Origin of the sequence: Asticcacaulis sp. DW145, from assembly GCF_037101385.1 — a bacterium.
Taxonomy (GTDB): domain Bacteria; phylum Pseudomonadota; class Alphaproteobacteria; order Caulobacterales; family Caulobacteraceae; genus Asticcacaulis; species Asticcacaulis currens.
Genome location: NZ_AP029025.1, coordinates 427,487 through 485,157 on the forward strand (window position 1 = coordinate 427,487; position 57,671 = coordinate 485,157).

At 56.0% G+C, this 57,671-nt stretch carries 53 protein-coding genes and 2 pseudogenes (2 of these 55 running past the window's edge); 43 read left to right on the plus strand and 12 right to left on the minus strand.

Annotated features, from left to right (window positions below; all coding sequences use genetic code 11):
* From AACH73_RS13140 to AACH73_RS13205, 14 genes are all read left to right on the plus strand, one after another.
* On the plus strand, positions 1-461 hold the end of the coding sequence (locus AACH73_RS13140) for a hypothetical protein (RefSeq protein ID WP_338736219.1). Its footprint begins 2,200 nt before the window's first position; only the last 461 of its 2,661 coding nucleotides appear in the window; its start codon lies beyond the left edge, outside the window; the stop codon is at positions 459-461.
* 156 nt (positions 462-617) lie between these two features.
* On the plus strand, positions 618-2,684 hold the full coding sequence (locus AACH73_RS13145; protein WP_338736220.1) for a conjugal transfer protein TraG: 2,067 nt from the start codon (positions 618-620) through the stop codon (positions 2,682-2,684).
* A 9-nt stretch (positions 2,685-2,693) separates the two neighbouring features.
* Positions 2,694-3,101 carry a CopG family transcriptional regulator gene (locus tag AACH73_RS13150; RefSeq protein ID WP_338736221.1) on the plus strand — a complete coding sequence of 136 codons (408 nt, stop codon included), beginning with the start codon at positions 2,694-2,696 and terminating at the stop codon, positions 3,099-3,101.
* Positions 3,101-4,126 carry a P-type conjugative transfer ATPase TrbB gene (trbB, locus tag AACH73_RS13155; protein ID WP_338736222.1) on the plus strand — a complete coding sequence of 342 codons (1,026 nt, stop codon included), beginning with the start codon at positions 3,101-3,103 and terminating at the stop codon, positions 4,124-4,126. Before AACH73_RS13150 ends, trbB begins: the two co-directional genes overlap by 1 nt.
* On the plus strand, positions 4,127-4,483 hold the full coding sequence (locus tag AACH73_RS13160; RefSeq protein WP_338736223.1) for a TrbC/VirB2 family protein: 357 nt from the start codon (positions 4,127-4,129) through the stop codon (positions 4,481-4,483). It abuts the gene before it with no gap.
* The gene (locus tag AACH73_RS13165) at positions 4,483-4,746 is read left to right on the plus strand and encodes a VirB3 family type IV secretion system protein (protein ID WP_338736224.1); all 264 of its coding nucleotides are present in this window, start codon (positions 4,483-4,485) and stop codon (positions 4,744-4,746) included. The genes AACH73_RS13160 and AACH73_RS13165 overlap by 1 nt, the downstream gene beginning before the upstream one ends.
* Positions 4,740-7,160 (plus strand): conjugal transfer protein TrbE, encoded by a 2,421-nt coding sequence (gene trbE / locus AACH73_RS13170; RefSeq protein WP_338736225.1) that lies wholly within the window; start codon positions 4,740-4,742, stop codon positions 7,158-7,160. The genes AACH73_RS13165 and trbE overlap by 7 nt, the downstream gene beginning before the upstream one ends.
* A 96-nt stretch (positions 7,161-7,256) precedes the next feature.
* A complete protein-coding gene (gene trbJ / locus AACH73_RS13175) occupies positions 7,257-7,982 on the plus strand; it encodes a P-type conjugative transfer protein TrbJ (RefSeq protein ID WP_338736226.1) in 726 nt (241 codons plus the stop codon).
* Between the two features lie 35 nt (positions 7,983-8,017).
* A complete protein-coding gene (gene trbL, locus AACH73_RS13180) occupies positions 8,018-9,247 on the plus strand; it encodes a P-type conjugative transfer protein TrbL (RefSeq protein WP_338736227.1) in 1,230 nt (409 codons plus the stop codon).
* A gap of 3 nt (positions 9,248-9,250) precedes the next feature.
* The gene (gene trbF, locus AACH73_RS13185; protein WP_338736228.1) at positions 9,251-9,997 is read left to right on the plus strand and encodes a conjugal transfer protein TrbF; all 747 of its coding nucleotides are present in this window, start codon (positions 9,251-9,253) and stop codon (positions 9,995-9,997) included.
* The gene (trbG, locus tag AACH73_RS13190; RefSeq protein WP_338736229.1) at positions 9,994-10,866 is read left to right on the plus strand and encodes a P-type conjugative transfer protein TrbG; all 873 of its coding nucleotides are present in this window, start codon (positions 9,994-9,996) and stop codon (positions 10,864-10,866) included. The genes trbF and trbG overlap by 4 nt, the downstream gene beginning before the upstream one ends.
* Positions 10,859-12,049 (plus strand): TrbI/VirB10 family protein, encoded by a 1,191-nt coding sequence (locus tag AACH73_RS13195; RefSeq protein WP_338736230.1) that lies wholly within the window; start codon positions 10,859-10,861, stop codon positions 12,047-12,049. The genes trbG and AACH73_RS13195 overlap by 8 nt, the downstream gene beginning before the upstream one ends.
* A complete protein-coding gene (locus AACH73_RS13200) occupies positions 12,042-12,254 on the plus strand; it encodes a DUF2274 domain-containing protein (protein ID WP_338736231.1) in 213 nt (70 codons plus the stop codon). The genes AACH73_RS13195 and AACH73_RS13200 overlap by 8 nt, the downstream gene beginning before the upstream one ends.
* Positions 12,255-12,631: 377 nt before the next feature.
* Entirely contained in the window at positions 12,632-13,918 is a 1,287-nt protein-coding gene (locus AACH73_RS13205) for a hypothetical protein (protein ID WP_338736232.1), read from the plus strand.
* Between the two features lie 417 nt (positions 13,919-14,335).
* On the opposite strand, the gene AACH73_RS13210 is transcribed toward AACH73_RS13205, so the two are convergent.
* Positions 14,336-14,599, minus strand: a complete 264-nt coding sequence (locus AACH73_RS13210; RefSeq protein WP_338736233.1) for a hypothetical protein — start codon at positions 14,597-14,599, stop codon at positions 14,336-14,338.
* Positions 14,600-14,813: 214 nt separating this feature from the next.
* Here AACH73_RS13210 and AACH73_RS13215 point away from each other — a divergent pair, with 214 nt between their 5' ends.
* A complete protein-coding gene (locus AACH73_RS13215) occupies positions 14,814-15,632 on the plus strand; it encodes an HNH endonuclease signature motif containing protein (RefSeq protein ID WP_338736234.1) in 819 nt (272 codons plus the stop codon).
* A gap of 163 nt (positions 15,633-15,795) precedes the next feature.
* Here the strand turns inward: AACH73_RS13215 and AACH73_RS13220 are convergent, their stop codons facing one another.
* Positions 15,796-16,668 carry a NaeI family type II restriction endonuclease gene (locus tag AACH73_RS13220; protein ID WP_338736235.1) on the minus strand — a complete coding sequence of 291 codons (873 nt, stop codon included), beginning with the start codon at positions 16,666-16,668 and terminating at the stop codon, positions 15,796-15,798.
* A 35-nt stretch (positions 16,669-16,703) separates the two neighbouring features.
* A complete protein-coding gene (locus AACH73_RS13225) occupies positions 16,704-17,675 on the minus strand; it encodes a DNA cytosine methyltransferase (protein WP_338736236.1) in 972 nt (323 codons plus the stop codon).
* A gap of 406 nt (positions 17,676-18,081) precedes the next feature.
* Between AACH73_RS13225 and AACH73_RS13230 the strand changes: the two genes are divergently transcribed.
* The 3 genes from AACH73_RS13230 (at position 18,082) to AACH73_RS13240 (ending at position 27,232) form a co-directional block, all read left to right on the plus strand.
* Positions 18,082-20,211, plus strand: coding sequence for a hypothetical protein (locus tag AACH73_RS13230; protein WP_338736237.1), 2,130 nt, complete (start codon positions 18,082-18,084; stop codon positions 20,209-20,211).
* Between the two features lie 129 nt (positions 20,212-20,340).
* Entirely contained in the window at positions 20,341-20,739 is a 399-nt protein-coding gene (locus AACH73_RS13235) for a hypothetical protein (RefSeq protein ID WP_338736238.1), read from the plus strand.
* A 2,059-nt stretch (positions 20,740-22,798) separates the two neighbouring features.
* Positions 22,799-27,232, plus strand: a complete 4,434-nt coding sequence (locus tag AACH73_RS13240) for an RHS repeat-associated core domain-containing protein (RefSeq protein WP_338736239.1) — start codon at positions 22,799-22,801, stop codon at positions 27,230-27,232.
* 576 nt (positions 27,233-27,808) lie between these two features.
* Here the strand turns inward: AACH73_RS13240 and AACH73_RS13245 are convergent.
* Positions 27,809-28,531 (minus strand): hypothetical protein, encoded by a 723-nt coding sequence (locus tag AACH73_RS13245; RefSeq protein ID WP_338736351.1) that lies wholly within the window; start codon positions 28,529-28,531, stop codon positions 27,809-27,811.
* Between the two features lie 93 nt (positions 28,532-28,624).
* Here AACH73_RS13245 and AACH73_RS13250 point away from each other — a divergent pair, with 93 nt between their 5' ends.
* From AACH73_RS13250 to AACH73_RS13280, 7 genes are all read left to right on the plus strand, one after another.
* Entirely contained in the window at positions 28,625-28,951 is a 327-nt protein-coding gene (locus tag AACH73_RS13250; protein ID WP_338736240.1) for a hypothetical protein, read from the plus strand.
* The gene (locus AACH73_RS13255) at positions 28,948-29,502 is read left to right on the plus strand and encodes a type II secretion system protein (RefSeq protein WP_338736241.1); all 555 of its coding nucleotides are present in this window, start codon (positions 28,948-28,950) and stop codon (positions 29,500-29,502) included. Before AACH73_RS13250 ends, AACH73_RS13255 begins: the two co-directional genes overlap by 4 nt.
* A complete protein-coding gene (locus tag AACH73_RS13260) occupies positions 29,499-30,275 on the plus strand; it encodes a hypothetical protein (RefSeq protein WP_338736242.1) in 777 nt (258 codons plus the stop codon). The genes AACH73_RS13255 and AACH73_RS13260 overlap by 4 nt, the downstream gene beginning before the upstream one ends.
* Complete coding sequence (locus AACH73_RS13265; RefSeq protein ID WP_338736243.1) at positions 30,272-30,790, plus strand: hypothetical protein; 519 nt, start codon at positions 30,272-30,274, stop codon at positions 30,788-30,790. The genes AACH73_RS13260 and AACH73_RS13265 overlap by 4 nt, the downstream gene beginning before the upstream one ends.
* 206 nt (positions 30,791-30,996) lie before the next feature.
* Complete coding sequence (locus AACH73_RS13270; protein ID WP_338736244.1) at positions 30,997-31,239, plus strand: hypothetical protein; 243 nt, start codon at positions 30,997-30,999, stop codon at positions 31,237-31,239.
* Positions 31,239-33,119, plus strand: coding sequence for a type II secretion system secretin GspD (gene gspD, locus AACH73_RS13275; RefSeq protein WP_338736245.1), 1,881 nt, complete (start codon positions 31,239-31,241; stop codon positions 33,117-33,119). The genes AACH73_RS13270 and gspD overlap by 1 nt, the downstream gene beginning before the upstream one ends.
* 16 nt (positions 33,120-33,135) lie before the next feature.
* Entirely contained in the window at positions 33,136-33,753 is a 618-nt protein-coding gene (locus tag AACH73_RS13280; protein WP_338736246.1) for a hypothetical protein, read from the plus strand.
* A gap of 167 nt (positions 33,754-33,920) precedes the next feature.
* Here the strand turns inward: AACH73_RS13280 and AACH73_RS13285 are convergent, their stop codons facing one another.
* Positions 33,921-34,256 (minus strand): hypothetical protein, encoded by a 336-nt coding sequence (locus tag AACH73_RS13285; RefSeq protein WP_338736247.1) that lies wholly within the window; start codon positions 34,254-34,256, stop codon positions 33,921-33,923.
* Between the two features lie 186 nt (positions 34,257-34,442).
* Between AACH73_RS13285 and AACH73_RS13290 the strand changes: the two genes are divergently transcribed.
* The 4 genes from AACH73_RS13290 to AACH73_RS13305 all read left to right on the plus strand — a co-directional run bounded on the left by AACH73_RS13290 (position 34,443) and on the right by AACH73_RS13305 (position 35,898).
* Positions 34,443-34,775 carry a hypothetical protein gene (locus tag AACH73_RS13290; protein ID WP_338736248.1) on the plus strand — a complete coding sequence of 111 codons (333 nt, stop codon included), beginning with the start codon at positions 34,443-34,445 and terminating at the stop codon, positions 34,773-34,775.
* Positions 34,776-34,848: 73 nt separating this feature from the next.
* Positions 34,849-35,163, plus strand: a complete 315-nt coding sequence (locus tag AACH73_RS13295; RefSeq protein ID WP_338736250.1) for a hypothetical protein — start codon at positions 34,849-34,851, stop codon at positions 35,161-35,163.
* A gap of 33 nt (positions 35,164-35,196) precedes the next feature.
* A complete protein-coding gene (locus AACH73_RS13300; protein WP_338736251.1) occupies positions 35,197-35,538 on the plus strand; it encodes a hypothetical protein in 342 nt (113 codons plus the stop codon).
* Positions 35,539-35,562: 24 nt separating this feature from the next.
* Positions 35,563-35,898, plus strand: coding sequence for a hypothetical protein (locus AACH73_RS13305; RefSeq protein WP_338736252.1), 336 nt, complete (start codon positions 35,563-35,565; stop codon positions 35,896-35,898).
* Positions 35,899-35,943: 45 nt separating this feature from the next.
* Here the strand turns inward: AACH73_RS13305 and AACH73_RS13310 are convergent, their stop codons facing one another.
* The 7 genes from AACH73_RS13310 to AACH73_RS13340 all read right to left on the minus strand — a co-directional run bounded on the left by AACH73_RS13310 (position 35,944) and on the right by AACH73_RS13340 (position 39,109).
* Positions 35,944-36,327, minus strand: coding sequence for a hypothetical protein (locus AACH73_RS13310; protein WP_338736253.1), 384 nt, complete (start codon positions 36,325-36,327; stop codon positions 35,944-35,946).
* Between the two features lie 44 nt (positions 36,328-36,371).
* On the minus strand, positions 36,372-36,686 hold the full coding sequence (locus AACH73_RS13315) for a hypothetical protein (RefSeq protein ID WP_338736254.1): 315 nt from the start codon (positions 36,684-36,686) through the stop codon (positions 36,372-36,374).
* 24 nt (positions 36,687-36,710) lie between these two features.
* Positions 36,711-37,049: a hypothetical protein gene (locus AACH73_RS13320; RefSeq protein WP_338736255.1), complete on the minus strand. Its 339-nt coding sequence runs from the start codon at positions 37,047-37,049 to the stop codon at positions 36,711-36,713.
* Between the two features lie 130 nt (positions 37,050-37,179).
* Complete coding sequence (locus AACH73_RS13325; RefSeq protein WP_338736256.1) at positions 37,180-37,425, minus strand: RHS repeat domain-containing protein; 246 nt, start codon at positions 37,423-37,425, stop codon at positions 37,180-37,182.
* A 3-nt stretch (positions 37,426-37,428) separates the two neighbouring features.
* On the minus strand, positions 37,429-37,806 hold the full coding sequence (locus AACH73_RS13330; RefSeq protein ID WP_338736257.1) for a hypothetical protein: 378 nt from the start codon (positions 37,804-37,806) through the stop codon (positions 37,429-37,431).
* Positions 37,803-38,741: a tail fiber domain-containing protein gene (locus AACH73_RS13335; protein WP_338736258.1), complete on the minus strand. Its 939-nt coding sequence runs from the start codon at positions 38,739-38,741 to the stop codon at positions 37,803-37,805. Before AACH73_RS13335 ends, AACH73_RS13330 begins: the two co-directional genes overlap by 4 nt.
* Positions 38,742-38,881: 140 nt before the next feature.
* The gene (locus AACH73_RS13340) at positions 38,882-39,109 is read right to left on the minus strand and encodes an RHS repeat domain-containing protein (RefSeq protein ID WP_338736259.1); all 228 of its coding nucleotides are present in this window, start codon (positions 39,107-39,109) and stop codon (positions 38,882-38,884) included.
* Positions 39,110-39,825: 716 nt separating this feature from the next.
* Between AACH73_RS13340 and gspG the strand changes: the two genes are divergently transcribed.
* The 14 genes and pseudogenes from gspG to AACH73_RS13410 all read left to right on the plus strand — a co-directional run.
* On the plus strand, positions 39,826-40,254 hold the full coding sequence (gene gspG, locus AACH73_RS13345; protein WP_338736260.1) for a type II secretion system major pseudopilin GspG: 429 nt from the start codon (positions 39,826-39,828) through the stop codon (positions 40,252-40,254).
* Between the two features lie 68 nt (positions 40,255-40,322).
* Positions 40,323-40,559: pseudogene (locus AACH73_RS13350) on the plus strand (prepilin peptidase); the annotation flags it as partial.
* A 3-nt stretch (positions 40,560-40,562) separates the two neighbouring features.
* A complete protein-coding gene (locus AACH73_RS13355; RefSeq protein ID WP_338736352.1) occupies positions 40,563-41,033 on the plus strand; it encodes a prepilin peptidase in 471 nt (156 codons plus the stop codon).
* Positions 41,034-41,148: 115 nt separating this feature from the next.
* Positions 41,149-42,198 carry an RHS repeat domain-containing protein gene (locus AACH73_RS13360; RefSeq protein WP_338736261.1) on the plus strand — a complete coding sequence of 350 codons (1,050 nt, stop codon included), beginning with the start codon at positions 41,149-41,151 and terminating at the stop codon, positions 42,196-42,198.
* A complete protein-coding gene (locus AACH73_RS13365) occupies positions 42,198-43,895 on the plus strand; it encodes a GspE/PulE family protein (protein WP_338736262.1) in 1,698 nt (565 codons plus the stop codon). Before AACH73_RS13360 ends, AACH73_RS13365 begins: the two co-directional genes overlap by 1 nt.
* The gene (locus AACH73_RS13370) at positions 43,888-45,084 is read left to right on the plus strand and encodes a type II secretion system F family protein (protein WP_338736263.1); all 1,197 of its coding nucleotides are present in this window, start codon (positions 43,888-43,890) and stop codon (positions 45,082-45,084) included. The genes AACH73_RS13365 and AACH73_RS13370 overlap by 8 nt, the downstream gene beginning before the upstream one ends.
* A gap of 140 nt (positions 45,085-45,224) precedes the next feature.
* Positions 45,225-45,500, plus strand: a complete 276-nt coding sequence (locus tag AACH73_RS13375; RefSeq protein WP_338736264.1) for an RHS repeat domain-containing protein — start codon at positions 45,225-45,227, stop codon at positions 45,498-45,500.
* 256 nt (positions 45,501-45,756) lie between these two features.
* Entirely contained in the window at positions 45,757-47,973 is a 2,217-nt protein-coding gene (locus AACH73_RS13380) for a hypothetical protein (protein WP_338736265.1), read from the plus strand.
* Between the two features lie 23 nt (positions 47,974-47,996).
* Entirely contained in the window at positions 47,997-50,396 is a 2,400-nt protein-coding gene (locus AACH73_RS13385) for an RHS repeat-associated core domain-containing protein (protein ID WP_338736266.1), read from the plus strand.
* A gap of 1,233 nt (positions 50,397-51,629) precedes the next feature.
* A pseudogene (locus tag AACH73_RS13390) lies at positions 51,630-53,000 on the plus strand (IS66 family transposase).
* Between the two features lie 454 nt (positions 53,001-53,454).
* The gene (locus tag AACH73_RS13395; protein ID WP_338736267.1) at positions 53,455-54,327 is read left to right on the plus strand and encodes a pirin family protein; all 873 of its coding nucleotides are present in this window, start codon (positions 53,455-53,457) and stop codon (positions 54,325-54,327) included.
* Positions 54,328-54,335: 8 nt separating this feature from the next.
* Positions 54,336-54,743: an OsmC family protein gene (locus tag AACH73_RS13400; protein WP_338736268.1), complete on the plus strand. Its 408-nt coding sequence runs from the start codon at positions 54,336-54,338 to the stop codon at positions 54,741-54,743.
* Positions 54,744-54,839: 96 nt separating this feature from the next.
* The gene (locus tag AACH73_RS13405) at positions 54,840-56,768 is read left to right on the plus strand and encodes a peptidase M61 (RefSeq protein ID WP_338736269.1); all 1,929 of its coding nucleotides are present in this window, start codon (positions 54,840-54,842) and stop codon (positions 56,766-56,768) included.
* Positions 56,769-56,841: 73 nt separating this feature from the next.
* A protein-coding gene (locus AACH73_RS13410) for an alpha/beta hydrolase (RefSeq protein WP_338736270.1) crosses the window boundary here: on the plus strand, positions 56,842-57,671 show its 5' portion. The gene runs 115 nt beyond the window's last position; 830 of the gene's 945 nt are visible here — the first part of the coding sequence; the start codon lies at positions 56,842-56,844; its stop codon lies off the right edge, out of view.

The window sequence follows — 57,671 nt, forward strand, 5'->3', positions numbered from 1 at the left end:
TTGCTGAAGTTATTTTGGCTGCTGCCGAAAATCTCCGTGGGCGGAATTTAACACCGCTAATCTTGATCGGGTCGGGAGAGGTGTCTGGCTGGGTGCGTGAATGGTCAAATGCGTCTTACCGTCCCAATTCCGTACTTCCGGCGGGCATCGTAGTGGAAAGACCTCAACACCGATCGCAAAATGGAAATACTTACAACCTGTCGTCCATCCCTGTATTTTCCACGGGCAGCAATTTGGACGGCGTGTGGGTGCTCGCCAGAGAGGCCTTTAAGCGGTTGAAAATCACTAGGACAAGTGAAGCCGATATTCCGATCAAACTCATCTTCACGCCAGATCCCGACGACCCTTATCACGGCACCATGCAAACGCGGTGGCGGCAAGGGATCGACACAGATGCGTCACCCATGGTGCGCATCCCAAACGCTGTGAGCGAGCAGGATAGTGGTGAGGTGGATATTTGATCGGACGCAGAGCGCAGGCCATTCGGCCGTGAAGGGGGCTGCGGGATTCGGCAAGAGGGTGCTAAGAGCGTACGAGACGGTAATGTCGGTTTCTTAAGGGATCGAGGATGCTTGGATCACAGGCCCGCCACGCCGGTGGGCTCGAGAGGCAGCGTCGTGACCCCCACCAAATTCCTTATCGGTCAGATCCTTCTCGTCCTAGGGATGGTCGCCTTGGGAGTGTGGGCGTCGACCCAGTGGGCGGCCCACCAACTGGCCTATCAAGCGCAGTTGGGGAGGCCCTGGTTTCATGCATTCGGCTGGCCGGTCTATCGTCCTTGGCAGCTTTTTACGTGGTGGTTCTATTACGAGGCCTACGCGCCTGCTGTTTTTCATCGCTGCGGCCTGTTGGCGGCATCGAGCGGCGTGATGGGGTGTCTCGTAGCAGTCTTGGGTTCATTAGGGCGGGCCCGTCAGTCGCGACTGGTCACCACTTATGGCTCCGCGCGGTGGGCATCCCTTTCTGAAATCGCCCGCGCAGGCCTGCTGCGCGACCGTGGCGTGTTTCTGGGTCGGCTTGGGTCGGACTACTTGCGGCACGACGGGCCAGAGCACGTCATGGCCTTTGCCCCGACCCGGTCCGGTAAAGGCGTAGGGCTGGTAGTGCCGACTCTCCTGTCATGGACCGGCTCGGTCATCGTACACGACATCAAGGGCGAAAACTGGGACCTTACGGCGGGCTGGCGTTCGCGGTTCTCACATGCCGTCCTGTTCAATCCGACCGATCTGAAGTCCGCCCGGTACAATCCGCTGCTGGAGGTACGAAAGGGCGTCAACGAAGTCCGCGATGTCCAGAACATCGCCGACATCCTGGTCGATCCGGAAGGTTCGCTGGAGCATCGCTCTCATTGGGAAAAGACCAGCCACTCCCTGTTGGTGGGGGCCATCCTGCACGTGCTCTACGCTGAAGAAGAGAAAACCCTGGCGCGCGTCGCCACCTTCCTGTCCGATCCCCAACGCAGCCTGACCGACACTCTGTATCGGATGCTGTCCACCAACCATCTGGGCGGGGAAGGGGACGCACCTCGCGTCCACCCCGTCGTGGCCTCATCCGCCCGCGAGTTGCTGAACAAGGCGCCCAATGAGCGTAGCGGCGTGTTGTCGACCGCCATGTCGTTCCTGGGTCTTTACTACGATCCCGTAGTGGCCGCGACGACCTCGACCTGCGACTGGCGCATTGTCGATCTGGTCAATGCCGAGAACCCGGTCTCGCTCTATCTGGTCATCCCGCCGTCGGACATTTCACGGACCAAGCCCCTGGTTCGTCTGATTCTGAACCAGATCGGCCGCCGCCTGACCGAACGTCTGGAAGGCGATCCAGCCAAGCGCAACCGCCATCAATTGCTGATGATGCTCGACGAGTTCCCCGCGCTAGGCCGTCTGGATTTCTTCGAGTCGGCCCTGGCCTTCATGGCGGGCTATGGGTTGCGAGCCTATTTGATCGCGCAATCGTTGAACCAGATATCGAAGGCCTATGGAGACAACAATTCGATCCTCGATAACTGTCACGTCCGGATCGCCTTTTCCTCCAACGATGAACGCACGGCCAAGCGCATATCGGATGCCCTCGGTACGGCCACCGAACAGCGCGCGCAGCGCAACTACGCTGGCCATCGCCTGGCCCCCTGGCTGTCTCACGTCATGGTTTCGCGACAGGAGACCGCTCGTCCGCTATTGACCCCGGGCGAAGTGATGCAACTGCCGGCGACGGATGAACTGGTGCTGGTGTCCGGCCTCGCGCCGATCCGCGCTAATAAGCTGCGCTATTATGAGGATCAGAACTTCGTCGACCGTCAAATGTCCCCACCGGTGTTGACCGGAGACCGGTTCGCCGACTGTCCCCCCGCCCGAACCAATGATTGGGAAGGGCGTGTTCGCGGCACCGATCAGAGGCTTGTCGATGCGCTCGGTGAGAGTGGGGCGGAACCCAGTGAGGAAGGCAGACTGGCCAAAGACCGTCATCCCGTTGTCCCTGAAAAACCCGTGCCCGCGCCCCTCGACCAGGGACCAGAGGCCGGTCCCATCGAAGACGAAACCGATGTCGCGGCCGATAAGCGGGCCATGGATAGTTTGCGTAGTACGGCCGCTGTCGCCCGGGCCGATCTGATGAAAGTCGAGGGCCGCAATCATGGGAAGGCCAACCACAAGCCCGGACAGACGCTCGATCTGTTTGGCGGTTTTTAGGAGGCGCCGATGTCTACCCGCGTCCGCTATCAGCTGTTTCTCGATCCGGATGTCAGCCAGCGCTTCGAGGCTTTGGCCTCAAAGCCAGGCATGAACAAGTCCGCCGTTCTACGCGACGCCCTGACCGCGTGGCTTGATCGTCGAGGGTCTAATGAACTCGACGACCATTTTGGGCAGCGGCTGAACCGTTTGTCGGCCCAGTTGAATCGGATGGAGCGAGATCAGCTTATCCAACTGGAAAGTCTGGCTCTGTTCATCCGCCTCACGCTTTTACGGGATGCCCATCTGCCCGAAGCCGATGCGGCCACGCGCGCCTTGGCCCGTGATCGCTACGAAGCCTTTGTGGCTCAGGTCGGCCGTCATCTGGCCACGGGCCAGCTGTCGCTGAACCCACAGCCCACCGAGGGCGGCGCGTAATGGAGGTGCTGTCGATCCCTCATCAGCGCCTGCGCGCCATGCTGCGGACCGCCATGGGTGAAGGTCTGGCCGCGGCCCTGGCCGATCCCGCCGTCTTTGAAATTCTCGTCAACCCCGATGGCACCGTGCGCTTCGATCGAGCTGGCGAAGGCCGCGTCCTGTCTGATGCAATCATGGCACCCGCCGAGGCGGAGAGGATCATCCGTCTTGTGGCCAGCCACGTACGCACCGAGATTCATCCGGACTCGCCCATCGTCAGCGCCGAACTGCCCATGTCCGCCGACGGCACGGGTGGCGAGCGCTTCGAGGGCCTGCTGCCGCCGGTTTCGCGCGGACCTTGCTTCTCGATCCGCAAGCCGGCCTATCGCTTGCTTGGCCTGGAGGATTACGTGTCTGCCCGCGTCATGACAAAGGCTCAGGCGGAAGTCTTGCGGTGCGCGGTGTGTTCTCGCCAGAACATCCTGGTGGTTGGCGGCACCAGTTCCGGCAAAACAACCCTGACCAACGCGCTTCTGGCGGAGGTCGCCGCCCTGGGCGAGCGCGTCGTCCTCATCGAGGGCACGCGTGAACTGCGTTGTGCCGCTCAAGACTTGGTCGAACTACGCACCCGCCCGGGCCACGTCAGCATGGGCGATCTCGTCCGTTCGACCCTACGCCTGCGTCCGGACCGCATCGTCGTCGGCGAGGTGAGGGGCGCTGAAGCTCTGGATTTGTTGAAGGCCTGGAACACCGGCCATCCCGGGGGCATTGCGACCCTGCACGCCAATTCCGCCAAAGGCGCCCTGTGTCGTTTGGAGCAGCTCGTTCAGGAAGCCGTGACCCATGTGCCGTCCGCCCTGATCGCTGAGGCTGTGGACGTCATCGTGTTTATCCGCGGGGCGGATTCCCAGACCGGTGCCCCGCGGCACGTCGCCGAAATCGTCGGGGTGGATGGCCTCGATGCCCACGGCGGTTACGTCCTTCGCCCGCTGCGACCGCACGGGGAAGACCCTGGTATCGCGCGTTCAACCCCTATGGAGATATAGATGTTCAAATCCTTGTTTCATTCGCCGGTGCCGGGTTGGCGACCGGACACTTTCAACAAACCCGCCGCGCTGGTGCTGCTCGCCCTCTGCATTGGGCTTGCCCCAGCCGCACAGGCGGCGGGCTCTGGCATGCCCTGGGAAGGGCCGCTTCAGCAGATCCTCGATAGTGTGCAAGGCCCGGTCGCCAAGATCATCGCAGTCATGGTGATTATCGTCGCGGGCCTGACCCTCGCCTTCGGCGAGACCTCCGGCGGCTTCCGCAAGCTCGTACAGATCGTCTTTGGCCTGTCGATTGCGTTTGCCGCTTCCTCCTTCTTCCTCAGCTTCTTCAGCTTCGGTGGGGGGGCCGTCATCTGATGGCGAGCCGCGTCGAGGGCTTCGATGTCCCCCTGCACCCATCCCTCACGCAACCCCTGCTGCTGGGCGGTGCGCCACGGACCCTGGCGATTGCCAACGGGACCGTGGCCGCCGCCTTAGGCCTTGGCCTTCAGATGTGGCTGCCCGGTTTCGGCCTCTGGCTCATCGGGCACACTTTGGCGGTCTTTGCCGCCCGTTACGATCCCGATTTCGTACCCATTCTGCTCCGTCACCTCCGCCAGAAAGGCTATTTCGCATGCTGAACCTGCGCCAATACCGCCAGACGGCTAATCGTTTGTCCGATCACCTGCCCTGGGTCGCACTGATCGCGCCGGGCGTCATTCTAAATAAGGACGGCAGCTTTCAGCGGACAATCCGCTATCAGGGCCCGGACCTCGAAAGCGCCACCCCCGCCGAGCTGGTCAGTGTCACCGCGCGTGTCAATAATGTCCTGCGCCGCTTCGGTACGGGCTGGGGGCTCTTCTTTGAGGCTTGCCGGGCCCCGGCCATACGCTATCCCGAACCTGGCGCCGAAACCGGGATTGCCCGCCTGATCGATGAGGAGCGCCGTGCGGCCTTCGAAGGGGAAGCGAGCGCACACTTTGAAAGCCACTATTACCTGACCTTCGTCTTCATGCCCCCCGCTGACGTCCTGTCGCGCGCCAGTCAGGCCCTGATCGAGACGCCTGATATTGAACCGGGAACCGAGGTGCGGCGGGACTGGAAACGCGAGCTTCAGATGTTCGTCAATCGCACGAACGCCGCCATCGATCTGTTAGCCGGGATCATGCCGCGCGTCGAACCCTTAGACGATGCCGATACCCTGTCCTACCTGCATAGCACCGTCTCTTCAAAATCCCATCGCGTCTGCGTGCCCGACATCCCCGTCTATCTTGACGCCATCCTCGTCGATACGCCGCTGATCGGTGGTCTGTCGCCCCGGCTGGGCGATCAGCACATTCGCACGATCACGGTCCTGGGCTTCCCAAATCATACCCATCCGGGCCTGCTTGATGCCCTCAACCATCTGGCCTTTGGCTATCGCTGGACGACCCGCTTTATCGCCCTCGACAAGGAGACCGCGGTCAAGACCCTGACCCGGGTTCGGCGCCAATGGTTCAATAAGCGCAAGTCCGTCACCGCCATGCTGCGCGAGGTGATATATGCTCAGGCCTCGCCCCTGACCGACACCGATGCCGACAACAAGGTGGCTGACGCTGACGCGGCCCTTCAGGCGCTCGGCGGCGATCACGTCAGTTTCGGCTACTTAACCACGACCATCTCAGTCTTCGATACCGACGCGCAACTGGCCGATGAAAAGGTCAGGGCGGTGGAACAGGCGATCAACAGCTTAGGCTTCACCACCTTCCGTGAGAGCCTGAACGCCGTCGAAGCGTGGCTGGGCTCGCTGCCCGGGCACCTCTATGCCAATGTGCGTCAGCCGCTGGTTCATTCTCTCAATCTGGTCCATCTGATGCCGCTCTCAGCCGTCTGGGCCGGGCCTGAGCGCAATAGCCATCTCGACGGCCCACCTCTGCTGCATGCGGTGAGTTCGGGGGCAACCCCGTTTCGCCTATCGACCCACGTCGGTGATGTGGGCCACATGATGGTTGTGGGCCCCACAGGGGCAGGCAAGTCCGTCCTCCTGGCCTTTCTGACGCTACAGTTTCAGCGCTATGCGGGAGCGCAAACCTTCATTTTCGACAAGGGGGGCTCGGCGAGAGCAGCGACGCTCGCCATGAACGGCAAGCACCATGCCCTTGGACGAACCGCGGCCCTGACGTTTCAGCCCCTGTCCCGGATCGATGAGCCCGACGAGCGTACCTGGGCACTGGAATGGCTGTTAAGCCTGCTCAGCAATGAGAAGATCGAGGTGACCCCCGATATCAAGGCGACGTTGTGGACCGCACTCAACAATCTGGCGGCGGCACCTGTCGGCGAGCGCACCCTGACCGGGCTCGATGTCCTTCTGTCGTCCAACGCGTTGAAGCAGGCTTTGGCCCCCTACACGCTTGAAGGCGCGTACGGCCAGTGCCTCGATGCCGACCGCGATGGGCTCGATCTGGCGCCCATCCATTGTTTTGAGACCGAGGACCTGATGGGCGATACGGGGCTTGTGGCGCCGGTCCTGACCTATCTCTTCCACCGACTGGAGGCCCGGTTCGATGGTCGGCCAACGCTTCTGATCCTTGATGAGGCCTGGGTGTTTCTCGATAACCCGCAGTTCGCCAGCCGCCTGCGGGAATGGCTGAAGGTCCTGCGCAAGAAGAATGTCAGCGTGGTGTTTGCCACCCAGTCTCTGGCCGATATCGCCGACAGTGTGATCGCCCCCGCGATAATCGAATCCTGCCCGCAGCGGCTCTTTCTGCCCAATGAGCGGGCGGTCGAGCCGTTGTCTCACGCAGCCTATCAGCGCATGGGGCTCAATACCCGTCAGATTGAGCTGATCGCTCAGGCCATACCCAAACGCCAATACTATCTGCAATCTCGCCGCGGGAACCGACTGTTCGATCTGAACTTAGGCCCACTGGCCCTGTCCGTCTGCGCAGCGTCGTCGCCCGAGGATCAACGCTTGATCGATAGGGTGCTGGAAGCCGAGGGGGCTGAACGCTTCGCCCCCGCGTTTCTGGCGGCGCGGGGTCTACCCTGGGCGGCCGATCTCCTGAAGCCGCCTTAGGCGCTTTACTCTTCATACCCCTGATCATCCCCGTTTGCTTTCAGGCCTGCCCTTGGCAGGTCATGCCCTTCCTTTTCCCAAAATGCGGAGTTTTCCATGTCCTCCAACGCTTTACGTCGGTTCTCCATCGCCCTGATGATGAGTGCGTCGCTCGCGGGCCTGTTTGTACCGGCGTCGGCGCAGATCGCCGTCTTTGACCCCACCAACTACACCCAGAATATCCTGCAGGCGACGCGCGCCCTTCAGACGATCAACAATCAGATCCAGTCGCTTCGAAACGAAGCGCAGATGATCCGCGACATGGCGATCCAACTAAAGCGTTTGGATGTCTCCGCGCTTCTGAAGCTCAACAAGGATATAGCCGCCATCAATGACCTGATGAAGGAAGCCAGGGGTATTGCCTTCACCCTGTCTCAGACCCGTGCCGCGCTTAAAGCCCAGTATCCGCGAGACTACGATTTGTCGATCTCAGGCAAAGGGTTATCGGCGCAGGCTGAAGCCCGTTGGCAAAGTGCAATGGACGCCTTCCAGCAAACGCTTCTGGTGCAATCCCAGATCTCGGAAGCCATCCAGTCGGATGCCGGTACGCTGAGTGACCTCGTTCGCGCCTCAGAGGCTGCCGAGGGCGGGTTGCAGGCCCAGCAGGCGGCCAATCAGCTGTCTGCCCTTGTGGCCAAACAGCAGATGCAGATCACCACCCTGATGGCGGCGCAGTACCGGGCCGAAGCGCTCGATGCCGCAAGGAAGGCCGAAGGGGAGGCCGCCGCCAGGGCAGCGACGAAAAAGTTCCTCGGCTCAGGCAAGGCCTATTCGCCGCAGTAATTTAGCCAAATCAATCAGATGGCGGGGCATTTCTAATGACCGATCTCAACATCATCGATTCATTTCTGGCGACCTTCATTGCCTATATCGACTCCGGGTTCGGTCTGCTCCGTGGTGACCTGGTGAGCCTCACGAGCCTCCTGATCGCCATCGACGTGACGCTCGCTGCCCTCTTCTGGGTCTTGGACGAAGAAAGCCAGATGTTTGGCAAGCTCATCAAGAAGGTCCTCTATGTTGGGGCCTTCGCCTACATCCTGAATAACTTCCAGTCGCTGGCCAATCTGATCCATCAGTCCTTCACTCAACTGGGGCTGAACGCCAGCGGGGGCACGGTGGCGTCTGGCGATCTCCTGAAGCCCGGACGCCTCGCCGGTATCGGGTTTGAAGCGGCCCATCCGCTGCTGGAACAGGTGGCCGATCTCATGGGGCTCGACACGGTCCTCGCCAATCTCCTGACCATCGTGGTGCTGCTGGTCGCCTGGCTGATCGTGCTTTTGGCGTTTTTTGTTCTCGCCATCCAGCTTTTCATCACGGTGCTGGAATTCAAGCTGACCTGCCTCGCAGGGTTTGTCCTCGTACCCTTCGCCTTCTGGAACAAGACGGCCTTCCTCGCTGAGCGCGTGCTTGGCAACGTCATCACGTCTGGCATCAAAATCATGGTCCTCGCTGTCATTGTCGGCATCGGAACGGGGTTTTTCTCCCGCTTTGTCGGGGCCTTGGATGGAGCGGAACCCGACATCAATCAGACCATGACGCTCGTCCTCGCCGCGCTGACGCTTTTGGGGCTCGGTATCTTTGGCCCAAGTATCGCCTCGGGTCTGGTGTCTGGCGCGCCGCAATTGGGCGCGGGCGCCGTCCTTGGAACCGTAGGCGCCGCGGCAGCGGCCGGAATGCTGGCCGGCGGCGGTGCCATGGCGGCCGCACGACTGGCAGGCGGTGCCGCCGGTGGAGGCTCTGCCATGCAGGCGGCTTCTCAGATAGGGGGATCCTCAGGTGGCGCGTCAGGCTCTGGCGGGGCAGGGCCAGCGCCCGTCCCACCGCCACCAACAACTTCCTCATCTGCGCCATCCTCATCAGGTGGCAGCGCTGGACCGCCTGCAGCGGCGAGTTCTGCCAGAGCGTCAGAGCCAGCCCAGCCCGAGTGGGCGAGGAAGATGCAACGTGAGCAGAGGCTGCGCGGTCATCTGCATGCGGCCCAGACGGCCATATCCGCTGGCGATCAACCGGTCGCCTCGGCCAATCCCGACCTGAGCCAGAAGGAGTAGATCATGCGGTTCAAACGCCCCGTCCAGCGCTATGGCGATAGCCCTGAACCCGAAACTCCGTACCAGAAAGCGGCGCAAATCTGGGATGAACGCGTAGGCACAAGTCAGGCCCAGGCCGCGAACTGGCGGCTGATGGCGCTCAGCGCGTCCGTTGTCTCCCTCTGTCTGGCAGGCGGCATGATCTGGCTCGCTTCGCAGAGCCGCGTCACGCCCTATGTCGTAGAGGTCGACAGTCAGGGCGGGGTGAGGGCGGTAGCGCCCGCCGCTGAGACCTACCAGCCGAGCGATGCGCAAGTTGCGTGGTTCCTGGCGCGGTTCATTACCAATGTTCGGTCCTTGTCGATCGATCCGGTGCTGGTGCGTCAGAACTGGCTTGAGGCCTACGCCTTTGCCACGGACCGCGCGGCACAGGCCCTCAACGCCCAGGCTCAGGCCAATGATCCGTTCGCAGGGATCGGTGAGCGCAGCGTGACGGTGTCGATCTTGAGTGTGGTGCGGGCGTCGCCAAAGAGCTTCCAGATCAAATGGAAGGAACAGGCCTATGTGCGCGGATTGCCAGACAAAACAACCTACTGGACGGGAATCCTCAACATCCAGCAGACCCTCCCCAGGCGCGAAGACGTTCTGCGCAAGAACCCGCTTGGCCTCTACGTCACCGACCTTTCCTGGTCACAGGATTATAGCGGGCCGGAAACGAGGCCGCCCGTCGTTGCCCTGACCCCCTCATCCCCAGAAGGAGTGCAGCCATGAAGGCTATCATTGTGACCTGTCTCGCCGGGTGCTGTCTTACGATGATGTGGCCTGCGGTGTCTGACGCCAGTCCCGCTCGAAAGGTCTCGCCCACTGCCCGCGCCATTCAGGCCGCGAACGCGGCCGCAACCCAAGGGCCAGAAACAGGCAGCTATCTCAATGCCGTTCAGGTCTATACCTTCACTGAGGGCACGCTTTACCGGCTGTTCACGGCACCAGACAAGGTCAGCGATATCGTCCTTCAGACCGGCGAGAACCTGATCTCGGTCTCAGCCGGCGACACGGGCCGCTGGGTGATTGGCGATACCACTAGTGGAAGCGGGGAGGGCAAGCAGACGCATATCCTCGTCAAGCCCTATAGCGCGGGGCTTAAAACCAACCTGATCATCACCACGGATCGGCGGACCTATCATCTTCAACTAGAAAGCTCCCGGTTTACGGCCATGGCGGCGGTCACCTGGCATTACCCCCAGGATCAACTCTTGACGAAAAAGCTGGAGGCACACGTTGCGGCAACGTCCCCGCCCGTACCTGTCATTATGGGCTTGCCGCTGGAGAGCCTGCGCTTCGCCTACCGCATAACGGGGGCAAAACCGGCATGGCGGCCCGTTCGCGCGTTCGACGACGGCCAAAGGGTCTATATCGAGTTCCCTGCCGATCTGGCCCTGTCGGAAGCGCCACCCCTGTTTGTAGTGGGGGCAGACGGCATGACTGAACTCCTGAACTACCGTGTTCAGGGCCGGTTCTATGTCACAGACGTCCTGTTCAGCGAAGCGGAATTGCGTCTGGGCGCAAAGCGGCAGGCGGTCGTTCGCATCACCCGAACGGGTGAGGGGACGGCTAACGCACTGGGGGCCCGTCATGACTGACACTGCCCCCCATCCTAAGGTCGATCCCGAAACTCTGGTTCTGCGCGCCCAACCGCGCCGCATCATTCGCTTCAAGCGTCATGTGCTGGTGGCATCTGCCGCCGTGGCCTGCGTGTCATTGTTCGGTGTAACATGGCTGGCGCTTGGGGCGTCAGCGCCCCGGGTGGTCGCTCAGCCTGAAACCTTCAATCCCGACAAGGTCGTGGACACGCAGAGGGCACAGCCCGACAAACTGAGCCAATTGCCGCAAGCCTATGATCAGATCCCAGAGGGCGTGCCTCATCTGGGCCCGCCTTTGCCGGGCTATCCGGGAGATCCAGTTCTCCGGGAAACGCAAGCGCCCGCGCAGGAGTGGCGGTCTGGCGATGCCGGAGGCGGTGGCGTGTCCGCGCCCGCGCCCGTCAGTGGGGTGTTCTTCCAGATAGCGCCTCGCCTCTCAACGATTGCGGAAAAGGCCCCACCGTCTGACATCCGACCGCTGGATGTCGTGATGTCGCAGGTGCCGGTCGGCCCGACCGAAGGTGTGTCTCTAGCCAAGCCCGATTTTGTCGACCGTAAAAGCCTTGGCGGTGTCTACAACAGCCACCGCCTTGAGACGCCAATCTCGCCCTATCAGGTGATGGCGGGCACCGTCATCTTCGCCAGTTTGGTCACTGGCCTGAAATCTGACCTTCCCGGGTTCGTCATCGCCCAGGTCTCGCAGCCTGTCTTTGACTCGGTTTCGGCCCAACACCTGTTGATCCCGGCAGGCACGCGGCTATTGGGGCAATACGACGATCAGGTCGCCTTTGGCCAATCCCGGGCGCTGGTCGTGTGGAAACGCCTGATACTCCCCGATGGCGCCTCCCTCGAAATCGACAATCTGCCAGCGACTGACACGGAGGGCTATGCGGGTCTGTCCGACAAGGTGGATTACCATACCTGGAGCCTGCTCAAGGGGGTGGGGCTATCGACCTTGCTGGGTTTGGCTTCGCATAGCGGCCAGTCCGACGATGACAGCGACCTTGTGCGCGCCTTTCGGGACGCAACCCGTGACACCGCCAATCAGGCGGGGCAGCGGATAGTTGATAAGGCCCTGAGTATCCGGCCCTCTATCACCGTTCGTCCTGGCTGGCCGGTACGGGTCATTGTGCACAAGGACCTCATTCTAAGACCTTACACGGGAGCCATCGGCCATGGCTGAACTCAAACTCCCGAAATTACCGGACCGGACGCCGGTGAAACTTACGATTACCTTGGGTGCCGAACTCAATCAGGCACTCAAGGAGTATGCAGAACTGTACGAGGCGACCTATGGCTCCTCGGAGCAGGTCGTCGACCTGATCCCCTACATCCTCGATGCATTTCTCCAAAGTGACAGAGGATTTTCTCGCGCTATCCGGAAATGACAAGCGCATGTCTTTCATGGGCTTATCCGACAAAGACCACGGCGATGAAGATAATTGGGCGAACATTGTTTTTTACGCCATTGACTCGCTCTCGGGTTGTGCCAAAGTGTGAGGCATCGGAGGGGAGCCATGACCAGACGAACAGTTTTCGCCGTACTTTTGGATGACCGGCAGGCCCAGAGCGATCTGTACTATCGCGCCTCGTTTCGAGGCACGCTCACGGCGTGCAGAGATCGAAACGGGCAAACAGAACCAGTCTCAATAGTCACCTTGACGAAGGCGGATTATGAGGCCGCCGAGCGCGTTGAACCGATCAAGATGTATTCCTCGACCGGGACTGAGATGTTTGGATCAATCTACCGACTGAGGGGGAAGTAATGGGCGTGAGGTTTGCGCTTGGCGCTACTGTCGTTGGCTTCGCGGTGTGTTTGAGCGGTTGTGTCGGTTGGGGTGAAAAGCCGGTCGTCATGAAGCGCTATAACGCCGTGTCCAATGACAGCCCGGAAGATTACCCGACGATCGAGGTATCAGGCGTTGCCCGTGAACAAGCCGGGAAGTCCGCCAAAAAGATTGCCTTGGTTGAGTTGTCCGATCGTGGACAGGCCGCATTGATCAAGGAGTCAAAGGGCAAACCGCCGGCATTCATATCCGAGGACAAGGGGGCGGGGAGTTTGATGGATGTCCAGAACGCGTTTGATCGGTCAATTACGATATCAGTGGCGCCTGCGAACCCCCTGCCGCCAGGTGACCGCATCTCAAGCCTGCAGCTTACCGTTCAACCCGTCGGTCCGTGGAAATTTCTCTCCTGGGATAGAGCAGCCAACGAAGAAAAGACCATAACCGTCGGAACGGTTTCCGTCTCGGACACCAACAAGGTGAGCGCCTCCACGAGCTTTATCTCGAACGATCTCATTGAACCTCAACTGGGTGTCGAGCGTGGTCAGTCGATTACCCAGGGTCAAACGGTGATCGATGAAAGTCGTATTGCCGCTCACATAAATGCAGCGGGCGGCGCGGTGATCTATCAGAAAGCCGGTTGGATGAAGGACCTTATCGGCAATATCACGATCGACGCCAAGATTGGCATGGCGCCGCCAGCCATGGATCTCATTAGCGATACCTTTGCACTTTTCTCCGGGATGAATTCAAAATCCGAAGATGGAAAACCAGGTGCCGCCAGAGACGTTGCCTTCTCGGAAAAGGTCGTCTTCCGTCCAAAAGACAACGAGAATCCTGTGTGCGGCGAGATCAAGGTAACCTACACGGTCAGGCACATCCTTGGGGGCCAGGACACGTTTACAGAAGCCGATGATACGGTGAACTTTTTGGCTGTGAACGATGTGGTGGCGCCCAAATTTGTCTTGATCGAGCCACTGGTGCAGCCAATCTATCTTCTCACTTTGAATGGCACGGCAATGCATTTCCAGATGGGTAGCCGTATAGGGGTGATTCAGTTTCAGCGGCTGGATGACGCGATGAAATTCCGAAACTGGTTGGAAGCGAGCGACATCAAACGAGGACAACTCAAGAACGTCCGCCTTGGGTGGGCCCTCGACACTTTCAGGCCCCTAAACAGGCAGGACCTCAATGCCCTAACGGTCACACTGATGAACCGGACACAAATGGAAACCGCTGCAAGGAACCTGGTTTCTGGATGCAAATAGCACCAAACTTTCGCCGTCTCTTATGCTTGGGAGGAAAGCCACCTGCTTTCGGCCGCATACCCAAAATGATCCCCTACAAGCGATCTTGTATCGTCGAAAAAGAGTGAGCCGCGTCCCGTCAGGGACTTTGCTCAATCTGTTGGCGCAGAGTGGATACGTGGTACCAGCTGGGTACGCTTAATGAGAAGCCGGATGGACAGGCAGATGGTGAGGAGGTCCTCATTAGCCCGTGGCTTATGGTAAACCGTGCGGATGTCGGCGAAGCTTGTGAGACAATGTGCGTACCTACGGGAGGGTCGTTTTCCCTGAACAGCGCCATATTCCTCGCTCACGAGGATCTATGACTTTCGGCGCTGATGGCTGCCTTCGTCGCACGCGAGGATAGCCGTTGCATGCGGGCTGAATCGCGCGACAGGTTCAGGCGGCTTCTGTTTCCACGAATAGGGTAATGCCATTGGGAACGGTTTCGGCAGCGCGCTTCGCGCTGCCATTCAAGTCAACAGCCTCGATGATCCGAAACTCGAGCGTCTGACGTTGCGGGCTTTGGGATCCCGTCCACAGGGCGAGGATTTCCGTATCTCCGAGACCCGTCTCCAACTGGAACCTTGCCACGGCTTCGGCTGCGGCTTCTTCGTCGGTGTAGTCGTATTGACGATCTGCAATATCAACCGAGATGGCCATGAGTGAGCTCCGCCTTCAAACTTTGCACATTCTCTTTGTACTACGAATGTTCTCGTGTGGCACGTCCTTTTTTTGGCGATTTGACGAGTTATGGCCATTTGTCGAAGCGTTGAAGCGCGCCCTGAACGCGTTTGGACGACGCGGACGGCCCTCTCAAGTCACAAGGTGAGGACTCGACTTTTTTGCCACCCAAGTTGAGCCGAACTCGGAATCGATGTCCGATGTTTCAATGACCGACGCAGCAGCCACACGACTGGGACTGAAAATCGAGCGAGACATACTCGATGCGTTGCAGAGGCATCCGGACGGCTTGACCATCGATGAGTTGCGATCTGTGCTCGGCAATCCCGTCAATCAAGAACACTTGGGACGACGTGTCCGTAAATTGCGCGAGCGGTTCCATCTTCCACTCATTCGGCTGGGCAATCGGCAGGTCTATGTATTAAAAGGCCCCCGCTCGGATAGCGTTGGTTCTGAAACCGCTGTTTCTCAAAAGCTACGCGCGGAAATCCTTCACTTGGCACGCGGACGCTGCCAGATGTGCGGGCGAACCGTCTCGGAGGACGGGATCAAGTTGCATGTAGACCATAAGATACCAGTGGCGTGGGGCGGGGTCACAGTGGCTGAGAATTTGTGGGCGCTGTGTGCCGGCTGCAACCAGGGCAAAAAGAACCATTTTGCCTCCTTCGACGATGGCGATATGAAAGCCATACTTCTTATCGAGTCGGTACATGAGCGCATAGCGCAGTTCCTGAAGCGTCATCTCGGCACGCCTGTTTCATCCCTCGACTTGGAGTTCGTCGCCAACGCCACTGAGCGTCAAGAGGATTGGCAAAAGCGTCTGAGGGAATTGCGCTATCCCGTCGTGGGCTTGGTGATCGAAACGAGTCGTAAAAAAGTGCAGGGCTTTCACCGCAGCTTTTACACCCTCAGAAACTGGAAGGATCTACCAGCCGGACATCAAAAGCTAATCCGCGAATGGGAGAAGCCCGCTAACCGCAAGCGTCTTTGCTTGGAACTCGGTATCGGCTGATTTAATCTCACCATGCCGCGGCGGGGCGTGATGACTGCTTGAAACGAGGCCGAAAGTCAGATGCCCTCTGGACTTTGCGAGGCGGTTGGCATTTCGACCTGAATGACGAACTGGATATCCAAGGGGCCGGTTGGCGCGATTACGGGCGCTTTGGGCCCGGAGCCTAATCGATGTGGTTCGCATTCCGTAAAAGTTCGATCTGATCCTGGGTGACGGGCGTGACGGATATGAATTCGTCAGCCGTCACCGGCCCGAGACCTAACAACTGAATCAGCTCTCTGTCGCCCTTGCCCCAGAGGAGCGCAATTCCTTTGGGCGCAAGTAGGTCTCTGGCACCGCCATTGCGCCGGATCCGCTTCATGTAGTCATGTTGTTGAGCGAGCGCTTGCACCTGCTGCCGAGAGACAGGCGTGCGCTGCAGCCTCTCGAAAAGCGCCGCAATGCGCGCCGTTCCCGCGCCAGCCGCGAGGATCGCGTGGCGCTCTTCAGCGGGCAGTACCTCCCAGAAGTTGGGGGGATAGGGATGGCGGTATAAGAGCCACCAGATGTTGGCAGTGCTCGCTGCTGAGATAGTACGCTTTGCATCGCGGTTCTTGCCAGGATTGAGGTATTCCGGTCTCACATTGATGAGCCCGACGTCACAAAGGGCCTTTGTCTCATTCACCCGTAACAAGAGGGCCGGATGTCCGTGGCTTTCGAGGGGGATTGTCCAATTCCCGCCCATGGTGTTCTTGATGTCCACTTCCACACCGTCAACCGACAGATCAAGTGTCCGGCCTTTGGGCAGCGCAAGATGGTTTCGAAGGAGAATCTCGATCTTTGTACCGAGATAGGTTTTCTCGGTTTTCTCGGTTTCATTTAGCGTGAAACGGTTGGTTCGGGGTGCGTCGATCACTTCATCGATGGCCTGACGAAACAGCGGAGGTATGCCGTTCCTGAATGCATCCTCGCCGCCGCCATGCACAACAAGCGACTCCGCGATCGGCCTCAACAGGCTGTAGTCAGGGTGTTCCGGAGGAAGACGAATCGAAGCCATGCCTCGATCTTAAGATACAAGTCCGGGTGGAGTCTTTAGCGCGCCACCGATGCCGATGGGTAAATCGTGCGTCGTGCCATCGCTTCCTTCAACTTGCTAGCCACCGCCCGTGCGACCGGAGGGGGGAACGCATTGCCAACCTGTCGGTAAGCCGCTGTCTTCCGGCCGGAAAAAGCCCAGGCATCATCAAAGCCCTGGATGCGCGCTGCCATACGTACAGTAAGCTTCGGCATGCCGACGAAATCACGCTCTGGCGCCTCGTCGGCCAATCCTTTGCCATTGACGCCCAAAGACGCCCAGGCCGCCTTCGCACGCGTCGGCCCAAGGTCCGGGCCTCCGTGTTTCTTCGATCCACCAACCAAGGTAGGGGCGATATCATTTGCGCGGTCGGCCCACGTTTTCGCGCCCCGCCAACCCTTCGCCGCCATCAGGTCATGAAGGGTTTCCCCGACTGTGGGGGCGTCAAACGCCCGTGGTTGCGGCCACTCGAATGCGTCCTTGATATCATTGCGTAAAGCCACGATCACCACGCGCGGGCGCAATTGAGGCACACCGTAGTCAGAGGCATTGAACAAGCGCCAATGCGCCTCATAACCCATCTTTTCCAGCTCGCGGCGGATAAATCCCCTGTAGTCTTCAAACACGGCCCCCAAGAATCCGCGCACGTTCTCGATCATCACGGCCTTTGGCTTTGTCTCATCAATCAGCCGAATTGCGGCGGGGAACAGATTACGCTCGTCCTTCTCGCCAAGCTGCTTTCCGGCGATAGAAAACGGCGGGCAGGGGAGGCCGCCGGCGAGCAGGTCAATCCCTCGATAGTTTTGTGCAGAAAACAGGTTCAAATCGTTTTCATGAACGGTCCATGAGGGACGGTTCAGGCGTAGGGTCTGGCAGCAATCGCTGTCGATTTCGACCAATCCTTCGTGACCAAAGCCCGCCAATTCCAGGCCCCGGGCTTGCCCGCCGGCTCCTGCGCACAGCTCTAATGACGTGAAGGGATGGGTCATGGAATCACCGGGAACATTGTGTGAACGAACGCTAGCACATCCCCCGGAAATTCGTCAAAAGCTTAGTGAGGTTAAAGCCCATCTTTTGGCGCATTGGCTTCAAAGATCCTGTTATCAACAAGGATTTTGTGGCCGGCAGGTGGGGCATCCGCCTGCTTGAGGGCCTTCCCTTGTTTGGGTCGAGCATGAGTGCTCGGCCCTTGCCTTGGATTTTGTAATGAGCCGAGTTTCAAAACTTACCCCGCGGATGATTTCCAATTTTTGCAACGTCCGTATCGCCCCGCTTCTGTCTCCCCGGGAAACGGAAAGGCTTAGAGACTATCTCTTGGATCTCCTTAAAAGGCGCGAGTTTCCGCCATATGATAGGCATCGCATCGATTGCTGGGCCATAGCGCAGGGAAGCGGTTTGGATCATGAACGACTTCGCTCGGTGAGAGCTCAGATCCAGCCGGTTTTCGATGCCATGTGTCGTGCCCTTGCGGACATGGGGCTGCCGCGGACCAAGCCTGAGATGAGGGCCGGGGAAGTTAAGACGACTGCAGGCAGCGACGAACCAGACCGCTTGAGGCGAGGGCGACCTCCCAAGAGCGAGGTGGTTGGCATTGCGGCTAAGCAAGAACGTCGCAAGACGGGGCCTAAGCCAAAAGTGGTCATTGCCTTCCCCGAGCCGAAATGGACGGACTGGGTGGATCTGCCGACCTTTGGGCAATCCCTGGCCATGCATATGCGAAGGCATGGGGATAGTGTGAAACATCTGTGCAAGGCGGTCTCCGACGATGAGTTCACACTCGATACCCATGCTCTGCGGCAATGGACCTCGGAGAGGTCTTCACCGCATTCCGTGCAAAGTTTGCTGATCCTGCACCGGATTGAACGGCGCTATCGTCTGCCAAAGGACTACTTTCGAACCCGCCTGCCTCATCAGAGTCGGGCGGCCCGTGGTAACGTTCTGGACGGCATCGAACCCGCGATGCGCCGGAGACTGGCTTGGCACCTGCCCGACGATTTCATGCGCCGTAATGAGGCAGATCAGGAGGAAATAGTGCAATGGGTTATGACGAACGTGGTCACGGGGACAACGGATTACCGACGATATCAGGCCGCAGCAACCAAACAGAGATATGGATTGCGATTCAAGAGTATTCGTAATGGCCGTATTTCAGCGTCTGTGCGTTCCCCAGCATCGGTCGAGGATGATGTATCCGAAGAACTCGAGATGGCGACGATTGTTGCGCCCGGCGAACTGGAACAGGAAATGATGGACCTCATTCGGTTCAAGACGTCCACCTTGACAGCGTTCGGTTTTCAGAGGAGCGGCGTGTGGAACGAAGAGACAGCCGATCAAAAAGTCGAGCATTTTGGACTGCTGTTCGGTGCATTGATCGCGAAGCCCGAGAGTCCGGTTCGAGGGTTTGGGATGTCGCGTAAAGCTCTAACCTTTGCGATCCTTGCCGTGCCAGCTGTGTGGGACTGGTATTTGCAATGGCGTGAGCAACGCCGTGGCTTCTTCACCGCGTGGGAAAGCGATATGTTGAATATCGCTCAGTCCCTTCTCAGAGAGGAGACCGGCTGGCTCCGGCAGATGCCACATCTCGCTCGCCGTCTGCGGCCAGTTCCGGGACTCATATCTGCCGAAAGCGTCGAGCGGGCCCGGTCCGACTGGCCTGCATTCTGTGACGAGGGGTTCAAGCACGCGCGACTGCGTGAAAAGGAAATCGTGCGAGTTGCCCGAATTCATCGTGATCCGTTCGAGCCGATACTACCGATATTGGAGGCCGACAGCCCAGTGGGAGAGTATCGGCGCATAACCGATGAAATACTGCGCCTCATGCCCGATGAGGAGCGATACCCTCGCGCGGCTGCTGAAGCGGTGAGATCATTCCTTCTTCTGCGCCTTGGTCTGCATCTCGGACTTCGACAAAAGAACCTTCGCCAGCTGCTTGTTTGCCCTCGCGATAAGGTTCCGACGAGTGAGCGGCATCTTGAGGACAGACGGTGCGGAGAACTGAGATGGAGCGTACGCGACAACGGATGGGAGGTCCTGATACCCTCCATCGCCTTCAAGAACTCAACATCTTCTTTCTTTGGCGCCAAACCATTCAGGCTGCTTTTACCTGATCTCGGTGGGCTTTATGGGATGATCGAAGCTTGGATATCCAGGCATCGCGCTGTTCTTCTCGGACCGGCCGCGGATCCCGGTACATTTTTCGTGAAGACTGCCAAGCGCAGTAGCGTATCGGCAGCTTACGAACAAACCACCTTTTACGAGGCTTGGCGCCTCACCATTCAGCGATATGGAATCTACAATCCGTATACAGGGCGGGGAGCCGTAAAGGGGTTGTTACCGCACGGCCCCCACAACGTAAGAGACGTTATTGCTACCCATATACTCAAGCAAACGGGATCCTACGAGCAGGCTAGTTACGCCATTCAGGACACGCCGGAAATGGTGTCGCAACACTATGGCCGGTTTTTGCCCCAAGATAAGGTCGCACTGGCTGCACAAATTTTAAACCGGGTCTGGGAAGCCGCCTAGAACGGATGACCTCGCCCGAGTGTAAGAAACCGAAGGGAATCTCTATGCGATAGTTGGACGCGTTGCGCTCTTTATGGTAGCATTTCGTTGGTTTGGTACGACTTGCATTCAGGAGCGAGGAGAGGGCAGGTGTCGAACAACAAGCTAGACGCACCCATTGAGGTATTGGGGCTCAGCCGACGGGCCTATAATGCTCTGAAGTACCGTATGTCGGCAGACGCGGGCGTTTTTGCCTTGGTCCCGGATCCGGTATCAACCGTCCGGCAAGCAGCCAAGCTAACGGAAAGAGAGTTGAACACCCTTCCTTCCCTGGGCCCGGTTTCAAAGCGGGAGTTGAAAACAAAACTGATGGCTTTTGTGAATGCGAGGCCCTTGTCGTTAAACGAAACGGTCAAGACGCAGCGTGGTTATGGCGAAGTCGTTCACGTTTCGGCGGGTCAGGCTTGTCTTAGATTTCCCGATGGGCGATTGGCTGTCTATCTCGTTACAAGTCTAAAGCGGCCCGATGGCTCGTTAATTATCGAATAACTAGGCATTCAGGATTTCACTCACCATCCAGTGCCGTATGGTCCGTCTCAGACAAAGTCACCTGTCGCCTTTTGATGTACCAAGACATACGGATTGAACCCGGCTTAAAAATCTCGCAAATTCGTCAGTCCCAAAAACCATGAATATCAGCGTCTTACTTCGAATTCTTCGAGCCTCATTTAAGGTTTCCGCCGACTGATTGAAACAAACGCCCGTTATTTCGATGCTGGCCGGTAAGCACACCTTTGTTCCTCGTCGACATCGGTGGATGCGTCCCATCTACGCTCATCGCTCGCACGGTGCGCTCTATGTGGCGCCCGGGCTAAAGATAACAGGGGGTACGAGTTAGAATTTTATGGTCAAAACAGCGCTTCCCGACCCACCCTGGCCGTCAGATACGGTGTATGGGAAGTTCAAAGTCTGACCTCTCGTGATTTGTGTGGCCAGCGGCATGGCTGGTGAGGTGACCGAAAGCGTTCCTCCGTCGCTATCGCTACAGTGGCTTAGGAAGGCAGAGGCAGGCACGTTTACCGTTGTCGAGTTGGTGCCATATGGCGGCGCCGGGATGTTCAGCGTTATCGTCCAGTTGGTGCATACCGGCGAGATGTTCGCAGGCGCTTGGACGGTGATGTTGACGATTGCCGGTGGGCTGGTCCCGCCTGGTCCGGTGGCGGCGTAACTGAAACTGTCAGGCCCTGAATAGCCGACGGCTGGTGTGTAGTTGGCCGTGGTGCCACTGATCGACACAGTTCCGTGTGTCGGAGCTGAACTAACAGACATGGAAGTGTAGACGCCACTGGGAGATAGTGCCACCGAGCCAGGAGTATTATAGGCGACGGTCAGTGATCCATTTCCTGCCGAAGGTGGCGGCGGTGCCGCAACGCTTACGTTTACCATGGCGGGCGCGCTGGTCCCTCCAGGCCCGGTGGACGTGTAGGAGAAGCTGTCCGGTCCATAGTAGCCAGAGTTGGGTGTGTAGGTTGCGGAGGTGCCCGTAATTGAAGCCGTCCCATGGGCAGGCAAGGTTAACAGGTTCAATAAAGTGTAGACCCCGCTAGGAGCGAGAGTGGCTAAGCCCTGCGTATTGTATCCCGCAACAAGGGACACATTTCCGGCACTCGGGGCTGCTGGGTTTGAAACGGTAACATTCACTGTAGCCGGTGTGCTTGTACCGCCCGGGCCCGTCACAATGTAGGTGAACGAATCCGCCCCGTAATAACCCGCAGCTGGCGAGTAGGTCGCAGATGTGCCCGAGATTGTCGCCGTACCGTGCGCCGGTACAGACGCTATCGCTAGCGAATTGTAATTGCCGGAGGGCGTAAGAGCTACTGTACCTGCAGTGTTGTATGCGACGGTCAAAGACGCTGGACCCGCGCTGGGCGCCCCGCTGACCTTGTTTGCCTGAGTCCTATTTCCGGCAGCGTCGTATTGATATGAGACTGCGCTTCCATCGGGATAGACCGCACTTATAACGCGACCTAATGCGTCATACGCATAGGTTGTGAGAGTCTGCGGCGCCGCTGGCCCTGCCATTAGCGCTATGGCTGCTGATGTGGTGAGCGAGTAACTTAGCCTGCGGAAGGCAGTTCTAATACTGCGCCTACTACTGGTGATTCTGGTCACGGTACCCCCCTGTAACCTATGACGTTTTTTAACTTAGCGTTGCTTCGAACTCCAAAAATTGCAAGGTTTATTTTTTCTACGAAAAAGTCAAAAAGTTTCAGGATCTTGAACGGACCGCATTACCGAATGCTACTTTTTCGTGTTTTCCATCTTGTGCAGCGCCTGAAAAGCTGCTCAACCTTATGTTGGCTTGTGAATTCACCGAGCAGTCATGGGCGCTTCACCTGGCGATGTTGGCCTTGCTCTCGCGACGTCAGTAATTTGTTTAAATTCACGTTCTTGCAGTTGGAAGGGTTCGCAGCTGACGGCCAGTGTATTGCTCAGTGCTAAGTATCTCTATTACTTTTTGGAATTGATGCAGGATTAGTGTGGGCTTTAGTTTTGGTCAAGCATACAATAGTAAAATTTACAGCTTAAAGCAGCTAAGGGGGGAATCATGTGGAGTAAAGACCGTATCAAATCAGTTCTGTTTTCGGTCACGATTGGTTGTTTTTGCCTATTTGGGCAGTCGGCAAATGGTCAGTCTTTAGGAGAGCAACCCGCAATATTGCCGATCGTTGATCAGAATGGCGTGAACTTGGCAACAGGCGAGTTCACTTTGCCCGGCCTCAATTTGGAAGTGCCCGGGTTGGCGCGCTCATCGCAAAATGTCCTTCGAGCGTCGACTGGCGGGGTGAAAGACATTGATAACTTTTCTGATAGCTGGAGTATCTCCGACGTTCAGAGATACCAGTCTGGCTTCAGTTATATCATGCGCTTTGTAAACGTCAGTCTGGGGGGACGGACGTATAGATTTTGGTTGGGTGCTGGAAATACAAGCACTTTAAACTATCAACAGAATCCTTATAAAGTTTTTGATGGAAGCGCGGCTACATTTGATTGCCCATCAGGGCCTGCCCAAGTAGAATTGAGAAACGGAACGTGCTTACTACGCCTAGCTGATGGAACCGTCGCAGTATATCAAGATGGTAATTTTCAATCGGTTGTACAGCCGGACGGTGAGGTAATTAGGGCAATCGAGGTCGACTCGACGGCTGTGGCACGCGTCAGTTCACGTGGTTGGGCATTAAAGTTGACTAAATCGTCCGGGGTCGTGAGTTCTGTTGCCGCCATAAATACGTATTTAACGCCGTGTGTCCCTAACAATTGCAACCCGTTAGACGGCGCGCCTCAAGTTACACTCACTCAAAATGGAGCGACACGGTCAATTTCTCGAAACGGTACTGTTGTAGCAAATTACAGCATCACCGGCGACACAGTAAAAGTCTGGGCACCAGATGCACCAGCTACTACCATAAAGCTCTATCCGGTTACAAACACATTAAATTCAGGAAAAGTATCGACGGTACAAATTGGTAACTCAATTTGGACATATAACTACAATGGCAATCAAACGACGGTAACCGGTCCCAACGGGGCCAGCAAGAGCGTATGGTCCGGTGGAGGGGGGACCAGAATTGATGCTGCATCTGATGAAGCGGGTCGAGTAACGACTTATGAGTACACCAGCGGCGATTTTATCGCCCAACGCTTGATAAAGGTAATCAATCCGGATGGAGATGCTAACACTGGGGGTTTTACGTATTGGCAATATAGCAGCACCGGAAATCTTGAGAAAATATATGTAGTGCCCAAAAACGGTACAACCGGAGGAGCTTATGACGTTCCCGCCGCGCAAGTGACTTCAATGAGTTACGCGGTTTGCGATGCGCCGGGTACTGGAAATTCGAAATGGTGTCGCAAGCCTCTAACGGTTACGGATCCTAACGGAGTTGTCACCACTTACACGTATCGAAATTCGGACGGAGCGGTAAGCACTGTATCGTTGCCGACTATTAACGGGATCACACCACAAATTCGGTATAGTTACGATCAATTGACGCCTTACGCGATGGCTTCCTCCGGTGTGCTGGTGCCACAGGAGCCTATTTGGATGCTGACGGGGACGTCCTCTTGTATGAGTTCGAACTGGACGGGGGGAGTATGTGGGGCCGGTGCCACCGACGAACGTAAGACCGTTATTTCTTACACCGTAAGTAACCTACTGCGAGCTTCAAGTATCCTTGGGTGTAACGGCTGTGCACCTGACCAGGTTAATTCCGTTGTATATGATGGTTATGGTCGCGTGCTGATCTCCGACGGGCCAAAACCCGGGGCAGTTGACGAGATCTATACAAATTATGATCCAATGGGCCGTGTTGTTTCGCAGATTGGTATTGATCCAGATGTCAACGATGCAAGTAGAAAACGGATCGCGCGCAAAATTGAATTCGACTCCTCCGGGCGCGTCCGCAAAGAGGAAGTGGGGCTGGTCACCGGTAAAACTTATAATGGCTCGAGCGCTCTTGCTCGGCACGCCCAGGCGGCATTCGATTTTGAAAATACATTTTCAGTGAAGAAATCTAGTACTGTCGCTTTTGACCCTTTAACAGGTATGCCCAACATTCAGCGGCAATTTATCGGGGCGGAAAACGGATATCCAAGAAAACTGGTTCAGTTTACTTATGACAGTCTTCTGCGGATCTCTTGCGAAGCAGTACGTAGCAATCCAAGCGCACAGCTGCCTTCATCCGCGTGTGTTCAAGGCTCTCCAGCATTAGATGGTACGGTAGATGGTATTTTGAAATATAACTATCATCCTATTATAGGAGAACTTGTTAGCGTAGAAAGTGGCGTGGGGACGTCATTGGCGCACTCTGAGTATATCAAAAATTTTGATTATAATGGTGCCAATTCTAGTGGAAATTTAATCGACATTTCTGATGCCAAGGGTAACAAAACAACTTACAGCTACGATGGATTTAATCGACTTGTAGATGCGTGTTTTCCAATGGCGAATAACGGAGCGGTCCCGAACGCTAATGATTGCGAGCATTCAGTGTACAAAACCTCTACTCTGATTGGCAGTTCCCGTAGCACCAATTTGCTAGAAAAACAAATTCTAAGGGACGGGCAAATTGTGACCTATGGGTACGACCTTCAGGGCAGAATTGTTAATATAGGTGGGGCGGCATCCGAAAGTTTCGCCTATGATAATTTTGGCCAAGTTACGTCTCACTCCAATGCCACTTTGGGAAACCAACTGAACGGGGGGGCAAGCTACCAAGGCTATGTTTACAACGCGTTGGGTTGGGTTATGTCAAGTGCCCAGCCTGCGGGTACAGTAGGCTACCAATATGACAGTTACGGTCGTGTTGCGCGAATCGTCTATCCCGGCGCCGACAACTTTGGTGCCGATTACACTTATAATAATGCTGGTAATTTGGTGGAAGTGAATGTGGGTAACTCAGCTGTACTCACTTTTAAATATGACGAGTTCGGAGCTCGAAAAGAGCTTGTTCGTTCGAATGGGCAAAACACCTCATATACTTTAGACGCAAATAGACGAGTGTATTCGATTATTAATGGCGCGTACAGCACTCCCCACTATAATAAAATAACATACACTTACAATGCACTGGACAAAATAAGAAGCAAGTTTTCTGAGAATCCGTTGTACGCCTATTCACTATCAAATCAAAGTATCGTTTATACGACTGATGCTTTGAACCGTATTTCGCAAGTAAACTCAGCGCAAATCGAATATGATGGTCGTGGGAACTTCAAATCCGATGGGGGCGGAATTTACGCCTATAATTCAAATAACCTTCTGGTTTCGGCCATTCAGTCGGGTATTGCGACGAACTTAGGTTATGACGCCGAGGGACGGCTCAGCTCTGTAACCAAGAACGGCAGTACTACGCGCTTTCTCTATGATGGAAGTGCCATGATTGCTGAGTATGACGGGAGTGGGGCTCTCCTGCGTCGCTTTGTGCACGGACAAAGTGAAGATGAGGCCTTATTGCAGTTTGAAGGTCAGGGATTGGCTGACCGTCGATTCTTGCACGCCGACGAGTTGGGATCGATCGTTCTGATCACTAATGGATCCGGTTCTCAGGTGAATATAAATAGGTATGATGAGTTTGGTGTTCCATCTGCCGCTAATGGAGGTAGATTCCAGTATACGGGCCAGATTTGGTTGCCGGAAATTGGCATGTATTACTATAAGGCGCGCATGTACAACCCTGTAATTGGGCGCTTCATGCAAACCGACCCAATCGGTTACTCACAGGGAATGAATTGGTATGCGTACGTTGGTAACGATCCGGTCAATTACCGTGATCCAAGCGGCCTCTGCTGGTTTGGTTTCCTTTGTTTCAATGATCCGCGCTCAGACACCTCCCAAAATGAAACGGCAAGTTGTGAAATGCAGTCCCCGGGGGCGCCTTGGGAGCCCTGTGGGCCGGGAGGTGGCGAAAGAAGGTGGGGGCCCTTTAGGGACCATTTTTATGATTGCGCGTTAGGGACAATGTGCGGGTACATGCAGAAACAATGGGAACAATCCTCTTGGAGTGAAGCCTTGGTTAACCTAACTAGAACGGATATGTCGTGGAGTCTTTCATCAATCGGTGATAAACTTGCCAATTGCACAGGAAATGGGACAGAATGGGCAAAGCGTGCTGAAACCGCAGACAAAGTTGCTACTGCGGCGGACGCCACTGCCTTGGCCTTCTCTGGCGCAGCCCTGCTCACGTCCGAAACTGGTGTTGGGGCTGCGGTTTTCGGGGGAGCGGCTACCGTAGCCAAAGGCACCTCAATCGCGGCATCAGGGTACTCAATTTATGCTAATTATAAAGATGGGAATTATCGCGGGGCTGCTGGCGGTGTACTGGAAGTGTTCGTTGGCCGAGCTACCACTAAATCGTTGGGGGGACTTTTGAAATATAACGAAAAGCTTGGAAACAGCCCCGGCGGTCGTGGCGGCGAATTACTGAACGATGCGATGGGTACCGCCTACGGTAAGGCAGCCTCAAAAATGGTGTGTCAATAGAAGTCGGCTAAAATGACGAAGTTCATATTTGCTTTTTTGCTTGTCTTTACCGTGTCAATAGTGCTCGATTGGTGCCTTCACGGGCGTGTCCAAAATTTGCACGCAGGTATATCCCGTAAAAAGGAGACTAGTTATAAATTTCCGAGCTCAATGAGGTTTTTAATGCTCCTTGTGCCCGTTTCTTTGTGCGCTTATTCCTATGTGCGTAATGAAGATATTGACTCAATACCCGTGTACGCGTTCATGGCTTCATATTTAGTTTTCAATATATACAGCGCATTTTACTTTGTTCGACAAATGAAATGAGATTCAAACGTTTTTTTGAAAATATTTTACAAATGAAATAATAATGAGCGGATGCGGAAAGGTTTATCCTGCATCCACTTCTTCGGCATCACGGGAAGTGCGGTCCATTATGGTGCTTCCCTTTACTGTCAAATTGTGCACTCCAAATACCGGGGGCAGAAACCAGCCATATTGTACTTTCATAAGTAAAGAAGTGAAATTTAAACCTGATTAATTCCAGGATATAAACATTGATGTGGAAGTAATCTGATATCGCCTTTGAATCTGACCTCAAGGTTTTGGGAAGTCCACTTCGATGCCTGACTGGCCAAAAGCCATGAGGTATGGCCCGCATTGTGAGAGCGCCGTTATGGCTCTTGTTTCAGACCTAAGCGCTTGATCGGTGAGTGGTTTGGAAAGGTCACGTTTGATCACTGGAGGTTTTGCCAGATTCCCTAGCGGTGAAAACGTGACCTCAAGTGTCACAGACAGTGTGTCCTTGTCTGCAATTCTTTGCCAGCATGGCTCAATGGCTTTCCAAAGGTCGTTTGGCGTTTTCCGGTCACGGCCCTCGACCTTGACCATTGATGTCGCAGCATTGGTTGTAAGACCGGTAGCGGTTTCTGCCCCTTGTGGGGTGAACAGGTCTTCTCCCAAGGCTTGCGCCAAAGATGAGGCCTTTGGTTGCGCTACAGTCAGAGCGACGGCAGTATCCATTGGCGTTGCCTCTGACAGCGCCATGAATTTCTCCATTGCAGATGTGGCGTTGGGTGTGTCCTCGGATTGCCTGGGAGTTGTTGACTCCACGAGCGAGACATCCATGGCGATCTCTGCGCCCTGCATAAGATCGCCCTCGCTGCCGTCCATGCCTTCTATCGGCAGGCCCTTTGAGGACGAGACGGCGAATACATAGAGCAGACCGAGGTGCAGGCAAACGGCAAGTAACAGGCCGAAGGCCTTCTGACCGCTTTTAACCTGTGATGACCCACCCTCAGACATGTTGAATGAATACACCAATTTGTTGAGCCGACAAAAGCCCTGAGTTATGGTTCCGGTATTGGGTGGGGTATAGTTTTGCCGAAGAAATCAACCGAAGATGGGTTCATCATGATCGACGCCGTAACGGGCGTCATGATCATTGGGCTTACCGCGGCCGTCGTACTCACCGCGCTAGGACTATCGCGCACCTATCGCGAAAGGGCTGAGACTGATCGAGCCGCCGCTGTTGCGTTTTCCTATCTGATGGCGACCGTTCCTAAAACCCCAGGCTCAGTTTCGGGGGATGTGTCGGGGTTTCGATACGAGGCTGAGGTCTCGGAAGAGGGAGTTCGCGATTTTCGATTTTGCCGCGTCGATCTTAAGCTTAAGCATTTGCGCCTCAGGAAGACCTACCGGTTGAGCGGGCTCAAACCCTGCCAGGATCAAGTCCTATGAGGACCGTCAGGGAAGAGGGCTTCACCCTGACCGAGGCAGTGATCGCCCTGCTGGTAATCAGCCTTTCGCTAGCCGCTGTCCTGCAACTCACTAGGCTGTCTACCGCGGATCAGAAACGAACAGTTTCACAGGTCGTTCAAGCCAAGGCGCATCGGGAGGTGCTTGGCAAGATCGAAGGCGACATTCGCGCCATTGAGCCTCTCTATTCAGATCAGTTTTCTGCCATGCCCCAAGGACTAAAATGCCTCTCTACCGCCGCCAAGCCGTGTGAGGTTCTGGCACCTGGGGGTTATCAGTTCCGATATGTGGTTGCGGGTCAGGAAACATCCCATTGGCCGTTAACTCTAAATGGGGACAATAGCGCCGGATATGCGACCCAGGATCGATTAAACGCCTTGATTGTACTTGATAAACAGGGCAAGGTTGTAGGCGCGATCGAGCTTAAGGTGGATCAACCCGCAGACTGTCAATTCGACATGATCTCCCGGGCGTGCCGCAGGCCGGACGGTGGGGAAGCACAGTCATCGCAATCCGAGGGGGAGGGGCCTTGAACGCGCTCAGTGCACAATCTGGTGAGATCAGGCCGTTTACGCGCGTCATTACAACGCCGCCCGCCTTCCCGTGGGACCAGGAGAGAGCCGCCCAGCTTGAAGCCCGTCATACCTCTCCAATGGCGGGGATGACGGGAGGAAGTCTGACCATTGTCGTCAAGCGCCTGAAACCCTGGCGCCCGAGAGAGATGGGGCGTTTTGCCGCCGTTTACCTTAAAGGCAATGTTCCCCCTCAAGGGCTCTCCATCACCGTCGATGTGCAAGGTCAACCGATCAAGGTCGAAATTGCGTCAAAAACCGCCCACGCGGCTCAGCTGCGCCAAAGGGCCTGGCTTGTTGGCTCGGCCATTATTGTGGGTCTCGCCCTAACGCTCCAGATTGGCCTTGTCGTCAAACGCCGGGCAGAGATTCAAGATCGCCTGGCGCAGCTTCAGCCGCAGATCGAGCGCATGGCCAAGCTGAACGCTGGCATGACCAAAACGCGACAAAACGCGCAGGCTCTTTCTGACCTGGATTTACAAGGCCGCGACGTTCAAGGCGCCATCAATGCGCTACGAACCGTCACTGTCTCTCGGGACCCGGCATCGCGCATTGAAGCCTTTCACTGGGATCGGGGCGACTGGGCCATCGAGGTCCGCGGCGAAGCTGCGCCATTGAAAGAGGGGACGATCACGCTCGAACGCGCGCCCAGGCCGGTCAGGCGGGGAGTAGTGCTGTGGGTTTATAGTCAACCTCGCGAGACCGTGCCGGCATCTGAAGAGGGCGCTCGATGATTGATTTAGCGAGGCCTCGTCGTCAGACCAATCTGAGCGTCGCGCAGCTCTGGCCCATGGGCGTTGCCATCGCGGCAACAGCCCTTGTGTCGGGAAGCGTCTATATGTTCTCGATGCCGGGTGAGGCGGAGGGGCGGCTGGCCGCCATGGAGGCTCAGCTTAAGTCGCTTGAGGCCGCATCGAAGCTGCCTGGAGATGTTCAGGCGTTCCCGGCGGGGAGCGTATGCGGCGGAAAGCTTTTTTCAGGCTACAAGGATCAGCTGGCCTTGGCACTGGGTGGAAGTGGCCTTGAGGTCGGTGTCCTGGAAATTGCCCAGCCTGAAACCACAAAGACGCGGATCCCGCTCCAGGTCTATGCGATTTCCGTCAAGGCGAGCGGTCCTTACGAGTCGATGGTCAACGGTCTGAACGCTCTCTCAAAGTTCCGACCCACGCTTTTTCTCGACACTGTCTCGGTGCGCAATAAGACCGATGCGGTCGAGCTTGATCTTAAGGGGCGCGTGTTTTGCCGGTAATTGATTGGGAAAAAGTAGCCCCCGCTGCGGCGATTGCCGCCGGACTCTGCGCGGTTGTGTCCTTTTGGCTTGATCCGTCCAAGCCTCTGCAGGCCCGAATGGATAGCCTTCAAGCGCAGCTGAGAGCCTTGCCCAGAGCGGGGGGGGCATCTCAGCCTACCGCGCCCTCTGATGTTACGCTTCTCTCCCAGCAACCGATCTTCGTCATGTCAACGGGCGCGAACGCTTACAAAGAGAAGGCGGTTAAACTCATCGGCATTTCTATCTCACCGGGTCGTAAGGCCGCGCTCGTGTCGGTGGATGGTCAGCCCGCCGTGTGGATGGGTGTCGGCGAAACACAGGATGAACTGGTTCTGATTGAGGTCGGATCCAATGCCGTGCGCTTTGACACCCCTGTCGGCGCGCGCACGATCAATATCAACGAGCCCGCAACGGGCGGGGCAGGATAATGCAGTCTAAGTGGATGAAAGCGACGGGCCTTGCGCTCTGTCTGTCAATGAGCATGGGTGTGGTCAACGCACCGGCGATGGCCCAAAGTGCACCACAGCCCAAGCCTGCGGCGTTCAGCTATAATTTTAAAGATGCGGACATAGCTCAGGTTTCAGAAGAGATTCTCGGCAACGGTTTGGGCGTGAACTACCGCGTCGATCCGGGCGTGACGGGAAAGATGAACTTCCGTATTGATCAGCGCCTGACAAAGCCGCAGCTTCTGGCCGCCTTTGAGGGCGCGCTCAATGCCTATGACATGGCGATTGTGCGCGAAGGCGAGACACTCGTGGTCAGGCCCATTGCCAATGCGTCCGTGGGCGCGTCAATCAACGACGGGTCAAGCCGTCTGAGCCGCGTTGGCTATCAGGTGCGCGCCGTCCCTATTCAGTATGCGGCCGCCTCTGAAGTGGCCAAGGTTCTGGAGAGCCTGTCGCGCGAGAAGCTGGTTCTCTTCAGTTCGGACAAGTTATCTCTCATCCTGTTGGGCGGCACTGCCGATGAGATCGAAAGCGCCATGTCGTCCATTAAGCTCTTCGACCAGAGCACTTTATCAGATGCCCGTATCCGGTTCTTTTCATTACGCAATGCCAGTGCGTCGACCGTCGCGGGTGATCTTGAAAAGATGTTGAAGGCCTCAGGCACAGGCTCGGTGACAATCGCGCCCATGAAGCGGCTCAACGGTGTCTTTGCATTCTCCCGCTCAAAGGAGGTTCTGGACGAGCTGAGTGGCTGGGTAACGCGCCTGGACGTGCCGTCGACCGATCCGGCGGTCAGTTTCCTTGTTTATCGGCCGAGAGGCGTTTCGGCTGACGCTCTGGCAAGAACCCTGAACCAACTTCTCGGTCTCACCAACGTGACAAGTCGCGAGGTATCAACCAGTCGTGAGACACCGGCCGGTGAAAGCACTACGGCGGCCGCCGCCTCAGAAGCCATAAACGTCAATAATGAAAGCAATATTCGCATCGTCGCAGACAAGGAGACGAACACCGTCATCGTCAGCGCCCCTGAGGCTGAGCGTGTGCGGATTCAAAGCGTATTGAATGAGGTCGATCGTGAGCCCGCGCAGGTGACGATTGAGGCCTCAATCGTTGAAGTGACGCTCAATAACGAGTTCAGCTTTGGGGTTGATTGGCAGACCATCAATGGTGCGCTCAGCGTTTCCAACTATACGACCGACTCCACGAGCCTCGCGCCCCAGGCGCCGGGCTTTTCAGTCAACTACCTGAGAAGCGACATCAAGGCCGCGCTGAATGCCCTGAGTTCCAAGTCCAAGGTGCGCATCGTATCGGCACCCAAAATGACCGCTCGGGAAAACGCTACAGCCTCACTTCAGATCGGGGATCAGGTCCCCATTGTCAAACAAAACTCACAGTCGACCAGTGCGGGTAATGCGCCTGTCGTATCCACGATTGATTATCGGGACACCGGTGTTTCGTTGAAGGTCACGCCGCGGGTCTTGAACGATAACCGCGTGGCTATGGATGTCACCCAGGAGGTCAGCTCGGTCGCACGCACCCAGACCTCGGGCATCGACTCCCCAACCATTAAACAACGCAAGCTTCAGAGCAGCCTCATTATACCGGAAGGAACGGTCGTGGCGCTTGGCGGTCTGATCAGTTCGTCGGAAAGCGACAGTGAGGGCGGCGCGCCCCTCTTGAAGGACATTCCAGGTCTCGGAAACCTCTTCAAGCAGCACTCAAAGAACAAGGATCGGACCGAGCTGATTGTGCTCATTCAGGTGACCATTCTGCGCGATCAGTCAGGGTTCAACCGGCAATGGGAGAATTTTGGGGCGGATATTCGCGAACTGGCGGGACGACGCCTTGCGCCCGTCGAGTGAAGAAGGATATGCCGCTATGACCGCTCTGATTATCTGTGCGGGCTTGAGCGTGATCTGCGTGGCGATCCTCGCCCTGGCACAGCAGGATCGCAAGCGGGCGGAGCGCGAACTGGTGCAGGTCGAAATGGACATCGCCATGGATGAAGCTCTCTTGCGCACGGCTGCAGATATTATGGCATCGGAGGGCGAGCCCATCCTGTCGCGAGACTACACCCTGGGGCAGCGAGATGTACATGTGGCCGCGGAGAATGAAGCTTTCAAATGGCCGCTGGATAAGGTCGCAGAGATCTCCGAAGTGACCCTCGCTCACCGCACCAAAGCGATCAGTGTTGGCGAGCTCAAGGCCGCCAAAGAAGGGCGGGTTGAGACGCGTTTTAGATGGCCGGTGAATGATTGCTTTCGCCAACTCGCGTCACCGTTTGGCTTTGCGCCTACAGACAAGGACAGGCCCAGCAACAGCACAATGTTCATGACTTCGGCGAAAGATGGGCAGGTCTGGCGCATGCGGGTGGTATTAGGCCCGCGGGTCCGCGAGCAGTTGATACGCCTGACCGGTGATCCCACCCGACCGTTTGCCGTCATACTGGATGATGTTTATTCCGTAGGTGAGATGCCTTCGTGTTTTCTGTCGTGAGGGTTCGTGTCGAGTGGCTTCAACAAGCTGATTGACCTGTCTGGCCCGGGGAGCCGCGGCGTCGCATGGAAAATTGGCACGAAGAACGTCTCAAATCGTATCGCCGTATTGCCAAATAGAACGCCTGGAGCAATAGGGGCACGATTAGCCAAAAACAGTTAGCAAGCCTAATTGTCTACGAAAACGGCGATAAAGTTCACCCTTCCGTCGGAGTGACAACCCACTGTCCATAGATAGACCGGTTTTTGTGCGATAAAAGCCGTAGTCAGTGTGGACACAATCACAGAATAATTTTCTTCGGTTTTATTTATTCGAAGTTGATTGGGGAATTGGCAGTTTGCAGGATTGTTAATTGGCCCATTCACTTTGACTTCAAACCCCATCTCCCTGGCGCTGATTTGCGCAATACGAAATGTGTCCGTAGCCCCTCCGGCGTGCACGGGTGTCGATGCCGCAGATAACAGCAAGGCTAACCCTGATGCGATTTTCAAACCTTTTTGCATTCTGAGTCCCCCTAGGATTGTATTTCACCCTATCGTCCAACGCGTGCCTTTGCAATATTCAAACGCCGGACATGCACTTGAGGGTTTAACGATCGGGCGTTTGCTCGCGGCGCAGCCCAATTGGTAAAAATAGGGCTATTGTCAGTCACCTACGGTTGTGTATGATGATGCGAACTGGGGGGGATCATGAGAAAAGTGTTTTCTGTTTTTGCCTTGATGCTGCTGGTCGGGCTTCAGGCTACAGCAGCGGCTGCGGATATCGTTCGGGGCAAGATAATCAAAACCGAAGGGCACGTAAGTCCCAATTGTCGGACAGTCACTTTTAAAAGAAGTGACAATGGGCAGATTATGCTCTTCAGAATCGCGGCCACTGGTCAGGAAGACGGTGTGTTGGCCGTGACCCTTACAGCGCTAACGACGGGGCTGGATGTTGCCATTGCCTTTGAGCAAGGGCAGACGTCTGGTTGTGGAACCGAGCCGCGCATCATCTTCATTACACTCATCGCGGCCGGTTATTGATTTTCTGAGTGTGCGGCCGCTGTCCATGGAGGAAACGCGTGAGGCGTTTCTTAGGTATAAGGGAACTCCTAGCATGAATTTCAAGGTATTTGCGCTTTCGACAGTCGTTGCGCTCGGCATAGGCATGTTGGCACACCCTGCCAGGGCGGTTACCCAATGTGAGACAAACGTTACACAGGTGTGGGCCGGTAACGATGGGACTGTATGGGTCGATTTTGCAAACGGATTGGGCGTGCCCGTCCTGTTGAACAATCCCGGGAGAGAGGCAATGCTGTCTTTGGCGACCACAGCTCTGGTGACTGGCCGCAAAGTCGTGGTCAGGCTGCAAGCGGATAACGCGCCATGCACGGGGGCGCGTTCCGATCTTCTGGGCCTTTATCTCGTTTGATATGTCAAACGCTGACGTAAGGAAACTGATGATATGAAGAGAACGCTTTGCCTTATTCTGTCGATGATTGCCATTGCCAGCCCATCTGCTGCCTCCATGACGGGCTTTGGCACAATCAACACAATCATCTACATGAAAAACGGAGCTATTCTTTTTAATACCAGTGCAGAGCGCACTACTCCGACGCCAGCCTGTCAAAGTGCAACCTTCCCCAAACGGTTTGCCATAGATGCAAGCACCGTTTCGGGTCAGGCCTATGCCAGTGGTCTAATAACCGCCTATGCCATGGGCAAGAAGGTCAGGATTACTGGAACGGGGACGTGTGATATTTTTTGGGACACAGAAACGGTTCAGTACTTCGAAGTTGAAAATTGATTATTCACAGTGAGCGGATTGACAATGAAATACTCAAGGTTCGTCTTTGCTGTGGCCGCTCTGTTTGCGCAAAGCGCGCCAGCTTATGCGGTGTCGCAGTCGGTAAATAACGCCAGGATCACTCTTGTCGAACCGACATACATGCCAAGCTTCGTTGCGTTTAAGATAGACAAAGCAGCCGGAGCCTGCGCCGCAGGTCAGTTTCTCAAGTGGTATGGTTCAGGTGCGGATCCCTCCGAAAAACGTGATAACGTTCTGGCGATCTATTCGGCGGTATTGACGGCTATGGCGGGCGGGCGGGCAATCAATCTCGGGGTCGATGACGCCACTTGTAGCGTAACCGTATTCCAAATCATCTAAGTCCGGCACTATTTTCGAAGATGATTTTTCGTTAACCGCCTGCACCTAATCCATGACAATGCGGTGAATTTTACACCGGGTAATCCCGAAGCCCCAGAAATCGGACTCGGTGTTGACAACTTCAACGACCATGGTCACCGGACGGTTCGTCAGTTTGGCCGAGAGAAACAGGCTCATTGCGCGGTCTCGATTGATGATCTGGTCATCGGGGATATAAAAAAGTGCCCACCCCTGATAGAGGCATTCAGCTGGAACGCCAGGCGGATTGCCCGAGGCGCGGATCCAGACCTGATCATAACCGCTGCTGGAATTTCCTGTCATAACCGAGTGGATCTGCGGAACGGTGACTGTTGCAGCTACTCCAACGGAAGGCAGAAGGAAAACGCCAATCCACGTTGCCGTTGCTGCCAGTATCCGAACCCATTTCATTCCCGAACCCTTTTGCAACGAGGCCCAAATCCGCCTCCCATCTCTCACCCCAGCAGATACATTCCCGCAACATCATACCGTATGCTATTACAACTGACGTTGTCCGCCTGATAGCGAACCCTCACGCTAAGTTTTGAAACCAGCGCGGTTGTCGCCAGCGACAATATGGCTTCCCGGTTTATATCGTTCGGAGAAATGACTGCAGCCCCTCCGCTGCTCAAGGTAATCCAAATATGTCCATTATCGCCCGCCCAGATCTGGGTGACGGTGCCCTGACACTCCGTGACCGCGTGGGCGTGGCTTGACATAAAACCCAGGCTCAACCCAAGGCAGCCTGCTATCAACTTGAAGAAACGCACCGGCTTGCTCCTTAGTTAATCTTTTTAGTCTTTTCGAATGCGCATCGTAATGATGCGCGGTGAACCGAAACTGCAACCATCCACGATGAAGTTTACGTCCTGATTCAAGCTGTAGGCCGTCAATGCGAGGCTCAACATCGCGTCTCGGGACGGTAGGCTTGCGTCAATGATATAGCTGTTAGGATTGGAACATCCATCTGGATTATAGACATTGCCTTCAACGAAAAGGCGAATGTTTGGGTCGCTCCATCCCACTTCAACAATTTTAATCTTGGTCCGTGGCGTGTCATCTGGCGTTGCGTTGACAACACTGGCCATCAGGACAAGGACGCCGGAGAGTCGAATTGCATTTACAGTCTTCATTCTTGTCTCCCTTCGCAATAAGCATGGCATTAAAGACGCTCTGGATCCTTGCCACTCAAAAAAGAACGGCTTCCGCATGATCTAAACGTGTCCGAAACGGAACGATCCAGCGCACTGCCTTGAGTCATAGCTACGGTACCGGAATAACGGTAAAGCCGTTCAGAGGGACCACAACTACCCTCACACCGCTGCTCGGCGACCCCGTCACCGTTTTTTGGGTGCGGTTTCCAGCAGCGTCATACTGATACTCGACGACGGTACCGTTGTCATAGGTCACCTTGGTGACCCGCCCCAAGGCGTCATAAACGAACGCGGTCTGACTTGCGGATAACGCAATCAGAAAGGATGAAGAAAGTGATAGGGCCGTGGTCAACATGCATTACTCCTTTATATGGACAGCGATGACGCGAGGTGTGTCGTAGATGCACCCTTCGACCACCAGACTTACCCGGTGTTTCAGGCTGTAAGCGGTGAGAGCAAGGGATGTCAGCTGCGCATTTGCCACCAGATTGGCGGGAATGATATAGCCTGACGGGTTAGAGCAATTGTCAGGATTAACCTGCGGTATATCCAGGAAAATACGTAAATTGGGCTCGTACCATCCGCCGTGCAACTCGGTAATTCTCCCGACGGGCGTGTTGGTGGCGGCGGTAGCTGAATTTGCAAATAATGCGATAGCCAGGGCGAGCCTCAGGTAACGGAACGCCTGGTGGCAGAAAATCGATTTCCTGTGCTGCGTTATTGAAAACCTACTCATCGAACCTTTGCCCTGAGTTCTGCGACCTGGGATTTCAGGTCCTCTATTTGTTTTTGCTGCGACTTCACGGCTTCGACAAGCAATGGAATGAGGCTGGTTTCCCTGACGCTCAGGCTTCCATCCTCGGGAGAGGCCGAAACGGCTTCCGGGAGAACTTTTTGAAGATCTTGCGCAATGAAACCGATTTGTCGTTTTCCGGTCGGAAGGTCTAAATTCTTGCCAATTTCACGCGTTTCTGCGGGGCGCCAGTAGTAGGTAACGCCTTGTATCTGACTTAAAAGGGCGGTCGCGTTTTGAAGCGGGGCCACCTGCTGCTTGAGCCGGGCGTCAGAACTTGTGCTGTAGCCTTGCGTAAAAACGGCGGCTCCATTGACGTAGAGTTTGGCAGAAGGTGACGTGGTGCCTATGCCAACGTTTCCAGTTGCCCCCATGACTACGAAGTTACGCGTATAGCCAGAGCCACTCCAGTTCGCGATATAGGCATCGTTTTTAGTTGCCCCAAAGGCAACGTTGGGTGTGTCGTCCGAGGACCCATCGGTTGAGAAGCCGAGCTTTCGGTCACTCGTCGCCCAATCCGGGGCTGAAACCCAAATGTCGCCACCTTCGACCCAAAGTTTCTGTGGGGGCGTCGTTGTGCCTATGCCCACATTTCCGGTAGCACCGACCACGACCAAATTGCGGTTATATCCGGAGCCACTCCAGTTGGCGATATAGGCGTCGTTTCGGGTGGCCCCAAATGCCACATTTGGTGTGCTGTCTAACGTTCCGTCTGTAGAGAAGCCGAGTTTTTTGTCACTGGATGCAAAGTTGACATCTGTCATCCAAATATCACCGTTATGCACCCACAGCTTCTGTTGTGGCGATGTTGTGCCTATCCCCACGAATCCAGACCAGTTGGCCAAGCCAATGATGGGGGCACAGTTCAGATCGGCCATGACCTGGCCCGCGTCTGCGACCTGGCCGTTTTGAAGCGGATGAGGGTACTGGGTGTTCGTGCATTGCTGCGCAAAGACGGGCGCCGCCATTGCAATTGGCCACAGCAGGCTGGCCGCGAGTACGACTCTAAAGGCTATACTCACCATGAAGCGGCCCCCCACGTGAACTGTCCCCAAGTGGCCGCCGGAGCCGCGGTTACGGTTTTGGCAATTCGATTCCCCGCCGCATCGTATTGATATTCGATTAAAGTCCCGTTTGCGTATTCAACCCTGGTGACGCGCCCCAAGGCATCATACGCGTAGCTTGTCTGACTGGCGGCGCTTGCAAGCGTAAGCGCAGCCGCGAAACCCGCGACCCCTATCAGCATATCATCCCCTCCTTGTGGCTTAAGCCTGCTCTTATTTCAGGCCTACATTCGCGCTTGTCAAAGATTTTTTCTTTCAGGGGTTGATCGCGCGATGAGAGTGGCGTCAAAAGGTTTGAACTTACAGAAGCGCAATACGCGGGGGAGAATATGACGAAACGCAATCCAAACCTTTGGTTATGCCTAAAGGCTCTGATGACCACCATATGTGGCGCCAATTGTTTCGCACGCCTCTCCAATGCGTGTCAGAAGATCTGTGGAGCTTCGGGTAACCGTGCCGAGCGAAAACATCTTGGAGATCGCAGTGTGGGGGCACATTTAAAGAGCGTAAGTCGGACGCCTTGCGTCAAACCAAACACTGCTGGCCTAAATAAACCTGTTGCCGCATTTCTTTCTGCATCTCTGCTCTGGATATCGGGATTAGCGTCCGCTGAGGCGAGTGCTGCTACCGGAGTAAGAATTACCCACATTATTCCTAATCGTGCCGGGATCGTGGCGGTTTATCTGGATACCGCACGCGTCGGTTTGCCCGCATGTGCGGGTACAACGTCTGTGACCTTTGAGTTTGATGCGACTACTCCCGCTGGCCAAGCTATGCTATCGGGCCTTCTGGTCGCATTTTCCGGTAATTTTCCGATTGATGCGGTGGGCACGGGTACCTGCGATGTAGGCGGGGGCACGGTGGAATCCCTGGCTTACTTTGCGGTGCGCAGATGAAAATGAACGAACGACAAAGGTGGCGATCAGAGGCCGGTTACACACTCACTGAGATGCTGGTGGTTATTCTTATCATCTCGCTTATTGCAGCGGTCCTGACACCCTCGTTGCTTGGCCAGTTGTCTCGCTCGCGTGCCAAGACAGCCGCGCTTCAGATCGACACGACGACAGCGGCGTTGGAAAACTACCGCGAAGACATGGGGCAGTATCCGACGCAGACCGAAGGCCTGGCCGTGCTCGTCTCGGCGCCTGCCGAAGGGGCCTGGCTTGGCCCCTATCTCAAAGACAAGAAGTCCCTCAATGATCCTTGGGGCCGTCCGCTCCTCTATTACGTCAGCGCGGAAGGGGAGGCAAAGGTTACCTCATTGGGAGCCGACGGGAAAACCGGGGGCAAAGGTGTTGATCAGGATATTGTTGGCTCGGTTCGCTGACGAAGATCATCTCCTCTATGCCACCTGCCTCGTCATTCTCGTTTGTCCCGGATATGCCGTCGCCACTTATGGGGGTGCTTGGCGTCGCGGTGGGTCTCGTGCTGGGGTCGTTTGTTACGAATACAGCCATTCGCTCAACGCGCGGTGAGCATAACGGATTCGGACGATCCGTATGCGATCGCTGTTGCACGCCCTTGGGATGGCATGAGACCGTTCCATTGGTTTCTTTTTTAATCCAGCGTGGTCGCTGTCGGACCTGTAAATCCGCAATCGACCCCGTGCATTTTTGGGGAGAGGTTTCAGGAGGTGTGGGGCTTGCCCTGCCGATGTCTCTTTTGCCGGCTCCTCAAGCCGTGCTCGTGGCTTTGTTAGGTTTTTTATTACTTGCGCTCGGTGTGATTGATATCAAGACGTTCAGATTGCCTAACGCTTTGGTGTTCTCTGTCCTCGTCTGCGCAGCTTCATTGTCGGTCCTGAGAGGTGATGCTTTGATCGCACTCTTATGGGCGGCTAGTGTTTACCTGGTCCTCAAATGTTTGCAGTTTATCTTGCAAAGACGCTCTGGTGTAACGGCCCTGGGGGACGGAGATGTCAAACTGATGTCGGTGTTAGCGATCTGGCTTGGACCGACTGTGGCCTATGCATTTTGTCTGGCCAGTTTGGGTGCCTTGCTATTTATTGTTGTAAGGAGCCATAAAGGGCGAATACCGTTTGGGCCGTTTTTGGGGTTGGCCAGTTTTTTTGTGGGGGGGCTTTTTGAGGTCGGCATTCGCCTTTAGCCGTAGCGTTAATAAGACAAACATGACCGTGTCGCCTTCGAAACCTAGAGTTAAATGCGTGGCTAGCCTGGCCCGGTGTGGGATTTAGAGATCAAGCAATCAAAAGGGGGGGCGAATGAAAGCTCTGAACTTAGCTGGAGTTCGTAAGGCATTAGGTTTTATCGTTTTTTGGATATTTGTGTCTCCGGCGTTCGCGCAGAGCGGATCGGTCTACAGCTACGATGCTCTGGGGCGGCTAACCACGGTGGGGCAGGGCGATGGCAGTTATGCCAGCTATAGTTATGACTCAGCGGGTAATAGGACATCCAGGACGACCCTAGCGCTGGGCAAGTTCATGCAAAGCTGGGAAGCAGAAGCGCTACCTCATCGCGTGGGGTTCGCCGAAGATGATGGGTGGGCAGCAAACGTTAGTACAGCTTCTGATTACATGACGTTTGGACCTTACAGTCCCAGCGTTCCGCCTGGCGACCGCGTGGGGGTATGGCGAATGCTAATCGACAATAACACGGCCGATGATGCTACCGTAGTAAAACTTGAAGTGTATGATTTTACCGCTCTTCAGGTTTTAGCGACACGGGTCGTTCGTCGAAAGGAGTTCACCGGCTCATGGCAGTATCAGCATTTTTATCTTCCATTTTCGATGGATGCGAGCCGTGTCGGACATCAGATTGAATTGACAACCCTATATCTCTACGGCGCCCATATACGGGTTGACCGCGTTGGCGTCAGCAGCGACGCTCAAAGTGGTCAAGATCTGGCTGCCGGTTGGTCTCAATCCTGGGAGGCCGAAAATCTTCCGCATCATACGGGGTTTGCCGAAGGCGACGGGTGGGCGGCAAGCGTCAATTCGCCGCCAGAGCACATGGTGTTCGGACCCTATGTAAACGTCGCTGTCGGCTCGCGGATGGCGGTCTGGCGGATACTGCTCGATAACACGACGGCAGATAATCGCGGCATCGTGCGGCTTGATGTGTACGATGCAACGACAAGTGAAGTTATTCGGGAAGTTACGCTCTTTCGCAGCGCATTTCCTTCGGCGTGGACGTACGAGTACTTCGGTCTGCCATTCGTAGTGGGCCCGGAGCGTAGCGGGCATCTTTTTGAATTCAGGACTTATTATATGGGTTGGTCTCACGCCCGCGTCGACAAGATTGGCCTGAAATAATGAACGACAGCTGGGATTTTTCGGAAACTGAAGCGTTTGCGACCTTTCAGCGCGATGACGTCATCGACCACCTTCTGGCGTCGGGTCGGCTGAGCCCGGAAGCGGTGTCGAGAGCAGAAGCCGTGGCACGGCGCTCGTCACAGCCGATTGAACTTGTCTTAAATCAACTTGGCCAGTTGTCAGACGATGATCTTGCCGACGCATACTCCGCCGTAACCCGTTATCCTGTCTGGGAGCCTCTAATTGACGCGGCTCAGATCGAACCAGAGACGCTCGGACTGGGGCCGGAGTTTTTGCGTAAAGTGAGGGTGGTTCCCCTCCGCATTGAAGAGGACGCGCTTGTGTGCGCCGTCTGTGACCCGTTTGATGCCGAGATGCGCGCGGGCTTAAGCTTCGCGACCGGACGCGAGTTACGTTTCCTGATTGCGCGTATGATGGATTGGCGTACAGCCTTTGATCTTCGCGCCGAACCTCCCGTTGCAGAGTTTGATGAGCGGCGCATTGAGCGTGATCTGGCGCTCGTGGAGGATGCGAGCGTCGAGGGTCAGGCGGTGGAACTCGTGAATACGGCCTTCGCAGCTGCAGTGGACCGCGGGGCGTCGGACATCCATTTTGAACCTCACCGCCATGATCTGTTGGTCCGCCTGCGCATCGACGGTCACCTCAGCGATCTGATGACGGCTTCGAGCGACCTTTCCGCACCCGTTGTCTCACGCATCAAGGTGCTCTCAAACCTGAATGTAGGAGAGCGGCGCCTGCCTCAGGATGGTCGCGCCTCCTTGGTCAACGGTGGGCGTGCGATCGATGTTCGGGTGGCAACCGCACCCACCGTATTCGGAGAAGCCGCGGTTTTACGTCTTCTTGACCGGGCCCAGGCCCCTCAGGATATTACCTCGCTGGCCTTGCCAGCGAATGTCATGGCGCTCCTTGAACGCGCCGTACGAACGCCGCATGGACTGTTTCTGGTCACCGGTCCTACGGGGTCCGGCAAGACAACGACGCTTTATGCCCTTCTGGCGGCCTTCAAGGGCTCGGGTAAAAAGATACTGAGCGTCGAAGATCCCGTCGAACGACATTTTGAACACGTCTCACAGACCCAAGTACAAAGCCATATCGGTCTGACTTTTGCTGCCTGCTTGCGCGCCTTCCTTCGTCACGATCCGGATGTCATTCTCGTTGGCGAAATACGCGATGCGGAAACGGCGGCTGTGGCGGTTCAGGCCGCTATGACGGGGCACCTGGTCCTGGCCTCCGTGCACGCCAATACCGCGCTTGCCGTGGCGCCCCGGCTCAACGATATGGGGGTTGAACCCTATCAACTGGCGGCATCGCTGAAAGGCGTGATGGCACAGCGTCTGGTCCGTCGTCTGTGTTCAGCCTGTAAGGTCGAAGACAAACCCTCTGAAGCCCTAATCGCTTATGCCGAGCGGCTCGGACACCAAGCGCCTGCACGAATATTCCGTCCGGTCGGATGTCCTCGGTGTCGCGGGCAGGGCTATAATGGGCGACTGGTTTTGGCTGAAGGTATCTGGGCGGATGATCCGTTCCTGGCACTCGTTGGGGAAGGCGCAAATCTAGACCTGTTGAAAGCGCATGGCCGCACAGTGTCACTGCGCACCATGGCAGATGAAGGGTTCGACCTGATCTGTCAGGGTGAAACGACCCTCGAAGACGTACTGACGGTCACAGATGACTAGCCGTTACACATACCAAGCGATGGGGCCGACAGGGCGCGTGGAAAAAGGCGCGATCGACGCGCGAGATGAGGCGGATGCGTTTGCCAAACTACGCGCTCAGCAGCTTCAGCCTTTAAGGCTCAACGCCCAAACAGGATCCTCGTCGCCACCTCTTAAGCTGCCCTTCCTTTCCCGGCATCGACCGCTCGACCTTGAGGCGCTGCTTACCAACCTCAGCGTCTTGCTGCGGGCGGGTGCTGATATACGCACAGCTTTGGGTATTTTGGATGACGAGGGGAAGGGGTTGAAGGCTGCCGCCGGCAAGATATTGAGCGGATCGACGATCGAAGCGGCGCTTACCCCCTTGTTTCCCGCGGGTCAGAGCCATCTGGGGGCTTTGATTGCGGCGGGTGAGGCGAGGGGGGACTTGCCATCGGGCCTGGAGGCCGCCGCAAAGGTGTTAGCGGCCAGACGTCTGATTAGACAACAGCTCTTTGAGGCATTGAGCTATCCCGCTTTCGTCTTCGTCACAGCGATTGCGGCTCTTGCAGTGATCCTGCTCGTTGTTGTGCCGGCGATCGCGCCCTTGCTGGATGAAACAGGCCAGTCCATCCCTGTGTATTTCCAGGTGATCCTTTGGCTCAGTCAGGGCCTGCAATGGGGCTGGGCGTATCTTCTGGGCGGCATGGCGCTAACGGTTGTTGGGACTTATCTGGCTTACCGCTATGGCAATTTCAAGCGCGTGCTCGATCTGTGGTGGTTAGGCGGCCCAATGGGGACCATCGTGCGCGGACTCGTCTATGGCGGTTTTGCGCGCGGGTTGGGGGATACCTTGTCAGGTGGGGCGCCCGTTACAGACGCTATTCGACTTGCGCAACGCAGCGTGGGTTCCGAGAGCGCGCGCCAGCGGATCGACGCGGTTCTGCAGGCCGTTCGGCAAGGTCGGCGGCTAAGTGAAGCCCTGTCACACGTTGAGGGGTTTCCGACGTCTATCCTTAAGCTTTGCGAGGTCGGAGAGACATCGGGTCAGTTAGGGCCCATGCTCGTGCGTGCTGGTGAACGAAGTGAGGCAGAGGCGCTATCGAGAATATCCAGGCTGTCAAAGATTTTAGGCCCGGCACTTATCCTCGGCCTCGGCCTCATGATCGGCGCGCTCATGGGCGGGGTGTTAACGGCCCTCACTCACATAGGTGGTGTGTTGGGCGCTTAGCACCTGAAGGTAGAAATTGGCTCTTGCCAAAGGTGTTGTTAGCGTGGTTACCTCCTGAGGTAAATCGGCTTTGGGGAGATGATTTGAGGCGCACAATCCACACTCTCTGGTTGCTTGGCAGTCTTTTGTCTTCGCCGTGTATGGCGCGGTCAGGAACCGACTATGCCTATGACGCGCTGGGGCGTCTGGTGCTGTCAACACAGACCAATGGTACGCAGACCGGGTACACATACGGCTCTGCGGGCAATCGCATCAAGAAGATGCAGATATCCTGGCCTGCACGTTCTGCGGATGTGTTGTACGCCGGGCAGGTGCTCTTACGTGGGCAGGGCATGGTCTCGAACGGTGGGCGTTATCGCCTGTATGTCCAGACGGATGGCAATCTGTTTGTTTACGAACGGTCGTGGGTTTTATGAATACAATAATAATAACTAATGATATTATCGACTTAGTTACAGAGATTTTCTGATGATTGCAACATATTCCAGGTCTGCAGGATGTCCAAATTTTCAAACTTGCTTTGCGGCCGCTTCAAAACGGACGTGGTCCGCTGTTGCAGCTCCAAACTATATTGCTGCTATGCTATAATTATTTGTATAACGGTACCGAAAAGTAATCTGTATTTATTTCGACCTAATAAATCGGCATCTTTTTAAAGAAAGGGCGAGCTTTATGAATAATATAAATTTATTTATGAGCATGGATTCATATCGACATTATTTCCAGTGGAAACATTATATGATTATGCGTATCACAAAAATCGTACTTTTGTTATTTTTTATAAATTCAAGTGCTTTTGCTCAATCAATTACTTTGCCGTTGCCGCCAAGATTAGAGAGTGTGGATGAAAATGGCGTTGATATGAATGGCCACAAAATAACATACCCGGGGCACATTCTTTCCATCGGAAATGAGGACAGTGGTTTAAGGATTAACACTACATACAATATATTAAATTCTTATCCTGATTTGGGGTTTGTGGATATTTATAAGGGCGAAGAAGGTGCGGTTTATATTCCAATTATACGGGTAGATAGCAACGATCAATACTCAGGATCGCTGGAATTTAGAGGGGAGCAGAATTTAGTCTTTATAAATGGCTACGGGCTGAGTGATGTTATGCAAGCTATGAGTTTGGGTTATGAGGGCCGGGGGCAAGAAGGCCGATTGAGTTGTAGCGCTGATCTCGGTTCGAGTGCCGGTTTATGTACCTACACCCACAAGAGCGGAGTGCGTCTTGTATTCGATCAGTCAAGGCAGAGGGACAACGAGTTGACGCCTAATACCCAGTTTTCACAGATCGGCACTGGTGTGCTAATTAAGGTATTAAAGCCCGACGGAGAGATAATTGACATAACTTATGAAAATAAAACTATTCCGAATAATTTATGTCAAAAAACATGTACAAATCTGAAGTCAGTAAGAAGTTCGGCTGGATGGGTAATACTTGTGAGTAGATATAAAGATGGAGAATACAGCTTCAAAAGAGATTTAAAAATTATAAACGCTTCACAAGTGTATTGCAATCAATATGTAACGGATTGCAATTCATCTGATTTTGTTTGGCAGAGAGCTCAAGAAAACATAGTCATGAGTCCGGGCAATGTTGCGGAAAGAGTGGTTAACACCAACCATTTGGGTGGGCAGTTAGTTATTTTAACAACAAAGCATCCGGATCATCCGACGGGCGTGATTCGGAGCCCGGCTGGAGTTGAGAAATACGTAGTAGCTAATCCCAATAACGTTTTCGGTAATAGTGTCAGAGATTTAACATTCAGAGGCGTTACATGGAAATATTTAGGTCTTTGTTGCCTTAATAATGACATGGACGGCGCCGCGGAATGGGAGGCGTGGTCCGAAGCTCATAGGCGGGGCCCGGATGGAAATATAGATAGGCGAATTACGTATAGTTTGGATGGGCGCCTTGTTTATTCAACTGAAGATCAACTCGGCAGAAAAACTAAATATGACTATTATATTAATAATTCAAGTCAGGATGGGTACTTCTATTATAAAATCCATAGAGTGATTCCCCCAGGCGCAAGTTATAATGGAAATACGTTGGTTGGAGGATATACCGAATACAAGTATGACGCTCGTGGAAATGTAAAAAAAATTATATCCGTTCCAATATCGGGCAGCAACCAGAATCCGATTTATGTAGAATACACATACTCCGCCTCGTGTGATTCGAGTAATTTTAGATATTGTGACAAGCCTCTCCGAATAATCGACCCTAAGGGTGCGCAGACGGATTACACGTACGATGCAACGCATGGGGGTGTGTTGACGGAGACCGGCCCTGCGGATGCGAACGGTGTCCGGCCTCAGACACGCTACACCTACACCCCGCTATATGCGAAGATTAAGGACGCCAACGGCAATCTGGTGAACGCTGAAGGTCCGATCCACAAGTTGACCAAGGTGTCCACCTGCAAGACGGCGACGGCGGCCAATCCAGCATCCTGTGTGGGGACGGCAGACGAGCAGGTGAAGGAATATGCCTATAACCACAACAACCTGCTAATGACGTCGGAGACGGTGCGGTCGGGGGATAACTCAGTTTCAGCGACGACGAGCTATACCTACGATTACGTAGGCAATGTGACGTCTGTGGACGGCCCACGGACCGACGTCGATGACCGGAGTTACACGACGTGGGACGTTCTGCGTCGCAAGGTATTCGAGATTGGTCCCGATCCTGATGGGGCTGGCCCGCTCAAGCGCCAGATCGTGAAGCATTACTATGATGCGGATAGTCTTGAGATCCGCACCGAAGTCGGAACAGGGAACAATACAGACGGCTCAGACTTTGTTTGGTCGTCGGCCAAGCGGATGACCTACGACGGGGCGGCTCAACTCATCAAAACCGAAGTTGTGGTGCCGTGATGGTTGCGAAGGGGGCCGGGAAAATGGGCGAGTTCAAGGCGGAGCGCCGCGCGTTGGGGCGTAAATGGCTTGCCGCCGCTATGGCGGTGTTGGGGCTAGCCGGGACGGGAGCGGTGCAGGCTGAAACCGTGGTTTCGGTGACACAAGTATCCTATGACGCGGTGGGGAGGCCAGAGTGCACAGCGGTTCGAATGAATCCAGACACGTATGGCAGCCTACCGACAGGGGCGAACGCGGCTTGTGGTCTTGGGACGCAAGGCGCCTATGGTCCTGACCGAATTACGAAGACGGTTTACGATGCGGCTGGGCAGGTCGTGCAGGTCCGCCAGGCAGTAGGAACGCCGACTGAACGGGTCTATTCGACCTTTGCCTACTCTCCGAATGGTAAGGTCACGGACTCCATTGATGCCAATGGCAATCGGACGAAGCTGACCTATGACGGCTTTGACCGTCTGTCGGCGCTCAACTATCCGTCCACTACCCGTCCATCTGGCTGGAACCCGTCCACGCAGGCCAATGCTCTGGCCACAGCCGGTGTCGCCTCGACGGCGGACTATGAAACCTATCAGTACGATGCCAATGGCAACCGTACGTATTGGCGGCGGCGGGATGGAAATGTTGTTCGTAACACCTACGACAATCTCAACCGCTCCATCACCGAATGGCACGACGGCGGCACTCTAATCCGTCCGATCTATACGACCTATGATCTGACGGGGAAGGTTACCAAGAAGCGGTTTGATGGCTTTGATGGCCTTGGCGTGACCTATGCCTATGACGGTCTGGGCCGCCTGCAATGGTCTGCCGATATGAACGGTCGTACTCTGAGCTACGGGTACAATCAGGCTTCGGCGCGCAATGGCATGGTGTTCCCTGATAACAAGAACCAGTACTACGCCTATGATGCACTCAACCGTCTGACCTATACCGATATCAGCGGCAGCGGTGTCGCTACTAATTGGGCATATAACAACCGCGGCCTTCTAGAGGGGCGTGGTCGATGGAATAACACGTCGTCCGCCTTCTACTATGATGGCATTGGACGATTGACCGGGATGCATCATGCCTTCCCCGATTCGACACGTAACGTGCAATGGGGGTTTACCTACAATCCCGCCTCCCAGATTACGAACCTTACCGCCGGTAATACCGCACAATATGATTACCGCGAGACCCAGACGGCGACGGATAACCGCACCTATGACGGTCTGAACCGCGACACGGGCATCGCCGCTCTGACAAACGGTTATGATGCGCGTGGCAATATGACCAATGATGGGTCGCGTCAGATGACCTACGACCTCTATAATCGTATGCTGACCCTCACGGGCAATGGCCAGAACCTTCAGATGACCTATGACCCGGAAGGGCGTCTGGCGAGCTACACGGTCAATGGCGCGACGACCACCTTCCTTTATGATGGCGTGAAGCTGATTGCGGAGTATAATGGCGCAGGCCAGATGCAGAAGCGCTATCTGCACGGCATCGGAACTGACGATCCGTGGGCCGAGGTCAATGGCGCGGATGTCACGTCGTCAAATACGAGCTACCTTTACGCCAACTACCAAGGCTCTATTTTTGCTCTGGCCAATGGCAGTGGTGCCGTCACCGACGTCTACAAGTACGGACCCTATGGCGAGCCGAAGAACGCGCTGAACCAGACCAGCTTCGCAGGGAGCCGTTTCCGCTATACGGGTCAGACGGTGCTGCCAGAGGCTCAACTTTACTACTACAAAGCCCGCGTCTACGACCCCATCCAAGGACGCTTTTTACAAACTGACCCCATCGGATCAAAAGATGATCTCAACCTGTATGCGTATGTAGGCGGGGATCCAATTAATGGGACAGATCCTACGGGCCTCGGTGTATTGAAGCCTTTCAAAGAAATTGCTGAGCGAATTGCATTGAGGACGGCGAGGCAAGAATTGGAAAACGTCGGTAGAGCCGGGGTGCGTCAAGCGTGGAGGGAGGAGCAGCGTCTGGTTCGCGAAACAGGTGCAGGCACGAGGAACTGGACGGATAGTCAAATTTCAGAACTTTTGAAGACTGGGCGCGTCAAAGGCTTCGACGGACACCACATAAATGACAAAGCTAACTATCCATCGATGGCTGGTAATCCGAATAATATTGAGTTCTTGACGAAAGCAGAGCATGAAGCAAAACATGCCATGACCGGCGGATATAGAGGCACCACTAGCGGAGAATTATTAGATCGAAGTGCTGGCGGTCGTTTTGTTTCTCGAATAATTGATAACAAAGCTATCATGGGCATTGCAGCGGGAGCGTTTTACGGTCTTCAAGCGCTCGATAAATTGGACCCTTGGTCAGCGTTGCTCGATCCTGACTATGGAAATTGGAAAACTCTGGAAGACGTACAAAATGAATCTCAGCGAAAATGTCACCCGTCTGTCAGAACATGCTAAATCTTCTCCGGAATATTTAGATGGAGGGTGTCGGATATTGCACACTCCGAGTGTTGCACCTCAGGCCTATTTTCACAGATTTTATCCAGCGTTAGACTTGGTCGATCTCGAGGATTTGGGTGCCTATTATGGGAGGGCAGTACCAAGTTCCTTCCTTGGTTTCCTTCAACAAGCAAATGGTGCGCGGTTATTTGGAAGGCTATTGCACATAAATGGCCATTTGGTTCAAAATGTTAGATCGTCCTCCGGCCTAGGTCAGCCAATTTCCCTCAGGTATGGGAATATAGTGGAGAGGCCTCCCTATCTGAATGTGGACGACTTTGTAATAGGTGGCTACGTGTATGGGGAGATAATTCTACCACTTGGATGCAATTCTTTCGGCGAAGTCAGCGTATTTGCGGGACCAGATGACGGTAATATCTTGCACAGTTGGAAGAGCTTTGAATGCTTTTTGTCTTCTGAAATTGAGCGTTTGGTAAATATTTACAGTGGGGATGAACCAATACCGAGTTTGAGAGGCAAGATTCTGCACTTTGGTGCAATATAGCGAGAAGTTACTGCGACCAGATATCTCCTATATTGTTCTCTGTTCGCAAGATAAAAGCAATGCCTCTAGGTGAGGGCTAAGTATCTGTCTGCACATCGTTTTTTGTGCCTCCGGGGTGTGAGAAAAGGCCGGAATCTGGAGATTTCGGCCCTTTTTTATGGTGCCATGTGGGCGTCAAAGCCTTTGTTTATAAGGCTTTGCGATGGAGCCATTGGAGCCTCCAACCGCTTAAATACTGCCTTCGATCCTTCGATAGCGACGGGGACGTGTTCGGTGTTTGGATACCGTTCGTGCGCAGGCAGGATAAAAGGCGGAGAGGCTCTGGGGCTTGGTTCTGTGCGATAGTCTATATTTTACAGATGGTTATGCGAGTTGCGCAAGAGGTGCGCGCTGCATGTGGTGAGGCGCGAACCCGGTATCCCGTTGTACTGTATGGCTAATTTGTGAGGTTTGCGGGATTTAAGCGCTCTGTGGCGACGGCGGCGACGGTGTCCTGCAAGAGCTTTACGCGCTCGGTGAGCCAGTCGAGTTCTTCATCGGTGACGGTGTAGTCGGCAGAGTATCGGGCCTCGACATAGGCACGGCGCAGGCGGTCGAAGGCCTGACGGTGCAGTTTGGTCGTAATTGCTCACGTGGTTGGCAGATTTGGGGTTGCGCGATGAATCGGGTTCTGAATCCATGGGGTCATGATTCGTCCTCCGCTTCGTCCTCTTTCGGATAAAGAAAAAGACGCGCTGATTGCAGAGCAAGCTGATCTGCTGCGCCAGCAAGGGGCTATGATCGAGGAATTGGTCCGGCGGCTGAATGACCTTGAGGGGCGCGGCGGCAAGGCGCGGAAGACTTCGAAGAACTCGCATCAGCCGCCATCGAGCGACGGCCCTGGTAAGGCGAACCGGCCGGGTGGCGGGGCTAAGAAGCCACGCCCGTCGCGTCCGGGCGTTTCGCGCCGGCTGGCCGACGATCCTGATCGGACAGAGCGCGTGTATGCTTCTGAGTGTCGCCACTGCCATGCCGATGTGTCACAGCTTTCCCAGCACATTCGGTGTCGCTACGATCATATAGACCTGCCGCCGATACGCCCCGTGGTTACGCGGGTCGAACTCATGGGCGGGCGTTGCCGATGCGGTCGGCGTTTCCGTGCTGCCCCGCCCGCCTCGATGCCCACCGGCTCACCGTTTGGTCATGGAATCCGTTCACTGGTCACCTATTTGCACCATTCTCACCATTTCAGTTTTGAGCGGCTGTCGCGCGTCATGGGAGAACTGTTCGGCCTGAAGATATCCGAAGGCGGGTTGACCAATATCTTCAATGACCTTGAAGGCAAGATGGCAACGGCTTGCGAGGCCATTGCCGCTCAACTGCGAACCGCCCGCGTCGTCGCGTCCGACGAAACCACGACGCGCGTCAGCGGTATCACCCAATGGCAATGGAGCTTCACCTCGGACAAGGCGGTCCTTCATAAGATCGCGCCGAGCCGAGCCAAGTCCGTTCCGCAAGAAGTGATGGCGGGCCATTATCCGGACGTTTGGATCAGCGACCGCTATGCCGGTCAGCAGGAACTAGCCAAAAATCACCAGGTCTGTCTGGCCCACGTTCTTCGCGACGTACAATATGCCATCGACTGCGGCGACACGGTCTTCGCCCCGAAAATCCGCGACCATCTGCGATGGTGTATCCGCGTTGGACATCGTAGCGGGGACCTGAAAGATGGAACCCATCGCGCCTATGCAGCCAAGGCAGACGACAAACTCGATAAAATCCTTGCCATTCCAACGGCCCATCCGGCCGGGGCCTATCTGAGAAAGCAAATTAAGGCGTGGCGGACCAAGTTCTTCGTCTTCATGACCGATCCCAGGGTGCCCCCCACCAACAATGTCTCCGAGCGAGAGATCAGACCGTCGGGCGTCTTCCGAAAAGTGACAAACGGCTTCCGCTCACAATGGGGCGCCGACATACACGCGGGATATCGCTAAATGACAGGCACTGCACGCCTACGCGGTCTGATGCCTTACGCCGCGATCCGCGTCCTCGTCGACGGAAACTTCGCCGTCGCGTAGTCTCGCACGCCAACCACGTGAGCAATTACGTCTGCACATCTTTTTTTTATGTCTCTCACGCGTGCGAAACGGCCGCGACGTTGCCCCCTGGAATTAATCCAGTTAGAGTTCGCTCCGGCGGTTGGTGACGTGACGGGGTGGACGGCTCCCAATTTTGCGACCTTCTACAGCCAAAGAGTGGCACCTAGGTGCCTGGAGCGGAAGTCGTCCACCCCATCAGGTCACTTGTCGACTGGCGAGGTAGACACACTGTTAAGGAAGTCGTTGAATTACCTGTCTTGGCACGATTATCGAATGTGTGTCTAACCTCCTAATTCCTTTTGTTATTGCCAAAACCTCCGCGCCTACCAATCCTCATCCCGCCTGACAGAGCCCGGCCCGCCGTAAAATTTTCGCATGACCCGTGCGGGGAAAGAGCGTAAGCCTTGCGGCAAATCAGCCATCGGGGGCCTTCATGACCGACGCCATCGCACTTCTTATCCCGCCGCGCGAAAAGGATCTGGGCGGCTTTACCGTCAAGCGCATCCTGCCGTTCGCCAAACACCGCATGGTCGGGCCGTGGATATTTTTCGATCATATGGGGCCGGCGGTGTTTGAGCCGGGCAAGGGCACCAATGTCCGGCCGCACCCACATATCAACCTGGCCACCGTCACCTATCTGTTTGACGGTCATATCCACCACCGCGACTCGCTGGGCTCGGATCAGGTCATCACACCGGGGGCCATCAATCTGATGGTGGCGGGCAGGGGCATTGTCCATTCCGAACGCGAGCCGCTTGAAGGGATCGACACCACGCGGCAACTGCACGGGCTGCAACTGTGGCACGCCCTGCCGGAGGCCGACGAAGAGATCGACGCCGCCTTCTTCCACTATGACGCCGAAGAGATACCGGCACTGACGGTCGAAGGTGTGCCGGTGCGCGTGATGATGGGGTCGGCCTATGGCGTCACGTCTCCGGTCAAGACCTATGCCGAGACGCTGTATCTGGAGGCGCGCCTGAGCGCCGGGCAGGCGCTGGTCCTGCCGGATCATGTGGCTGAGCGGGCGCTCTACGTCGTGTCAGGCCGCGCGGCTGTCAATGGCACGCCGGTCGAAGCCTCGCACATGGTCGTTCTCAACGCCGGTGCGACGGTCAGCGTCACGACCGACGCTGAGGCGCAACTGGCCCTGATCGGCGGCGAGCCCTTTACCGAGCGCCACATCTACTGGAATTTCGTCTCGTCGCGCAAGGAACGCATCGAGCAGGCCAAGGCCGACTGGCGCGACGGGCGCTTCCCCAAGGTGCCGGGCGACGAGATCGAATTCATCCCGCTGCCGGTCGAATGATGTCAGATATGATCTCTGCACGAGTCGAGGAGACTCATATCTCCGATTTCAGCGTGGCTATCGAGGTCAGCGGCCATCGCCTGAGCGGCGACGAACCTGAATCGCAAGGGGGGCTGAACCTCGCGCCGTCGCCCTATGACTATCTGACGGCGGCGCTGGGCGAATGCACGGCCATGACCGTGCGCTGGTACGCCAAACAAAAAGGCTGGCCCTTGCAGGAGGTTCGCGTGGACCTGACCCACGAAAAGGTCGCCGGTCACGCGTCGGGCAAGGCCGATATCTTCCGCAAGTCGGTGACGATTATCGGTGACCAGCTCAGCGACGAGCAGCGGCAAAGACTGCACGACATCGCTGCCAAATGCCCGGTGCACAAAACCCTGACGGGTGGGGCGTTTATCGAGACCTTTACGGCGTAATCAAGCGTTTCCGTCGCTTTCGTTTGAAACAATTATGACTTTACAGGGCGGGACAGGCCTCTCTAATGTTCCGCAAACAGTCATAGGATAGCGTCAATGAAAAAAGGCATGATGGTCAGCGCGGCGGTTGTGGCGGCGGCCCTGTTTTCGGTTCCGGTGTCGGCTCAGGTCACGGCCCCTCTGCCGCCCCCCTTGCCGGTGTCGGCGCAGGTCGATTATCCCGGCACGCTGAAGGTCTATGTCGATGCCACTGACACGCAGCAGCGCGTCATGCGCGTGCGTCAGGTTATTCCGGTGGCCAAGTCCGGTCCCTTCACCCTGATCATGCCGCGCTGGCTGCCCGGCAAGCACGCCCCGCGACCGCAGGCCGACAAGATCGCCAATGTGCGCTTTTCGGCGGGTGGTCAGAACCTGAGCTGGCTGCGCGATCCCGTTGAAGTGACAGCCTTTCATATCGACGTGCCCGCCGGTGCCAAAGAAGTGGTGGCGGAGTTCGACTTCCTGACCCCCATGACCACGGCCGCCGGCCGTGTGGTGGTCACCGACGTCATGGCCAACCTGCAATGGGAAAACCTGTCCATGTATCCGGCAGGCTATGCGGTGAAGCGCGTGCCGGTCGAGCTGACGCTGAAACTGCCCGAAGGCTGGGACTATGCGGCGGCGCTCGATGTGGCGTCGAAGAATGCCGACGGCACCGTGACCTTCAAGCCGCTGCCTTATGAGCACTTTATCGACTCGCCGATGTTTGCGGGTAAGTTCAGCAAAACCTTCGACCTCAGCGCCGATCCCAAGGTGCCGGTACGTATGCACGTCTTTGCCGACAAGCCGGGCGATCTGGCCGCCACCGATGAGCAGATTGCCATTCACAGGAAGATGGTGGCGCAGGCGGTCAAGGTCTTCAAATCGCAGCACTACGACCATTACGACTTCCTCGTTCACCTGTCGGAAGAGCTGGGCGATATCGGGCTTGAGCACCACCGCTCATCCGAAAATGGCCACGACTCCACCTATTTCACCGAGTGGAAGACCAACTATGTCGGGCGCGATCTTCTGGCGCACGAATATACCCATTCCTGGGACGGCAAGTTCCGCCGCGGTGCCGACCTCTACAATCCCGACTTCCACACCCCCATGCGTAACAGCCTGCTGTGGGTCTATGAGGGGCAGACGCAGTTCTGGGGCTATGTCCTGTCGGCGCGCTCGGGTCTCTACACGCCGGAGCAGGCCAAACAGGCCATTGCGCTGATCGCCGCGCAGTACGACAACTTCTCCGGTTCGCAATGGCGTCCGGTGCTCGATACCACCAATGATCCGATCCTGTCGGCGCGTCAGCCCAAGAACTGGCTGAGCCAGCAGCGCAACGAAGACTATTACAATGTCGGTCTTCTGATCTGGCTCGACGCCGATACGCTGATCCGTGAAAAGACCAATAACAAGAAGTCGCTGGACGATTTCGCCGGCCTGTTCTTCGGCATCAAGGATGGCTCGTGGACGCCGGAAACCTATGAGTTCAAGGACGTGGTGGCGGCGCTCAACAGCGTTTACGCCTATGACTGGGACACCTTCCTCAAGACGCGCGTGAATGAGACCTCAAAGGGCACCTTCCTCGACGGGCTGGAGCGCGGGGGGTACAAGCTGACCTATAGCGACACCCCGACCGACTGGTTCAAGGCGCGCGAAAAGAAAGGCAAGGGCGTGGACCTCAGCTATTCGCTGGGCCTGTCGCTGACCGCCACGGGTGACATCAGCAGCGTCTTCTGGGACAGCCCGGCCTTTAAAGCCGGACTGGGGCAGGGGATGAGCGTGGTCGCGGTCAACGGCACCGCCTATGAGGGCGACGGGCTTAAGACCGCCATTGCCGACGCGGCGAAGCCGGACGGCAAGCCGCTCGAGCTGCTGATCAAGCGGGGCAAGACCTATAAGACGGTGACAATCGACTATAAGGGCGGTCTGCGCTATCCGCGCCTTGAGCGCATCGACGGCAAGAAGGCCTATCTCGACGATATTCTGGCCGAGAAAAAATAAGGTTCGGCGCGCGTCGGCGCAGGGTGAAAAAACCGTGGTGCGTATCACAGACTGTACCTTGCGGAGATTTCCTATGCGCCTGACGCCTGTCCTGCTGTGTCTTCTGATGGCCGCCTCCGTCCCTGCCTCAGCGCAGGGGCCGCTACGCGAGCGCTTAAAAGCGCGCTATATGGAGCGGCTTCAGGACGGTGAGACGCCGGAAGAGGGCGCGCGCGCCTATACGGCCGTCCTGCCCGGCACCACCCGACAGACCGTCAGCTATGGGTCCGACCCCTTACAGGCCATGGATGTTTACAGTCCGGTCAATGCCCGCAATGCGCCGATGATCGTCATGGTGCATGGCGGCGGCTGGCGGACCGGCGACAAGGCCAATAGCGGCGTGGTCGAAAACAAGGTCAAGCACTGGCTGCCCCAGGGCTATATCGTCGTCAGCGTCAACTACCGCCTGTTGCCGCAGGCGGATGCCTATGCGCAGGCCGAGGACGTGGCGGCAGCATTGGCCTATGTTCAGAAAAACGCTGCCAACTGGGGCGGGGATGTCTCGCGCCTGATCCTGATGGGGCACAGCGCCGGGGCGCAACTGGTGGCCCTGACCTCAGCCGACCCGTCGGTGGTGACGGCAAAGGGCGGGCGACTGTGGGCCGGGACGGTGGTGCTGGACTCGGCGACGCTCGACCTGCGGGCCACGATGACGCAAAAGCGCGTGCTGCCGCTCTATACCAACGCCTTTGGCAGCGATCCGAAGCGTTGGGCGCAGGCCTCGCCGCTGGAGCGTCTGACGCCGCAGGCTGTACCCATGATGATGGTCTGTTCGACCCAGCGCAAGGACCGGCCCTGCGATCAGGCCGACACCTTCAGCCGGGCTCTGCGGCAACTGGGCAAGCCTGCCCCGGTGCAGAAGGA

Coding starts and splice junctions, on each gene's coding strand:
- AACH73_RS13295 (WP_338736250.1), top strand. CDS start 34,849: ATGAATTTCAAGGTATTTGCGCTTTCGACAGTCGTTGCGCTCGGCATA.
- AACH73_RS13270 (WP_338736244.1), top strand. CDS start 30,997: ATGTCAACGGGCGCGAACGCTTACAAAGAGAAGGCGGTTAAACTCATC.
- AACH73_RS13160 (WP_338736223.1), top strand. CDS start 4,127: ATGTTCAAATCCTTGTTTCATTCGCCGGTGCCGGGTTGGCGACCGGAC.
- AACH73_RS13215 (WP_338736234.1), top strand. CDS start 14,814: ATGTCCGATGTTTCAATGACCGACGCAGCAGCCACACGACTGGGACTG.
- AACH73_RS13365 (WP_338736262.1), top strand. CDS start 42,198: ATGAACGACAGCTGGGATTTTTCGGAAACTGAAGCGTTTGCGACCTTT.
- AACH73_RS13305 (WP_338736252.1), top strand. CDS start 35,563: ATGAAATACTCAAGGTTCGTCTTTGCTGTGGCCGCTCTGTTTGCGCAA.
- AACH73_RS13320 (WP_338736255.1), bottom strand. CDS start 37,049: ATGAAGACTGTAAATGCAATTCGACTCTCCGGCGTCCTTGTCCTGATG.
- AACH73_RS13285 (WP_338736247.1), bottom strand. CDS start 34,256: ATGCAAAAAGGTTTGAAAATCGCATCAGGGTTAGCCTTGCTGTTATCT.
- AACH73_RS13340 (WP_338736259.1), bottom strand. CDS start 39,109: ATGCTGATAGGGGTCGCGGGTTTCGCGGCTGCGCTTACGCTTGCAAGC.
- AACH73_RS13195 (WP_338736230.1), top strand. CDS start 10,859: ATGACTGACACTGCCCCCCATCCTAAGGTCGATCCCGAAACTCTGGTT.
- AACH73_RS13240 (WP_338736239.1), top strand. CDS start 22,799: ATGTGGAGTAAAGACCGTATCAAATCAGTTCTGTTTTCGGTCACGATT.
- gspG (WP_338736260.1), top strand. CDS start 39,826: ATGAACGAACGACAAAGGTGGCGATCAGAGGCCGGTTACACACTCACT.
- AACH73_RS13395 (WP_338736267.1), top strand. CDS start 53,455: ATGACCGACGCCATCGCACTTCTTATCCCGCCGCGCGAAAAGGATCTG.
- AACH73_RS13220 (WP_338736235.1), bottom strand. CDS start 16,668: ATGGCTTCGATTCGTCTTCCTCCGGAACACCCTGACTACAGCCTGTTG.
- trbJ (WP_338736226.1), top strand. CDS start 7,257: ATGTCCTCCAACGCTTTACGTCGGTTCTCCATCGCCCTGATGATGAGT.
- gspD (WP_338736245.1), top strand. CDS start 31,239: ATGCAGTCTAAGTGGATGAAAGCGACGGGCCTTGCGCTCTGTCTGTCA.
- AACH73_RS13150 (WP_338736221.1), top strand. CDS start 2,694: ATGTCTACCCGCGTCCGCTATCAGCTGTTTCTCGATCCGGATGTCAGC.
- AACH73_RS13300 (WP_338736251.1), top strand. CDS start 35,197: ATGAAGAGAACGCTTTGCCTTATTCTGTCGATGATTGCCATTGCCAGC.
- trbF (WP_338736228.1), top strand. CDS start 9,251: ATGCGGTTCAAACGCCCCGTCCAGCGCTATGGCGATAGCCCTGAACCC.
- AACH73_RS13265 (WP_338736243.1), top strand. CDS start 30,272: ATGATTGATTTAGCGAGGCCTCGTCGTCAGACCAATCTGAGCGTCGCG.
- AACH73_RS13325 (WP_338736256.1), bottom strand. CDS start 37,425: ATGTTGACCACGGCCCTATCACTTTCTTCATCCTTTCTGATTGCGTTA.
- AACH73_RS13380 (WP_338736265.1), top strand. CDS start 45,757: ATGAATAATATAAATTTATTTATGAGCATGGATTCATATCGACATTAT.
- AACH73_RS13375 (WP_338736264.1), top strand. CDS start 45,225: ATGGCGCGGTCAGGAACCGACTATGCCTATGACGCGCTGGGGCGTCTG.
- AACH73_RS13250 (WP_338736240.1), top strand. CDS start 28,625: ATGATCGACGCCGTAACGGGCGTCATGATCATTGGGCTTACCGCGGCC.
- AACH73_RS13400 (WP_338736268.1), top strand. CDS start 54,336: ATGATCTCTGCACGAGTCGAGGAGACTCATATCTCCGATTTCAGCGTG.
- AACH73_RS13370 (WP_338736263.1), top strand. CDS start 43,888: ATGACTAGCCGTTACACATACCAAGCGATGGGGCCGACAGGGCGCGTG.
- AACH73_RS13165 (WP_338736224.1), top strand. CDS start 4,483: ATGGCGAGCCGCGTCGAGGGCTTCGATGTCCCCCTGCACCCATCCCTC.
- AACH73_RS13360 (WP_338736261.1), top strand. CDS start 41,149: ATGAAAGCTCTGAACTTAGCTGGAGTTCGTAAGGCATTAGGTTTTATC.
- AACH73_RS13310 (WP_338736253.1), bottom strand. CDS start 36,327: ATGAAATGGGTTCGGATACTGGCAGCAACGGCAACGTGGATTGGCGTT.
- trbL (WP_338736227.1), top strand. CDS start 8,018: ATGACCGATCTCAACATCATCGATTCATTTCTGGCGACCTTCATTGCC.
- AACH73_RS13330 (WP_338736257.1), bottom strand. CDS start 37,806: ATGAGTAGGTTTTCAATAACGCAGCACAGGAAATCGATTTTCTGCCAC.
- AACH73_RS13210 (WP_338736233.1), bottom strand. CDS start 14,599: ATGGCCATCTCGGTTGATATTGCAGATCGTCAATACGACTACACCGAC.
- AACH73_RS13205 (WP_338736232.1), top strand. CDS start 12,632: ATGGGCGTGAGGTTTGCGCTTGGCGCTACTGTCGTTGGCTTCGCGGTG.
- AACH73_RS13280 (WP_338736246.1), top strand. CDS start 33,136: ATGACCGCTCTGATTATCTGTGCGGGCTTGAGCGTGATCTGCGTGGCG.
- AACH73_RS13290 (WP_338736248.1), top strand. CDS start 34,443: ATGAGAAAAGTGTTTTCTGTTTTTGCCTTGATGCTGCTGGTCGGGCTT.
- trbE (WP_338736225.1), top strand. CDS start 4,740: ATGCTGAACCTGCGCCAATACCGCCAGACGGCTAATCGTTTGTCCGAT.
- AACH73_RS13405 (WP_338736269.1), top strand. CDS start 54,840: ATGAAAAAAGGCATGATGGTCAGCGCGGCGGTTGTGGCGGCGGCCCTG.
- AACH73_RS13385 (WP_338736266.1), top strand. CDS start 47,997: ATGGGCGAGTTCAAGGCGGAGCGCCGCGCGTTGGGGCGTAAATGGCTT.
- trbG (WP_338736229.1), top strand. CDS start 9,994: ATGAAGGCTATCATTGTGACCTGTCTCGCCGGGTGCTGTCTTACGATG.
- AACH73_RS13335 (WP_338736258.1), bottom strand. CDS start 38,741: ATGGCCGATCTGAACTGTGCCCCCATCATTGGCTTGGCCAACTGGTCT.
- AACH73_RS13255 (WP_338736241.1), top strand. CDS start 28,948: ATGAGGACCGTCAGGGAAGAGGGCTTCACCCTGACCGAGGCAGTGATC.
- AACH73_RS13200 (WP_338736231.1), top strand. CDS start 12,042: ATGGCTGAACTCAAACTCCCGAAATTACCGGACCGGACGCCGGTGAAA.
- trbB (WP_338736222.1), top strand. CDS start 3,101: ATGGAGGTGCTGTCGATCCCTCATCAGCGCCTGCGCGCCATGCTGCGG.
- AACH73_RS13225 (WP_338736236.1), bottom strand. CDS start 17,675: ATGACCCATCCCTTCACGTCATTAGAGCTGTGCGCAGGAGCCGGCGGG.